The following is a 56,757-nucleotide window of genomic DNA, read 5'->3' on the forward strand; positions in this document are numbered from 1 at the left end:
TGGGCGCGACGGTCTGCTCGGTCATCTATCTGTCCTCACAGTGCTGGTGACGTGGTCGGTGGAAACTTTGGTGGCAACGGTCCGGGTGCCGCCGGTCGCGACAGCACCGAGCGGATCGGAACCGGATGGGTCGGCACCGGATGGGTCGGAACCGGATGGGTCGGAACCGGGTGCCGGGGCGGCGTCGGCCCGTCTCGGGTCTGGAATGTGCGTGGTGCACACCCCGTCGCCGTGGGCGATGGTGGCCAGCCGCTGGACGTGGGTGCCGATCAGCCGGGAGATCACCGCAGTCTCAGCCTCGCACAACTGCGGAAACTCGGCAGCCACATGGGCCACGGGACAGTGATGCTGGCACAACTGCCCCCCGGACGCGATGGTGGACGCGTTGGCAGCGTAGCCCTCGGCGCTGAGTGCGGCGGCGAGGGCCTCGGCGCGGGCGATCGGGTCCGCACCGGCACCGTCGATCGCCGCCCGGCACCGCGTCTCCAACCCGGCGACCTGAGCCGCCGCGAACGCCTCCAGCTCCGCCTCGCCGCCGTGGCCGGCGATCCAGCGCAGAGCGGCGGCGGCCATGCTGTCGTAGCGGTAGCGCCCGTGCCGGGACCGGGCGTCGTCGCTGAGCCGGAAGACCTTGGCCGGCCGGCCGCGTCGCCGACGGGCCCGAGTGACCGCGTCCCGGGTCACCACGTCGCCGTCGGCGAGCATCGCGTCCAGGTGGCGGCGGATCGCCGCCGGGCTCAGCCCGAGCTCGTCACCGAGCTGAGCGGCGGTCGCCGCCCCCCGCTCCAGCAGCAGCGCGACCAGGCGGTCTCGGGTACGCCCGTCCGGGCCGGCGGCGACCGCACCGGTCGCCGACCCGCCCTCTGTAAGGCCCACCCTGTTTTTCACTACGCCAACGTTACGTATTTCAGCGGTCGGCCGCAAACGCGCCCCCAGGTGATCCACCGCACCGAGCGTGACCGCCACCGGGACCAGCACGGCGCGGCCTTGCCGCAGTCGGCCGGCGGCACCGTGGGGCTGTGGTACCGGCGGCACCGCACGGCTGTGGTATCCGCCATATCGGTACGATTGCCGCCGTGCCCGTCTCCCCGTCCGGTCGGCTGACCGCCGGCCCCGCCCTGCTCCGGCGGCTCACGCTCGCCTCCTTGGTGGCCAACGTCGCGATCGTGCTGACCGGGGGCGGCGTGCGGCTCACCGGGTCCGGGCTCGGCTGCCCGACCTGGCCGCGCTGCACCGACGATTCCTACGTCACCACGCCGGAGATGGGCGTGCTCGGCATCATCGAGTTCGGCAACCGGGTCCTCGGCATCCTGGTCGGCATGATCGCGCTCGCCACCCTGCTGGCGGTGCTGCGGTCCCGACCACGCCGGTTGGACCTGCGCGGACCAGCTCTCGGCGTACTGGGTCTGGTGATCCTGCAGGGCCTGATCGGCGGGGTCAGCGTCCGAGTGCAGCTCAACCCCTGGGTGGTGGCGCTGCACTTCATGCTGTCGATGGTCGCCCTCGCGATGGCGTACGGGTTGTGGCGACGGGTACGCGCCGGCGGCCGCGCCACCCGCGACGTGGTGGCCCGGCCACTGCGCCAGTTGGCCTTCGTGATCACCGCCGTGAGCTTCGGGGTGCTGGTACTCGGCACCGTGGTGACCGGCAGCGGCCCGCACGCCGGCGACCCGGACGCCGGGCGCACCGGGCTGGACCCGCAGGCCATGTCCCAGCTGCACGCCGACTCGGTCGCCCTGCTGATCGGGCTGTCGGTCGCCTGGTGGTTCGCGTTGCGTGCGGTCGGCGCACCCCGACCTGCGGTACGCGCGGCGGCCGGGCTCATCGCCGTGGAGCTCGCCCAGGGACTGATCGGCGTGGTCCAGTACCTCACCGACCTGCCGGTCGCGCTGGTCAGCGCGCACATGCTCGGCGCCTGCCTGGTGTGGCTGGCCACCCTCGGCGTGCTCTGGTCCACCCGGACCCGGGACCCGGCCGGGCCGGAACCAGGCGCCACCGGGCCGGAATCAGGCGCCACCGGGCCGGAATCAGCCGCTACCGGGCCGGGATCAGCCGCTACCGGGCCGGAGTCGGGCGCGGCCGGGTTGGTTTCCGGTGACGCAAACAAGCGCCCCCTGGTCAGAGCGCAACCGTAAGGTCGCCAACCGTTGAAGACGGTTGAAAACGGCAGACCTATCCCCATAGCGGAGAGTACCGGTGAGGCTACGCCTGTGCCGGGGCACAACCACCGGCACGACGAACCGGGCGCGGCAGTGACGGTCCCCCCGTGCCGTGGCTGCCGCGCCCCTGGTCGGTCCCCTGCCTGGACCAGACCCGCGTAGCGGCACCCCGGACGATCCTCCGTCACCGCACGCGCACTCCCGCGTTTTCCTGACTGACCCACTTTCGGAGCTCCCGCGTGTCTACCTTCCGTACGAGCCGGTCCGGCACCGTCGCCGCGACGTTGGCCCGGTCCCGCCTGGGCGTACCCCAGGTGTTGTTCTTCGTTCTCGCCGCCGCCGCGCCGCTGACCGTGGTGGCCGGCGGCGCCAGCACCGGCTACGCCGTCACCGGCACCACCGCGGTGCCGGTCGCCTACCTGCTCATCGCGGTGGTGATGGCGGTCTTCGCCGTCGGCTACGTGGCGATGAGCCGGCACGTCGTCAACGCCGGCGCGATGTACAGCTACGTCGCGCACGGTCTCGGCCGGATCCCCGGCATCGCGGCGGCGTTCGTCGCCGTCGTCGCGTACAACGCGATGCAGATCGGGCTGTACGGCGCCTTCGGCGTGGTTGCCGCCGAGGTACTCGCCGTCGCCGGTGCCACCGTGCCGTGGTGGCTCTGCGCGCTGGCCGGCTGGGCCCTGGTGACCGTGCTCGGCCTGGCCCGCGTCGACCTCAACGGCCGGATCCTGGCCGGCCTGCTGCTGGCCGAGCTCGCGGTCATCATCGGCTACAGCATCGTCATGGTCGGCCACCCCGCCGACGGTGCCGCCGTGGCGGGTCTCGACCCCCGCCAGCTGCTCACCCCGGGGGTGGCGGCGATGCTGGTCGGCGGCATAGCCGGTTTCGTCGGTGTCGAGGCCGGCACGGTGTTCGCCGAGGAGACCCGGGATCCGCGTCGTACGGTCGCCCGGGCCACCTACTTCGCGGTGACGATCGCCGGAGTGTGCTACGCGGGTTCCGCCTGGGCGATGGCGGTGGCGGCCGGCCCGAACGACGTCGTCGCCCAGGCCCGCGAGCACGGCACCGAACTGATGTTCGTGCTGGTCGACCCGCACATCGGCACGACGCTCGTGGACGCCGGCCGGTTGTTGTTCCTGACCAGCCTGTTCGCCGCGCTGCTCGCGTTCCACAACACCGTTGCCCGCTACCTGTTCGCCCTCGGGCGGGAACGGGTGCTGCCGGCGGCGCTCGGCCGGACAAACCGGCGGACCGGCGCGCCGAAGCTGGGCTCGCTGGTGCAGAGCGGGCTGGCCGTCGCGGTGATCGTGGCGTACGCGGCGACCGGCCTGGATCCCATCACCCACCTGTTCTTCTGGGTGACCGTCACCGGTGGGCTCGGCGTGCTGATCCTGATGACCGTGACCTCGCTCGCGGTGATCGGCTACTTCCGCCGCGACCCGCGTGGCGAGTCGGCCTGGCGGCGACTGGTCGCGCCGGGCGCGGCCACCGGCGCGCTCGGGCTGATCCTCGTCGGCACCGTCACCAGCTTCGGTGACCTGCTCGGCATCGGCGCGTCCCCGCTGCGCTGGTGGTTCCCGGCCGGGTACGCCCTGGCCGCGCTGGCTGGCGTCGGCTGGGCGCTCTGGCTGCGCGCCAGGCGTCCGCAGACGTATCGGACGATCGGCTGGGGCGCCGACAGCGGCACCGCGCTACCGGTGCCACCGGCACCCGTCCGGCCGCCGGCCCACGTCTAGCCGCGGCTAGCCGCCGAACAGCCGGACGTGCAGCCGCGGTTACGGCGGCGGACAACGAGCGAGACCCGGGCGTAACCGCCCGGGTCTCGCTCGGCTCTATTCCTCCAGCTGACGGACCGCTCGTCCAGTCACGCAACTGGTCGTCGTTCGTTGTGCAGGACGGGAACGGGCTGGTCAGCGCGCCAGACTGCGACGCGACATCGACCGCCACAGGTCGTTGCTGGGCCGCATCTGATCCATCAGCTCCCGCTCCCACTCGTTCTCGATCTCGACCCCCGCCTTGAGGCAGGCGGCGCGGGCCACGTCGGTGCCGTCAGCGAACTGGTCGCCCCAGGCGCCGTCCTCCCCCACCAGGACGATCCGTGCGCCACGCTTGCCGACATACTCGATGACCGCCTTCGCACCGCCGTGGCCAGCGGCGAAGGACCGGATGCCGGCGACCAGACCAGAGGGGGCGTCCCCCGGGACGGATTCGGTCGCCAGCGTCGTATCGGAACCATCTGCCATACGCGAAGCGTAAGCAGAGCGACGACGTTTCGCCGATCGGATGTCGGCTTTTTGTGACTCCAATCATCCGTGAGTTTAAGAAGTCCCACAGGTGATTGATGGTGATTTCAGCCTACAAAAAGGGACAAATTTCAGCACGAAAAACGGCAAACACGACAGAAGTTCGGGGCCTGGACGGGGCGGGACCCGGCGTCAGATCAGCGCGTCCAACGCCACGGCGACGAAGAGCACCGTGAGGTAGGTCGTCGACCAGTGGAACAGCCGCATCGGCTGGACCGGCAGACCACGCCCGGACCGGCGCTGCAGCCGGTGGGCCTCCAGCAGGAAGACGACCCCGACCACGACCGCCGGCACCGCGTAGATCAACGACATGCCCAACGGCCAGACCAGCACCGACGACCCGACCGTCAACCAGCTGAACAGCACGATCTCCACGCCCACCCGACGTTCGGAGGCCACCACCGGCAGCATCGGGATCCCGGCCCGCGCGTAGTCCACCTTGTACTTGATCGCCAACGCGTAGAAGTGCGGCAGCTGCCAGAAGAACACCACGGCGAACAGCGCCCAGGCCACCGGCGCCAGGCCACCGGTCACCGCTGCCCAGCCGATCAGCACCGGGGCAGCGCCGCAGATGCCACCCCAGAACGTGTTCTGCGGCGTCGTGCGCTTCAACCACAGCGTGTAGACGAGGTCGTAGTAGGCGATCGCCGCGAGGGTCAGCCCGGTGGCGATCCAGTTGGTGAAGACCGCCATCAGGGCCACCGAGCCCACCGCGAGCACCAACCCGAAGATCAGCGCGTGCCTGGGGCTGACCACGTGGTTCGGCAGCGGCCGGCGCTTCGTCCGGCGCATCAGCTGGTCGATGTCCCGGTCGATGAAGCAGTTCAACGCGTTCGCCGCACCGGCGGCCAGGGTACCGCCGACCAGCACCACCGCCACCAGCCCCAGCGACGGCAGCCCACCGGCCGCGACCATCATCGTCGGTACGGTCGTGACCAGCAGCAGCTCGATGATCCGCGGTTTGGTGAGCGACACGTACGCCCGGACCACGGCCAGCCAGTCGGGGGCGGCCACCGGTCCCGGATCCACCGCCGCTGTGCCGGGCACCCGGTCCGCTTCGGCGACGGACCTGACCCGCGCCCGGTCATGGGCGGGGCGCTCGGTGACCATGCTCACGGGCTGCACCTTCCGGCGTCGGCGGCGGGTGACCTTCAACTGGCGGCGACCTGCGGGCCGACGCGCCTCCGACAGCGTACGCGCAGGTATTTTGCCTGCCCGGCCGACCCGTCACCGGTGCTCGTCGTCACACCCGACAGGCTTTCCACCGGCCACGATGCGTATCCCCCGGTGGTCGGTCGGAGGGTCCGACGGCCGACCACGACCCAGGACGACCATCCGGTTGTCGAGATCGGCGGGCGCGCGTTCAACCCTGCTCGATAGGGTCGTGACGAGGGTTCCGCCTACCTGCTGGACGAGGAGCACACCCACCGTGGCTGCAACACCAACCGATGCCCCCCTGAACTGGTCCGACCTCGACCGCCGCGCGGTCGACACCGCACGCGTGCTGGCCGCCGACGCCGTGGAGAAATCCGGCAACGGCCATCCGGGCACCGCGATGAGCCTCGCTCCCGCGGCGTACCTGCTGTTCAACCGGGTCATGCGGCACGACCCGAGCGACCCGGACTGGGCCGGCCGGGACCGGTTCGTCCTCTCCGCCGGGCACTCCAGTCTCACCCTGTACATCCAACTCTTCTTCTCCGGTTACGGACTGAGCCTGGACGACCTCAAAGTGTTGCGGCAATGGGGATCGCTGACCCCCGGGCACCCGGAGCACGGACACACCCGGGGCGTCGAGACCACCACCGGGCCGCTCGGCCAGGGGCTGGCCAACGGGGTCGGCATGGCGATGGCCGCCCGCCGGGAGCGCGGCCTGCTCGACCCGGACGCCGCGCCCGGCGAGTCGGTCTTCGACCACAACATCTGGGTGATCGCCTCCGACGGTGACATTGAGGAAGGCATCACCCACGAGGCCAGCGCCCTGGCCGGGCACCAGAAGCTCGGCAACCTGACCGTCGTCTACGACGACAATCAGATCTCCATCGAGGACGACACCCGGATCGCGCTCAGCGAGGACGTCGCCGCCCGCTACGCCGCGTACGGCTGGCACGTGCAGACCGTCGACTGGCGGGCCGGCGCGGCCGGCGACGGCGAGTACCACGAGGACGTCGAGGCGCTGTACGCGGCGCTGACCGCCGCCCGCGCCGAGACCGACCGCCCGTCGTTCATCGCGCTGCGCACCATCATCGGCTGGCCGGCGCCGAAGAAGCAGAACACCGGCAAGATCCACGGCTCGGCGCTCGGCGCCGACGAGGTCGCCGCCACCAAGGAGATCCTCGGTTTCGACCCCAACCAGCACTTCGCGGTCGACGACAAGGTCCTCGCCCACATCCGCGAGGTGCTCGACCGGGGCCGGCAGGCACACGCGAAGTGGACCGAGAAGTACGACGCCTGGGCGCAGGCCAACCCGGAGCGCAAGGCGCTGCACGACCGGCTCGTCACCCGTACCCTGCCGACCAGCTGGACCGACGCGCTGCCGGACTGGCCGGCGGACCCCAAGGGGGTCGCCACCCGGGCCGCCTCCGGCAAGGTGCTGACCGCCCTCGCTTCCGAGCTGCCGGAGCTGTGGGGCGGCTCGGCGGACCTGGCGGAGAGCAACAACACCACGATGAAGGGCGAGCCGTCGTTCGTCCCGGCCGAGTACGCCACCAAGGAGTTCCCCGGCCACGAGTACGGCCGCACCCTGCACTTCGGCATCCGCGAACACGCGATGGGGGCGATCCTCAACGGCATCGCGCTGCACGGCGGCACCCGTCCGTACGGCGGCACGTTCCTGGTGTTCAGCGACTACATGCGCCCGGCGGTGCGGCTGGCCGCGCTGATGAAACTCCCGGTGATCTACGTCTGGACGCACGACTCGATCGGTCTCGGCGAGGACGGCCCCACCCACCAACCGATCGAGCACCTGTCGGCGCTGCGGGCCATCCCCGGCCTGGACGTGGTCCGCCCGGCCGACGCCAACGAGACCGCCTGGGCGTGGCGGGTCGCCCTGGAGCACACCGACCGGCCGACCGCGCTGGCGCTGACCCGGCAGGCGGTGCCGGTCATCGACCGGGACACCTACGCCTCGGCCGAAGGGGTCCGCAAGGGCGGCTACGTGCTGGCCGACGCCGGCAACGCCCAGCCGCAGGTGATCCTGATGGGCTCCGGCTCCGAGGTGCAGCTGCTGCTCACCGCCCGGGAACGCCTCGAAGCCGAGGGCGTCGCCACCCGGGTGGTCTCGATGCCGTGTCAGGAATGGTTCACCGAGCAGGACGAGGCGTACCGCGAGTCGGTGCTGCCGCGCGGGGTCAAGGCCCGGGTCAGCGTCGAGGCCGGCATCGGCATGTCCTGGCGTGGCCTGGTCGGCGACTGTGGCGAATCGGTCAGCATTGAACACTACGGGGCCAGCGCCCCGTACCAGGTGCTGTTCGAGCAGTTCGGCTTCACCGCCGACGCCGTGGTCGCGGCGGCGCACGCGTCGCTGACCCGGGTCGGCGCCATCACCGGCACCACCACCGGAAACTGAGGAGGCACCAGATGACGGACCGATTGGGTGAGCTCACCGCCGCAGGCGTGGCGGTCTGGCTCGACGACCTGTCCCGGCAACGGCTCAGCACCGGCAACCTGGACCAGCTGCGCCGCGAGAAGCACGTCGCCGGCGTGACCACCAACCCGACCATCTTCGCCGCCGCGCTCGCCGACGCCGACGAGTACAACTGGCAGCTGCGTGACCTGGCCGCCCGAGGTGTCAGCGTGGACGAGGCGGTCCGGATGCTCACCACCTACGACGTGCGGTGGGGCTGCGACGTGATGCGCCCGGCGTACGAGACCAGCGGCGGCGTCGACGGCCGGGTGTCGATCGAGGTCGACCCGCGGCTGGCGTACCGCACCGCGGAGACCGTCGCCGAGGCGAAGGCGCTGTGGTGGCTGGTCGACCGGCCGAACCTGTTCATCAAGATCCCGGCGACCGAGGCCGGGCTGCCGGCGATCACCGCCACCCTGGCCGAGGGGATCAGCGTCAACGTGACCCTGATCTTCTCGCTGGACCGCTACAGCGCGGTGATGGACGCCTTCCTCGCCGGCCTGGAGCAGGCGAAGGCCAACGGCCACGACCTGACCACCATCGGCTCGGTCGCGTCGTTCTTCGTCTCCCGGGTGGACACCGAGATCGACAAGCGCCTCGACAAGATCGGCAGCGACCAGGCCAAGGCGCTCAAGGGCAAGGCCGCCGTGGCGAACGCGCAGCTGGCGTACGAGCGGTACGCGGAGGTCTTCTCCTCGGACCGCTGGCAGGCCCTGGCCGACGCCGGCGCCCACCCGCAACGCCCGCTGTGGGCCTCCACCTCGACGAAGAACCCGGCCTACCGCGACGTGATCTACGTCGAGGAGCTGATCGCCCCCGGCACGGTCAACACCATGCCGGAGTCGGTGGTGCACGCCTACGCCGACCACGGCGAGACCCGGGGCGACACGGTCACCGGCTCCTACCCGGCCGCCCGGCAGGTGCTCGACGACCTGATCGCCGTCGGCGTCGACCTCGACGACGTGGTCAAGACCTTGGAGTCTGAGGGGGTGAGCAAGTTCGAGGCCAGCTGGCAGGAGCTGCTCGACGGGGTCCGCTCGTCGCTGGACGCAGCGGCGGCCGGCGCCGGTGAGCCGAACGCGGCCGCGAGCGGGCACGCCGCCGCAGCCAAACAGGCCGGAGGTAACGCATGAGCGACTTCTTCGACGGCGGGGTCGAGGCCGCAGCCGGGCTGAGCGTGTACGGGGCCGACGCGGTCGACGCCTCGGCCGCCTCGTCGACCCGGGGCGCGCTGGTCGGCGACGGGGTGCCCGGCTCGCTCGCCCGCAAGGACCCGACGCTGTGGGGCCCGGACGCCGAGGCCGAGGCGAAGATCCGGCTCGGCTGGCTGGACACCTTCACCCGCAGCCGGGAACTGCTGCCGCAGCTCGCCGAACTGCAGGCCGAGCTGGGCGACCTGGACCACGTGGTGCTGGCCGGAATGGGTGGCTCGTCGCTGGCGCCCGAGGTCATCTCGCTCACCGTCGGCAAGCCGGTGACCGTGCTGGACACCACCGACCCGCACCAGGTGCGGGCGGCGCTCGGCGACCGACTGGACCGGACCGTCGTGGTCGTGGCCAGCAAGTCCGGCGGCACCGTGGAGACCGACAGCCACCGTCGCGCGTATTGGCAGGCGTTCCTCGACGCGGGGCTGAGCGAGGCCGAGGCCGGGCGGCGGTTCGTCATCGTCACCGACCCCGGCTCGCCGCTGGCCACCACCGCCGAGGAGATGGGTGCCACCGTGGTGCTCGCCGACCCGGAGGTCGGCGGACGGTATTCGGCGCTGACCGCGTTCGGCCTGGTCCCGTCGGCGCTGGCCGGCGTGGACGTGGTCGAGCTGCTCGACCAGGCCGAGCAGCTGTCCGCCGCGCTCGGCGGCGACCGGGACAACCCGGGGCTGGCGCTCGGCGCAGCGCTCGGCGCGGCGGCGACCACCGGCCGGGACAAGGTCGCGCTGGTCTCCGACGGCACCGGGATCGAAGGGCTCGGCGACTGGATCGAGCAGCTGATCGCCGAGTCGACCGGCAAGGACGGCATCGGCATCCTGCCGGTGGTCGTCGAGGCACCGGACGCCCCCGGCGCCGCCGGCCCGGACGTGCTCACCGTCACCTACGGCGGTGCCGGCCAGCCGGGCGGGGTGCCCGGCGGCGGGGTCCGCCCCGACCTGGCGGTCAACGGACCGCTCGGCGCGCAGTTCCTGGTCTGGGAGTACGCGACGGCGGTCGCCGGCCGGGTGCTCGGCATCGACCCGTTCAACCAGCCCAACGTCACCGAGTCGAAGGAGAACACCAACCGGATCCTGGCGTCCGGGCCGCCGACCGAGGCACCGTCGTTCGTCGACGGATCCATCGAGGTGTACGGGCCGGACGGCGTACCGGGTGACCTGGTCGGCGCGCTGCGCTGGCTGATCGACGGCGTCGGCACCGACGGCTACCTCGCAGTGATGGCCTACCTGGACCGGTTCGGCGACGCCGACGCCGCCGGGGTACGCCCGCTGCTGGCGGCCGCCGCCGACCGGCCGGTCACCTTCGGCTGGGGGCCACGGTTCCTGCACTCCACCGGGCAGTACCACAAGGGCGGGCCGCAGGTCGGCGCGTTCCTGCAGATCACCGGCGCGGTCACCGACGACCTGCCGGTGCCCGGTCGCCCGTACAGCTTCGGTGAGCTGCAGGCGGCGCAGGCCGCCGGTGACCGCGAGGCGCTCGCCGGACGGGGCCGGCCGCTGCTGCGGCTGCACCTGACCGATCGGGCCGCCGGCGTCGCCCAACTCCTGGACACGATTCGAAACCTGCCCAGCTGACAATTGGTCCGGAGGAAAACGGACTGAGGAGGCGACGTGAACCCCCTGCGCGACCCGCAGGACCGGCGGCTGCCGCGCATCCCGGAGCCCTGCGCTCTGGTGATCTTCGGTGTCACCGGTGATCTGGCTCGCAAGAAACTACTCCCCGGCATCTACGACCTGGCCAACCGAGGGCTGCTGCCGCCCGGCTTCGTGGTGCTCGGCTTCGCCCGGCGGGACTGGACCGACGGCGACTTCGAGTCACTGGCCCACGACTCGGCCAAGGAGTACGCGCGTACCCCGTGGCGTGAGGAGGTCTGGTCCCGCCTGGCCGGCAACATCAAGTTCGTCGGCGGCTCGTTCGACGACGACGCCGCGTTCGACAAGCTGTCGGCCTGCCTGGACGGGCTGCGCGAATCGCACGGCATCCACGGCAACGCCGCGTTCTACTTCTCCATCCCCCCGTCGGCGTTCCCGCAGGTGCTCAAGCAGCTGGCCCGCACCGGCATGGCCGACAACGAGCGGTGCGGCGGCTGGCGCCGGGTGGTGGTGGAGAAGCCGTTCGGCTACGACCTGCCGTCGGCGAAGTCGCTCAACGACCTGGTCGACGACGTGTTCACCCGCGACGACGTGTTCCGCATCGACCACTACCTGGGCAAGGAGACCGTCCAGAACATCATGGCGCTGCGGTTCGCCAACAACCTGTTCGAGCCGCTGTGGAACTCCAAGTACGTCGACTCGGTGCAGATCACCATGGCCGAGGACGTCGGCATCGGCAGCCGGGCCGGCTTCTACGACGCCACCGGCGCCGCCCGTGACGTGGTGCAGAACCATCTGCTGCAGCTGCTGGCCCTGGTCACCATGGAGGAGCCGACCAGCTTCGACGCCACCGAGATCCGGGCGGAGAAGCTGAAGGTGCTGCGGGCGATCAGCCTGCCCGACGACGTGGCCGCCGGCACCGTACGCGGTCAGTACCTGAAGGGCTGGGTGGCCGGGCAGCGGGCCGTCGGCTACCTGGAGGAGCCGAACGTGCCGGCCGACTCGACCACCGAGACGTACGTGGCGATGCGGCTGGGCATCCAGAACCGCCGGTGGGCCGGTGTGCCGTTCTATCTGCGCGCCGGTAAGCGGTTGCCGCGCCGGGTGACCGAGGTGGCGGTGATGTTCAAGGCCGCACCACACCTGCCGTTCAACGGCACCGACGTGGAGATGCTCAGCAACAACCAGCTGGTCATCCGGGTGCAGCCCGACGAGGGCGTGGTGCTCAAGTTCGGCGCCAAGGTGCCGGGCACCACCATGGAGGTCCGTGACATCGCGATGGACTTCCAGTACGGCGAGGCGTTCACCGAGGCCAGCCCGGAGGCGTACGAGCGGTTGGTGCTCGACGTGCTGATCGGTGACCGCACCCTGTTCCCCGACGCCGCCGAGGTGGAGCAGAGCTGGCGGGTGATCGACCCTCTCGAAGAGGCCTGGGAGGGCACCCGGCCGGAGCCGTACCGGTCCGGCGAGTGGGGTCCACGGGCCGCCGACGAGATGCTGGCCCGCGAGGGCCGGTCCTGGAGGAGAGCATGATCAGCCTGTGGGACACCACCGGCAACGAGGTGGTCAAGGCCCTGGCCGCGGAGCGGCGCAGCGCCGGCGGCGTGGCCAGCGGGATGGCGCTGACCCTGATCGTGGTGGTCGACGAGAAGCGGGTACGCGAGGCGGAGGCGGCGGCCACCATCGCCGCCGCCGCCCACCCGTGCCGGCTGCTCGTGGTGGTCCGCTCCGACATCGACCGCAAGGTCAGCCGGCTCGACGCCGAAGTGGTCGTCGGCGGCCGGCTCGGGCCGTGCGAGGCGGTCGTCATGCGTACCTCCGGCCGGCTGGCGCTGCACGCCGAGTCGGTGGTGATGCCGCTGCTGGTGCCGGACGTACCGGTGGTGACCTGGTGGCACGGCGAGCCGCCGGAGCAGATCGCCAACGACTACCTGGGGGTGGTCGCCGACCGGCGGATCACCGACTCGGCGCAGGCCCCCAACCCGGTGCAGGCGCTGCTGCAACGGGCGGTCGACTACGCGTCGGGCGACACCGATCTGGCGTGGACCCGGATCACCCCGTGGCGCACCCTGGTCGCCGGGGCGTTCGACACCACCGACGCGCAGATCACCGGCGCCACGGTGACCGCGCCCCGGGCCGACCCGACCGCCGCCTTGATGATCAGCTGGCTGGCGGCCCGGCTCGGCATCACGCCGCGCTGGGAGGAGACCAGCGAGTTCCCCCGGATGCGGTCGGTGGAGCTGCGCTGCGCCAACGGCGACGGGCTGAGCCTGGTCCGCGAGGACAGTTCGGCGATGTTCACCCGGACCGGCCAGCCGGAGCGACAGATGCCGCTGGTCCGCCGGCCGCTCGGCGAGGAGCTCGCCGAGGAACTGCGCCGGCTCGACGCCGACCAGGTCTACTCCGAGGCGCTGGGCACCCTCGCCGGACTGCCGGATCTGTCGGCCCGGCCCGCCAAACGGGTACACATCTGGAAGGACCCGGCGGAGGCCACGGGGCCGGCCGCCGGCACGGACCCGGCGGTCGTCGCGGCCGGTCCGGCTCGGAGTGGCTCGTGAGCGGCCCCGGCATGCTCGTCGTGCACCCGGACGCCACCGTGCTGGCCAGCGCGGTGGCGTCCCGGCTCGTCGTCCGGCTGATCGACGCCCAGGCCGAGCGGGGCGAAGCGTCTGTGGTGCTGACCGGCGGGCGGGTCGCGGCGGCCGTGCTGCGCGCGGTCGGCGAACTGCCGGCCCGGCACGCGGTCGACTGGTCCCGGGTGGACGTCTGGTGGGGTGACGAGCGGTTCCTGCCCGCCGGCGACCCGGACCGCAACGAGACCCAGGCCCGCGAGGCGCTGCTCGACGTACTGCCGCTGGATCCGCAGCGGGTGCACGCGATGCCCGCGTCGGACGGGCCGGACGGCGACGACCCGGAGGCGGCCGCCGCCCGGTACGCCGCCGCCCTCGACCGGGTCGCCGGCCCGGGCACGGCCCCGCTGCCCCGGTTCGACGTGCTGATGCTCGGCGTCGGCGAGGACGGGCACGTGGCGTCGGTGTTCCCGGGGCATCCGGTCACCGGCGAGACCCGCCCGGTGGCGGCGGTACGGGACAGCCCGAAGCCGCCGCCGACCCGGATCACGCTGACCCTGTCCACCATCAACACCGCCGACGAGGTGTGGCTGGTCGCCGCCGGGGCGGACAAGGCGGCGGCGGTCGGCGGGGCGTACGGCGGCAGCGACCCGGTCGCGGTGCCGGCCTGCGGCGTACGCGGGGTGCGCCGTACCTGGTGGCTGCTCGATCAGGCGGCCGCAGCCGAGGTGGCGATGGCGGCAGCAGCGGCCGACTGACCGGGCCTACGCGTTTCAGTGGCCGCCGGACGTCGCCGTCCGGCGGCCACTTCAGTCCGACGGCCACTTCAGTCCGACGGCCACTTCAGTCCGACGGCCGCTTCAGTCCGGTCTGACGAAGGCAAGCAGCCGGTCGAGAGGTCGTGGCAGGGTGTCGCGGGCAACGGCCGCCTCGACGAGCAGCCGGGCGTAGCGTGACTTGCGGCGCGAGCCGCTGCCCATGAACCGGCGCAGCTGCGCTGCGGGTCGCCGGTCGCGCCAGGCGGGCTGGCCCTGCAGCGTACGGAACGATCCGAGGTCGCCCTGCGAGTCCAGGACGGTCTCCACCGTCTGGACGCCCAGGGCACGGATCAGTTCGTCCTCCAGGTCGTCGACGCAGACGAAGAATCCGAGATCCGCCAGATCGGTCCGGGTGCGGGGCGTACCGACACCGGCGGCGGCCAGTCCGCGCCGGACGATGTCCGCCTCAGCCAGGTCGCACAGCCCGGCGAGCCGCACCCGCGACCGCAGCGGGCCGAGGCCGGTCAGGAACCGGCCGGTGGCATGTGCTCCACCGATCGGCACGACCGCCACCCGTTCGGCGTCGAAGTCCCAGCCACGGCCGGCCGCCGCCGTCTCCACCGCGATCTGGTCGCTCACGCCTTCGACGAGCACCAGGGCGACGGCGCGGTCGATCTTCACCAGCGCGTCGGCGGTCGCCTGGACCGGTGCGTCGGGACCGCTGGCATAGCCGTCGAGCACCCGGCGGGCAAGCTCACGGCGACGAGCGGCGTCCATCGGCTGTTCGCCCGTCGCCATGACGGTCATCGTCGGTGACGCCCGGCCCCGCCGGCAACCGGATAACGGACGTCGAACCCCCCGGGTCACTACATCGCCGCACATCTATTGACAAACAGTGTTAACAGTAAGACTCTTCTCGGAGAGCGCTCTCTCACCGTCCTGCCACCGACCGATCCCGACCGGAGGAGTCCCTCATGGTTGTCCGAAGAAAGCTGCTGGCCGTCGCGGCCGCCCTGCTCACCGCCGTCCCGACCGGCCTCGTCGCCGCCGCGCCCGCCCAGGCCGTCGGCCCGGCGCTGCTGCCGGTCACCGTCACCAACAACACCGGCCGAGCCGGCCCCGTCCACCTGTACGTCATCGGCGTTCAGCTCTCCTCCGGCCGCCTCGGCTACGTCAACCAGGCCGGCACGTTCATCCCCTGGTCCGGTGGACAGATCCCGCCGTCGCCGGCCCCGGACGCGTCGATCGCCGGACCGGCCAACGGTGGCAGCACGACGGTCCGCTTCCCGCGCGGCTTCTCCGGCCGGGTCTACTTCTCCCTCGGTGAGAAGCTGAAGTTCTTCCTCACCCCGACCGGCCTGGTCCAGCCCGCCCCCTGGGCAGCCGGCGACCCCAACCGCGACATCCTGTTCGACTGGAGCGAGTTCACCTACAACGACGCCGGGCTGTGGCTCAACAGCTCCCAGGTGGACATGTTCGCCGTGCCGCACGCGGTCACCGTGACCGGCGCCAACGGCGTCACCAAGCGCACCGGCGACGTCGTCGCGGGCGGCCGAAACGCGATCATCAACGGGATCCGCGCCCAGTCCGGCTGGGCCAACACGGTGCAGACCCGCAGCGACGGTACGGTGCTACGGGTGCTGGCACCCGGCAAGGCCACCGGCGCCGGCCTGTTCAGCCCCACCTACCTGGACTCGTACATCACCTCGGCATGGAACACCTACACCAGCCGGACGCTGACCGTCGTACCGTTCGGCGACCGCCCCGACATCCGCTACCACGGGCGGACCTCGGGCCGGGTGATGACCTTCACCAACGGTGCCGGCCAGGTCGTCGCCTCGTTCAACCGGCCCTCGTCGGCGAGCGTGTGGGGCTGCGACGGTGACCTGCCCGCCCCCAACGACCAGGTGGTCGGGCCGATCTCCCGGACGCTGTGCGCCGCACTGAACCGGGGCACCCTCGGCACCATCCACACCCAGCCCAGCACCAACGCCGCCGAGTTCTACCGCAACAACCCGACCAACCAGTACGCCCGGATCATCCACGCCAACATGCGCGACGGAAAGGCGTACGCGTTCGCCTTCGACGACGTCGGCGCGTTCGAGTCCCTCGTGCACGACGGCGAGCCCCGCTCCGCAGGAGTGGTCCTCAGCCCATTCTGACCGGGCCGGTCGCCGCCGATCCACCGTGCGACCGGCGCGTACTGACGCGGCGGCGGGTCGCCTTTCTGGGCCCGCATCGGCGCCGCGCCCAGCTCAGCGCGCCGGTCGCACATCGACATAGGTGTCATGGAACGCGGATCCGCCGGCGTCGGTGAGGCTGTCCGGGGTGAGTAGGTTCACCGCCGGGCCCGAGGCGGCGGTGTGCGTGACGCTCCAGGCGCCGAACACGACCGCCACCACCCCTGGCCGGGTCCGGGCTCCGACCCGCGCGTGAAGGGTGATGGTGGCGTGCTGGTTGTGCACCTCGATCAGGTCCCCGTCGACGATGGCTCGTGCGGCCGCGTCGTCGGGGTGCAGGTCGAGCCACGGGCCGCCGTCGCGGGCGCACTGGGTCGTGTCCGCATAGGTGGAGTTCATCGACCGTAGGCCCTTGACGCTGAGCAGTTGCAGCGGCCACCGGGCATCCGGCGGGCGTGGAAGCGCGGTCGTGGCGGCGCGGGCGGCGGCGGCCAGGCGCGCCCGGCCGTCCGGGGTGGCGAACTCGGCCGCGTACGGGGTGCGCGGGGTGGGAATGTTGAGGCGTTGCCAGCCGTGTTCGCGCAGCTGCTCCAGAGTGATTCCAGCCAGGTGGGGGTGGGTGGAGCTCAACGCGGTGGCGAGCAGATCGTCGTCGCTGTCGGTGAAGCAGGGTTCGGGGAAACCCATCCGCGCGGCAAGCGCCCGGAACAGGTCGGTGACACTGATCGCGTCGCCGGGCGGATCGATGGCTGGCAGGTTGAGCATGAGGTCGGTGTGACCCCACGATTTCATCAGGTCGAGGTGTTCGAGCTGGGTGGTGGCGGGCAGGACGATGTCGGCGTAGCGCGCGCTGTCAGTGAGGACATGCTCGTGGACGACAGTGAACAGGTCGTCGCGAGTCATACCGCGGCGGACGAGAGGCTGGCGGGGCACGATGACGGCGGGGTTGCTGCCGTGCACGACCAACGCGCGGGCGGGCGGGTCGGCGTCCGGGTCGGCGAGGGCCTGGCCGAGTTGCACCATGTTGATGCGGCGGCGCGGTCCGGGTGCCAGGTGCGCCATTCGCAGACCGTCGAGGTTGAGGGACCGGTTGAACAGGGGCGAGGTGTGGTAAGCGATCCCGCCACCAGGATGGCGCCACATTCCGGTCAACACGGGCAGCGCGGCGATGGCGGCGTACAGGGCGGCTCCGTTGGTGTGGTGCTCCATACCGACCATGAGCCGGATCAGCGCCGGTCGGGCCGCAGCGTACTCGGCGGCGAGGGCACGGAGGTCGGACTCGGCGATGCCGGTGACGTCGGCGGTACGGCCGGGGGTGAAGTCCGCAGCGGCGGCGGCAAGCTCGTCGAAGCCGGTGGTGCGGGTGGCGATGAAGTCGTGGTCGACGAAGTCCCCGGCGATGACCAGGTGAGCGAGGCCGAGGGCGAGCGCGGCGTCCGACCCGGGCCGGGGCATCAGGTGCCAGTCGGCCGCACGGGCGGTACGGGTAGCCACCGGATCGATGACGATGATGCGGGCCCCGCGAGATCGGGCGGCGAGCATCGCCGGCCACAGGTGCTGATTGGTCACTACCGGGTTGGCGCCCCAGACGATGATCAGTTCGGCATGGACGGCGTCTTCGGGCAGCGCACCGACGGTGAACCCGTTGACCGCCGACAGGCCGGCAGCGCCGGTCGGTCCGCAGATGGTGTGGCTGACCTCGGCGGCGCCCAGACGGGCGAAGAACCGCTCGCTCATCGACTTGGACTGCAGGAGCCCTTGGGTGCCCTCGTAGCTGAACGGGATGATCGTCGCAGGTCCTTCGGTGGCGGCGATCCTAGTCAGCCGAGTGGCGACTTCGTCAAGTGCTTCGTCCAGGTCGATCGGGGTGAACTGTCCGGAACCTTTGGGGCCGACCCTGCGCAGCGCCCGAGTGATCCGGTGTGGGCTGTAGACCCGGTCCTGGAGATAGCCGTTGACCTTGGTGCACAGTCGGCCGGCGGTGAGCGGGTGGTCGGTGTTGCCGTTGAGGGCCACGGCGGTGCCGGCGTCGTCGACGGTGACGACCCAGCTGCACCGGTCGGGGCAGTCGTGCGGGCAGGCTCCACGTACCTTTCTGTTCGCCAAGTCAGAACCCGCAGTCCGTCAGGTCGTTGCTGCCGGCGGCCAGGTCGTCGGCGAGATCGAGGAGCAGACGCAGCCGTGGGTCGCCAATCCGGTAGAGCACTCGTCGGCCCTGCCGTTCGGCTACGACCAGGCGGCAGGTTCGCAGGCAGGCCAGGTGGTTGGAGATTCGACTCTGCGGCAACCTGGTCGCGGCGACGATCTGTCCGACATGGTGCGGGCCGGTCAGCAGCAGCGTCAAGATCGCCATGCGGGTCGGGTCGGCCAGCATCTGGAACCAGCGGGTACGGGCGTTCGGGCCCGCCGGGCCGCACTCGGCTGGTCCGCAGCTCGCAGCTGCCTCGACTTGAAGGGCTGCTGGCGCCATCACGACCACGACTCCGTCATGACGGCACCGGCTGGGCTGATCGACGCGCGTGGCCCGAGCCGTCGTTGCAGTGCCGGTGTGGGTTGCAGACCGAGTTCGGCATGCAGGACGACGGCGAACGCCTGATACTGGCGGACTGCCTCGCTGACGTTGCCCTCGGTCAAGTAGGCGTCGATGAGCACCCGGCGGGCCGACTCCCGTAACGGGTCAGCCCGTACGGCTTCCAGTCCCGTGTCCACCGCGTCGCCGTGCCTGCCGACCAGGCTGAAATGGGTGCACAGTGCTTCGAGTGCGTGCAGCCGGAGCTGGTGGAAGCGTTCGCGCTCGTGGACCAGCCACGGCTCCGGCCAGCCCGGCAGCAGGTCTTCGCGTAGCTGTGCGACGACCTCCGGGACGGGCTGCGCCGTGGTGGCGGGTGGGGTCAGCAGGCGTCGGGCGGTGGCGACGGCGATCAGGTAGTCGACTCGGACCTGGGGCGCGAGTCTCAGGTCGGTCGCGGAGGTGCGCAGCAGTGCGGGGCAATGCCGTTGCAGCCGCCACAGCAGGGCCCGCAGGTTCGCCGCTGCGTTCGCGTCCACCGTCGTCGGGTACAGCGCCTGGGCCGCCTGCCACCGGGCGAGCACTCCACCGTTGACCGCGATAAGCGCCAACAGTCGCTGCCCGGCTGCACCCAGTGCACTGGCCGGTACCCCGGTCACCTCGAAGCGGCCCAGCAACCGCAGTGTCAGTGCCTCCCCATCGTCCGACGGTAGGACTTGGTCGTGCGGTGCCGTCACCGTCATCCGCGACCTCCGCTGCGCGTCATCCTTGTCGATACAACAGGATAGCCTGATATTTTTTCATGTCTATGTTCTGGCTTTTCGGGATGAACCCCCCTGATCGTCATGGCGACATCACGCCGCCGTCACGGTTCAGTCGCGGCCGATGGGTGACAGTACTGCCAACCACTGGACGCCCAACGCGGCGAAAGGCAGGCATGAGCGGTTTGGCGACACCACTGGGTCACAACGGACTCTCGCGTCCCCGGCTGTGCTGTTCCGGCGAAGGTGAAGGCGGGTGTGCCGATGTTCGGTGACCACGGTCGACGCATGCTCGACGACCCACGGGCCGAGCTGTTTCCCCGCACCGTGCGGCCCCGGTTCCTCGCGCTGCTGTGGGCCGTGCTGGTCGCGCTCGCCGCCGTGGCCGGCGTGCTTCTCACGACGGTGACCGGACGGTTGCCGTGACCCGGCTCCGGGTGCCGCTGGTGCTGCAGGGCAGCGACACCGAGTGCGCCCCCGCCTGCCTGGCCATGGTCGCGACCGCCCACGGTCACCACCTGTCCCTACGAGAGGCCGCGCAACTGTGTCCCGCCGGACGTGACGGCGCCACCGCCGCCGCCCTGGCCCGGGCTGCCCGCAACGTGGGTCTGACCGTCAGCGCCTACCGGACCGCGCCGGGGCTACTTCCCCGGCTACCGCTACCTGTCGTGGCGCACTGGGGCAGCGACCACTTCGTCGTCGTCGACCGGGTTCGCCGGGGCCGGGTGCACCTGGCCGATCCCGCTCGTGGACGTCGCCGAATCACCATGAACGAGTTCGACGCCGGCCGCGGTCAGGTCCTGCTGGCCGTCAGCCCCGGGCCCGACTTCACCAGCCGGCCACCATCAACCGCACCATTCTGGCGCCGTTACCTACAGGCGCTGTTCCGGTTGCCGGGCAGCAGGCTGGCCGCCGGGCAACTGCTCGCGGTCAGCGCGGTGCTACAACTGCTTGGCTTGGCGTTGCCGCTGCTGGCGGGTGTCGTCGTCGATCGGCTGGCCCCAGCCCCGACCTCATCGGTGCTCACCCTGCTCGGCATCGGTGTGGTCGTGGTCTTCGCCGCTCATCTCGTCAGCAGCTATCTGCGCTCCGCCCTGATCATCTACCTGCAAGGACGCCTCGACACCCATGCGATGGTCAGCTTCAGCGCCCATCTGCTCGCCCTGCCACTGTCCTACTTTCAGCGCCGTAGCGCCGCCGACATCATGTTGCGAGCCTCCAGCATCGGCATCCTGCGCGACGTTCTCACCGCCCAGACCCTGACCGCAGCTCTCGACCTCGCCGTAATCGGGATCTACCTGGCTGTCATGGCCACCATCGACCTGCCGGTCACCGGCGTGGTCACGATCGTCATCGCCGCTCAGGTCGCCCTGCTGGCCGTCACCTTGCCGCTGGCCCGAGACCGGATGTCCGCCGAACTGTCTGCGCAGGCGCAGAGCTACGGTCGGATGACCGAAACGGTCGAGGGCGTCACCACCATCAAGGCCGCCGCGGCTGAGGACCGGGCGCAGGCACGCTGGTCGGAGTTGTTCCTAACCTGGATCCGCACGGTCATCTCCCGCAACCACCTCACCGCAGCCCTCGATACCGCCTCCACCGCACTGCGGACCTTGACACCTCTGCTGGTCCTCTGGCTCGGGGCCACCCGCCTGGCCTCAGGTCAGTTGTCCGCCGGCACCGCGATCGCCCTCACCTGGCTGGCCGCCGCAGTCGTCGTGCCACTCGCGGTCCTGGCAGCGAACGGTCAACGGCTGCAACACGCAGGCGCGCAACTGCAACGCCTCGCCGACGTCTTCGACACGCCGGCGGAGCTCTCCGAAAGCTCGCCGACAAACGTCGCCCCCAACGCCGCGGGCCGTATCGAGCTACGCGACGTCGCCTTCCGCTACGACACCAACAGCCCGCCGGTCCTGCGCGGCATCGACCTCGTCATCGCCCCTGGCAGCCGTGTCGCGATCGTCGGGCCGTCCGGCACGGGCAAGTCCACCCTGGCACTTCTGCTTCTCGGCCTCCATCAGCCGACCGCCGGTACGGTCACCATCGACGGCACCGACCTGACGGCCCTCGACGTGCGTGCGTTGCGCCGACAGGTCGGCACGGTCCTGCAGGAGCCGGCTCTGTTCGCCGGCACCATCAGTGAGAACATCGCTTTCCACGACAGCGCCGTCGGCCACGCCGATATCGAGCGTGCCGCCCGGCTCGCCTGTCTGCACGACGAGATCACCGCGATGCAGCTCGGCTACCGTACCCGACTGACCGAACGGGGCGGCGGCCTGTCGGGCGGGCAACGGCAGCGGCTCGCCATCGCCCGCGCGTTGGTGCGGCGGCCCCGGCTGCTGCTGCTCGACGAGGCCACCAGCCACCTCGACGCCGTCACCGAGGCCGCCATCCATCGCAACCTCGCCACCCTGGACTGTAGCCAGATCATCATCGCGCACCGGCTCAGCACCGTCCGCGACGCTGACCTCATCGTCGTTCTGGATCAAGGCAAGGTGAGCGAGCAGGGCAGCCACACTGATCTCCTCGACCGTGCTGGCCGCTACGCCGATCTGGTCGCCGCGCAGCTGGGTGAGCCACCATCCGCCGTCACCGCCGCTCCATCGCCCACCGACCCCGGCGGCGCGACGGCACGGATCCGCCCACGAGCAGCGGGAAGGAGGTGACAACTATGGAGACCAGCGACGAGACTGACGTGGAGGTCATCGAGGTCAGCGACGAGGAGCTCGAGACCGTCGCCGGCGGCCTCATCGAGCCGCCATGCGCATGCGTCGGCGCCTGCGACGCCCGGTAAGGGGCACCGTCCGGTAGACGGCCCACCTGGGGCCGTCTACCGGATCGCCGGTGGAACGACAGGCTCAGCCAGCACTCGCGCGCGGATCGCCGCAGGCTCTAGACGTCGGTCGACGGCTCGATACTGAGCAGGGTCGCGAGCTGGCGCACGATGCCCGGCCGGGCCCGGTAGTAGACCCAGGTCCGTCGACGCTCGGCCGTAACGAGGCCGGCCTCACGCAGGGTCTTGAGGTGGTGGGAGATCGTCGGCCCGGACAGGTCGAACGCCGGAGTGAGGTCGCAGACGCAGATCTCGCCGCCGGGCGCGGAGGCGATCATCGACATCAGCCGCAGCCGCACTGGATCACCGAGCGCCTTGAAGGCCGGTGCGAGTATCACGGCGGTCTCGGCGGGTATCGACCGTTCACTCATCGGCACGCAGCAGGGCGCACCCGCACCGACGTCTGCCGGGCCGAGCCAACCAGACTGCTTAGACACGTATCTATGTTGACAGAAGTCAGTGCAATCGCCAACACGGGTTGCCGACGGCCACACAGCCCGGGATGGGAAAACCACTGCCGCGACCGCCGCTGGCGACCACGGGAGGTTCGCTGCAACAAGCGCCGCCCTACCCTGTCGCCGACCCGCAGCGGATCCCTCAGGTCGCTGCCTACCTGACGTGAAATTAGGGTATTCAATGCCGAATCCGGATTTCGCGCTATTCGAGCCCGAGGCAGCGATGGCGGCGCAGGTGGCGATGGCGCTTGGGTGACGCCATGCCGCCACCGGGTCAACGATCACGAGCGCAGCGACGAGCCGGACCGGACTCGAGCAGACGCACTCGTGTCGGATCGCCGACTGTCGACCCAAGGCAGGGCGCGACCACCGAGTGCCACGTCGCGACACCGCCCGATATATCAGAACATAGCCGGCAGTCAATCAGCTCTCTCCCGTTCAGATCTTTTATATACGCACCCGGAGCAGCTAACCAAAACGGGTCACTGAAGGCGGCCTCTTGCCCGGCTTCACGCGCACCGATAGCATCGCAGATGCCATTGAAATCAGTAACTTTTGATGATGGCGATGATCTTGAGTTGATTGTGGGTAGTGGGAGACGGGGAGGCCGGCCATGCCTTTCGATCGAGCGGCTCTCGAGCCGGAGCTGGAGTACCTCGTGCGCCGCCAGCTCCTCTCCCGACGCGAGCCCGACCAACTGCTGATACTCCTCGACCGAGGGTTCGACTTCACCGAGGCCGTGTCCAGCGCCGAGTCCATCCACATCCACGTCAAGCTCGACGATCTCTCTGACCTGCCGCATCATGAACTGCACGCCAGGGGCCAGTTGGAACGATGGAAGGCCCCCGGTTACGTGAAGTACCGGCTGCCTGGCGACATGAACGTCATCTTTTCGTCCTTCCCCATCGCCCAGGACGACCTGATCAAGGGTGCGGTCACCCTGCCGAGACCCTTCGTCGACCACTTCGGGGTCGACATGCGCACCGAGGACACCCGGACACGGCGCAGGTTCGACGACATTCCGACGGTCGCTGCGCACAACCGATGGCGCAGCGTCCGGCAGGGCGGACCTGGGCGACCCGTCCACGGGGCGCACACCCAGGTGGCCGAGAAGTACTGGGTGTACGGGCCGGGTGGGGCCGAGGACTGGTTGCGGCCGACCGAGTTCGCCTACGGCCAGCTACGCATCGACGAAAATTACCTGGGTTGCGACCACCGGCCCATCGACCCTGCCCATCCGATGGCGACGATGGCGCTGCCGTGGGAGGAGAGCCGTCGCGCGAGCCTCAGCGAGGACATGGCGGGCATAATCGTCTACGTCAAGTCCGACGAGGAAGCACGAGCCGCCCAGGCGATCTTCGACCAACTCGACGAACCACCGCAGGACCGGCTTCGGATCCGCCTGCTGTCCAACGATCGTCCGGACGAGTTCCCGGACGTCGTCGTGGCCCTCTGGCGGCTCAAGGAGTCCTGCCCGCTGCCGTTGACCGTGGTCGACGGATATCCGGTTGTCACCCAGCGGGTCCCGACAAAACCCGAAGCTGTTCGGATCACCACCGAGGAGACCACCGCGCCGGCGCCCGGTGTCTTCCAGTAGATACGGAACGGGCACGTCCGAAGGTGCCACCTGGTCGCTGGGTCCGATCGGTCCGGCTTTCGCGGGCCGGATCGGCCGTCACCGTTGCCCACCACCGCAGAAGCGATCTATCGCAGCAGCGCTACCCGGCCACCACCCGGCATCGCCACGACAAGGGAGATTCCACAGTGCCTACATGGACCACCAGGAGACGGCGGTTGCTGGCCGCCGTAACCGTGACGGCTCTCGCCGCAACCGGCTGCGGCGGCGACTCCGATGAGACGGGCACGGATACGAACGGCTGGCCGGAGAAGATCGTCTTCGCGGCGACGCCGAGTGGTGAGGCCCGCACGTTCGACGACGACTACGGACCCTTCGTCGACGCGCTGTCCCGGGACGTCGGCATCAAGATCGAGACCTTCCAGGCTGCGGACTACGCCGGGGTCATCGAGGGCATGATCGCCGGCACCGTCGACGTCGCGCAGCTCGGCGCGTTCTCCTACGCCCTCGCCGTGCAGAACGGGGCGCGAATCGAGCCGTCCGGTGTCCGTATCCACGCCAAGGGCGACCAGGCCGGCTACGTTATCTACGGCATGGTGCCGTCGTCGAGCGCCATCAGCGGCTTCCCCGACTTCCGCGGCAAGACCGTCTGCTTTCCCGACCCGGCCTCCACCACGACCCTCATCCCGCTGTTCGAGTTCCACAAGGCGGGCATGACCGTCGACAAGGACTTCCGTCGGCTCACCGTACCGGCCGGCGCGACCATCCCCCGCACCGTCAAACGCGGCGACTGCCAAGTCGGCCTCGCCTCTCAGGCCCAACTCGAATCCGCCATCCGGCAGGGCGATGTCGGGCCGGACGACCTCGAGGTCGTCTGGGAGGTTCGGGCGCCTGGTTCCCCGCTGGCGACCCGCAGCGAGCTCCCGCAGGACCTGCGGGACAGGATCCGGGAGGCCACCAACCGCATCAACGCCGAGTACCTGGAGCAGCAGGGCTTCTGCTCCGGTGGTGACGCCTGCCTGATCAGCGCCAGCGGCGACTACGGCTACATCCCGATCGACGGCACCTACTACCAGGTGATCTGGGATGCTTGTGAAGCCACCCGGATCGATGCCTGCGGCCCAATCGGCAGCTAGCGGTCCGTTCGATGACCAGCCCGACGGACCGCACCGAACGCCCGGACCGCGCCGCCACCGGTCGTGCGGGGACGACGTCGACAGATGCGGCGATCGACGAGCGCGCGCTGCGGCCGCCGTGGAGCCGCAACCGCATCGTGGGCATCGCGGCGGCCATCGGTGCCGTTCTCGCGATAGTGGTCAGTGCCCGTGAGGTGGGTGTCGATCCGCAACGGCTCGTCGACGGCTGGGCAGACCTGGGCAACCTGCTCGGCCGGATGCTGCCGGTCGAGATACCGCAGCCGTCCCGCGTCGTCGGCCCCATCCTCGACACGCTGATGATGGCGGTCGCCGGCACTGCCCTGGCGCTGCTGCTGTCCCTGCCCCTGTCGTTTCTCGCCGCCGCCAACACGGCCCCGTCCCCCGCCGTGCGAGCCGTCGCACGGGCGATCATCCTCGGCGCCCGGTCGATCCCCGACCTGGTGTACGCCCTGATCTTCGTCCGAGTCCTCGGCGTCGGTGTGCTGCCGGGTGTGCTCGCCGTCGCGATCTATTCCACCGGCATGATCGGGAAGCTGTTTGCCGACGCCATCGAGGAAGTCGACGACGAAATCCACCAGGCCGTGGCGACGGTTGGGGCGACCCGCCTGCAGGCGATCATGACCGGGATCATCCCGCAGGTGCTGCCGTCGTTCGTCTCCACCACTCTGTACCGGCTGGACATGAACGTGGCCGCCTCCGCCGTCCTCGGGTTCGTAGGCGCCGGCGGCATCGGCTTCGAGCTCTACAACACCTTGCGCACCCTCCAGTACCAGCGCGGCCTCGGCCTCGCACTGATCATCATCGCCCTGGTCGTGATCGTCGAACGGATCTCGGCCGCGATCCGGGCCAGCATCCTCGCCCACGAACAGCCCGCCCGGGCACGACCTCGCCCCCGCCGGCCTAGCCAGGCCCGGCCGGCCACTGCCAGGGGTCCACGGCTCAGTCCGCCGTGGACCAGGGACCGGCTGGCCCGACAGATCGCCGTGGTGACGGCCGCCGGGCTGGCCATGGTCAGCTTCGCAGGCCTCGGCATCAGTCCCGGCGCGCTGCTACGGGCCATTCCCGAGCTCGTCGCGAGCGTCGGAACGTTCCTGCCTCCGGACTTCGCCTCCGTCCGGGAAGACCTGGGACCAGCGATCGTGGAGACGCTCACCATCGCCGTATGCGCCACCGCGTTGGCGACGGCACTGAGTCTGCCGATCGCGTTCCTCGCCGCCCGTACCGTTGCGCCACATCCCGCCGTCTATCACGCTGCCCGCCTGGTCATCGTCCTGTCCCGAGGTCTGCCGCCGCTGGTCCTCGCACTGATCTTCGTCTCCGCGTTCGGCCTCGGACCGTTCGCCGGCGTGATCGCGCTCGGCCTGGGATCGATCGGTCTGACCGCGAAGCTGATGGCCGATGCGATCGAGCATCTCGACCCGGGGCCGCGGGCCGCGCTCCGGTCGGTCGGTGCGACCCGGCTCCAGCAGGCGGCTGCCGGCGTCGTGCCACAGGTCGCGCCGTCCTTCGTGGCCACGACGCTGTTCACCCTGGACAGCACGATCCGATCGTCGACGATCGTCGGGATCGTCGGTGCCGGCGGTATCGGGTTCATCACCTACCAGTCCGTGCACACGCTGCAGTTCCGCACCACCGCCGCAGTGCTGATCGTCATTTTCGGCACCGTTTTCATCGTCGAGCGCTTCTCCGACATGATCAGAAAGAGGATTCTGTGAAACGGCCGACAGCTGCATCGCCTGACCGCCAGCCGGCGCCGGCTGTCCGCGTCGCCCACCTTACGAAGCGATTCGGCGACCACACCGCCCTCGACGACGTCTCCTTCGACCTGCCCAGCGGGCAGTTCCTCGCCGTCATCGGCCTGTCCGGATCGGGAAAGTCGACCCTGCTCCGGCTGCTCAACGGACTGCACACACCCAGCGACGGCACGGTCGAGGTGCTCGGCGTCGATGTGGTGCGCGCCCGCGCCCGCGCGATCCGTCACCTGCGCTGCCAGGTCGGCTTCATCTTTCAGCAGTTCAACCTGGTCGGCCGGCTCAGCTGCATGGAGAATGTCCTGTCCGGGGCACTCGGCGGACTGCGCGGCCCGCGGCTCGGCGTGTCGACCTACTCCAAGGCGCTACGCCGTACCGCCCTCGACCACCTCGACCGGGTCGGTCTCGGCCACAAGGCATTCCAACGCGCCGACACCCTCTCCGGTGGGGAACAGCAGCGGGTCGCGATTGCGAGGAGCCTCATGCAGCGACCGCAACTGCTGCTTGCCGACGAACCTGTCGCCTCCCTCGACCCGGAGTCGTCCGGCCAGGTGATGGACGTCCTACGCCGCATCTGCGTCGAGGAACACCTCACCGTCATCTGCAGCCTGCACCAGGTCGACATGGCACTCGGTTGGGCACACCGGGTCATCGGCCTGTGCGCAGGCAGCACCGTGCTGGACCGGCCGACCGGGGACCTGACCCGACAGCAGCTGATGCAGGTCTACCAACGTGACGGCGTGCCCGTCACGTTGGAGGCTCCGGACGGCGACGAGCCGGACGACGACCTCGCCGACCTCTCCCCCACCCCACAACGGCTGGTCCCCTAGAGCATCAACGAGGAGAGCTCATCATGAAACAGAATCGGCGGATCGCGACGGCTGCGATCGCCCTTGTGCTGGGGGCCGCCACCAGCGGCTGCGGCGCCGGCGACGGTGACGGTGGTGGCCGATCGCAGACGGGCTGGCCGGACAAGATCGTGTTCGCGGCCGTACCGGCCGGTGAAGCGAGCACTTTCAAGGACCACTACGGACTGTTCATCAGGGCCCTGTCCGAGGAGGTCGGCATCGAGGTCGAGACGTTCCAGGCCGCCGACTACGCGGGAGTCATCGAGGCCCTCATCGCCGGCAGCGTCGACATGGCGCAGCTCGGTGCGTTCTCCTACGCCCTCGCTGTGCAGAACGGGGCAGAGATCGAGCCGACCGGGCTGCTGCAGCACCGCAAGGGCGACCAACCGGGCTACGTCGTCCTCGGGGTGACCAGAGCATCGAGCACGCTGTCGTCGGTGGAGGACTTCCGTGGCAGGACCGTCTGCTTCCCGGACCCGGCGTCGACCTCCACGCTGCTGCCGCTGTTCGAGTTCTCCAAGGCCGGCCTCGCCCCTGACCGGGACTTCAAACGCCTCGTCGTACCAGCTGGCAACACCATCCCGCGCGCGGTCAAACGGGGTGACTGCGAAATCGGGCTGGTCGCAGACGCTCAACTGGAAAACGCCATCCGGACCGGTGACGTCACCGAGGGCGAGCTGAAGTCGTTCTGGCAGGTCCGGGCACCACACTCGCCGGTGGTCACCCGATCCGCGCTGCCCGACGACCTACGAGCCAAGATCCGCACCGCCACGCTGAAGATCAATTCGGAGTATCTGGAGGGACGCGGCTGGTGCACGGGCGACGCCTGTCTGGTCAGCTCCAACCGTGACTACGGCTACCTGCCAGTGGAGCACTCCTATTACCAAATCATCTGGGACGCGTGCGAGGCGACCCGCATCGAGGCATGCGGACCGATCGGCAGCTGATGTCGGAGGTCGCCCTATCTGACACCGCGCGCCGGTCAGCAGCCACACCCACCACCTGGCTGGGCGCAACTGGCCGGTTCGGAAACGGGCCGGTACCGGGTTCGCCCAGCGGCGGCGCTGGGACCGGCCCCCGGAGCCGTACCTGTTGGCAGCGCAGCTTCCGATGGCGACGACGTCGAATCGACCGGCTCGGCTTCCAGGATGAAGGTGTGCTCCGCGAACGGGCCGGCGAGAATCGACCGGAGGTCCTCCGCATCGATCGGTACGACTCGGCCTCGGATCATCTGCAGGCCGGAATCGATCGTAACGGCGGCGAACGGACCCCGGTAGACGACGGCGTGTCCTGTCAATGCGTTCTCGCGGCTCGGCGGCTTGTAAGCAGCGACGGTGACACTGCGAAACTCGACCTCGCCGACCGTTTCCCAGGGACGGGTCTCGCGTTTGAGAATCGTCAGTCCGGTCAGTCCGGCCTGGTTGAACCCGTCGAGGAAGCGCTCCTCCTGCAGTGCGCCGCTGTAGCAGCCCGACCATAGCTGCGGATCGGCTCGCATTGCGGTCGGCACGTCGATGTCGCTGACGATGTCGCTGATCACCGCCCGGCCACCCGGCCGCAGTACGCGGGCGATCTCAGCGAACATGTCCTGCTTGCGCTGTGGCGCCACCAGGTTGAGTACGCAGTTGGAGATGACGACGTCGATACTGCCGTCGGGGACAAGCGGCGAGTCGCGGCGCAGCCGGCCGGCCAGCTCGTCGAGTCGGACGAGATCGTCGTGGGAGCGGACCGGGTGGCGGTCCAGGTGGCGGTCGAGGAACTCGAGGTCGAGCGCAAGGTCCTCGATCCGGGCTTTGGCAAAGGTGACGTTGCCGTATCCGAGTCGCCGGGTCACCTCGGGCTGCGCTCGCCGGGCCACGGCGAGCATGTCGTCATTGAGGTCGACGCCGATGACGGCACCGGAGGGGCCGACGATCTGCGCGGCGATGAAACAGACCTTGCCGGCCCCGCTGCCGAGGTCCAGGGCGCGTTCTCCTGGTTGTAGATAGCTGACCGGGTCGCCGCATCCGTAGTCCTTCTCCAGCACGTCGGCCGGAATGGCCTTGAGGTACTGGGGGTCGTAGTCGACCGGGCAGCACAGACCCGGCTCTACGACCTCTGCGGCGGCGCTGTATCGCTGCTGGACGGCACGGTCGATACTCACGGTGCTACCCGACCTTTCCCGGACCCGTGACGGGTCGACGACGACAACGGCGCAGGGGGCAGATGGTGCCACTGGCCGGTGGTGTCACCGGCGAGCATGCGGTGCGTCGGACGCGGCTGCCCCGGCTTGAACGAGCGCTGACCGGCCGGGGTGGACCGTACGTCCTGGTCCTGGTCCGCCACAGCCGTCGAGGCGTCGGCGAGGCGTTCGAGCTGTTCCGGTTCGCAGGCGACCCGGGCGTTGAGGACCAGCCGCCCTCCGCTGCTGGTCGTGGCACCCGCGAGGTCGACGACGCCGGACTGACTGCTGTCGATGAGGCTGGCTTTCGTCAACAGGCCGGAGGCGGTGTCCTGGAACATCAGCTTCACATGGCCGATCAGGTGTGCCTTGTCTCGGCTCGCGCGGGCCATCGCCGTCAGAAACGTCCGGGCCCATGCGGCCGGATCGAACGGACCGCGCACCGCCTGCAGGTCAAGGGTCCGGTCGAGCCAGGCGAGCCGGGCCTCGGCTGTTCCGTACCGCTGGTAGTCGAGGTCGAGGTTCCCGTCGTCGGCGGTATGCCGTCCGGCCCACGCGTCGAGCAACCGGGTGAGATGGCCGGTGGCGGCCGAGTAGGTGACCACTTCCGCACGCGGGAACCGGCGCGTGAGCGACTCGACGACCAGCTGGATCTCGTCGGCTGCCAGTAGATCGGCCTTGTTGACGCCGATCACGGCGGCGTCCTCGAGTTGCTTCCGATACAGGTACGCGATGTCAGTGCCGTCGTCTCCTCGGTCCAGGTCGGGCAGCATGCGCAGGTAGCGGATCGGATCGACGACGGTGGTCATCGGGGCGGTGACGAACTCGTCGCCGTGCAGTGCGGTCAACGGGCGGACGACGGTGGCGGTCAGGTCGGTGCAGCTGCCGACGGATTCGGCGATGATGACGTCGGGGCTGGTGCGGTGAATCAGCTGCGACATGACGGCAAGCAGATCCTCGAACCGGCAGCAGAAGCAGCCGCCTGTGACCTCACCGACGTCGGCCGACCCGTTGGCGGCGAAGGCGGTGTCGACCAGGTCGACGCCCTGGTCGTTGGTGATCACGGCGACCCGTTGGCCGGCGGCCCGCAGCTGATCGGCCGCCACGGTCATCGTGGTCGTCTTGCCCGCGCCGAGAAACCCACTCAGCACAACGAACTTGGTACTCATCGGCTCTCCCGGTTGCAGGCGTGGTCAGGACTTTTCGGCACGGACGATCGCGCTCGCGAATCGGGCCAGGATCTGCTCGACGACCGGTGTGGGTTCCAGCGCCGCGTACTCTGGTAGCCCGCTCGGGAACAGATCGGTGGCGTCGTGCTGGCGCAGGATGTCGATCCGCGCTTCGGTGAAGCCCTGGTCACGCAGCAGCCGCAGATACTCGTCGTCACTGAGCGCGCCGCCGACGCAGCTGCCCCACGCGTACAGGTCGGCGCGCAGCGCGTCGGCGAACGGGGACCCGGCCGGCAGACCACCCTGGATCACGACGTCGGCGACAGCGAGCCGCCCGCCGGGTCGCAGCACCCGCCAGGTCTCGGCGACGACCTTCCGCTTGTCGACCGCAAGGTTGATCACGCAGTTGGAGATGACCACGTCGACGCTGGCGTCGGGCATCGGCAGGTTGGCGATGTCGCCCTTGAGGAACGACACGTTGCCGACTCCGGCAGCGGCGGCGTTCTGCCAGGCAAGTCCGAGCATCTCGTCTGTCATGTCGATGCCGTACACCTGGCCGGCCTCGCCGACCCGCCGGGCAGCGAGGATCGCATCGAGGCCGCCGCCGGAGCCGAGGTCGAGTACGACGTCGCCGGGGCGCAGCGCCGCGACGGCGGTCGGATTCGCGCAGCCGAGACGGGCCAGCGCCGCGCGCAGCGGCACCTCGTCCATCTCGTCGAGGGCGTAGATGTCGGCGGAGAACTCATTGACGCCGACGGTCGGGGTGTCTCCACAGCAGCTGGAGTCGGTGCCGCAGCAGGAGGCCGCAGCGCTGGCACCCAGGTCCACCGCAGCGGCGGCGCGGCCGCCGTACCGTTTCCGGATCGTCTCCTGGATCGTGTCCGCGGTGTGCGGCGTGGTGCTGGTCATCGGCATTCCCTGTTCGCCTGGTCGGGGGCTCACGCCGAAACCGGCATCTTCGACGACACGCCGACGCTCACCCGACTGGGCGCGATCTCGGCGTAGCAGGCGCAGTCCGGTCCACAGCCCTCGTCGGCGTCGGCCTCGGTGACGACGTAGACCTCCCAACGGTTCCCGTCGGGGTCGCCTACCCACACTTTGGTCTGCACCGCGTAGCAGCAGGGGGTGGCGACCTCCTCGTCGGTGAGGAACCCGGCGGCAGCGAACCGCTCCTTCATCGCCATCACGATGTCGGTGCTCTTGACCTGCACACCGAGGTGGTTGACGGCGCCCCCGGAGGCGGGTTTGCGGTCCGGGTTGAACGAAATCACCAGGGGTGGCTCCGCGACCTCGAACTTGGCGTAGTCGGCGAGGTGCTTCGTCGGCGGTTGGCCGAAGAAGACCTGGTAGAACTTGACGCTCTCCTCGAGGTTGTTGACGAACATGCTGATGTGCATCCGGCTGGCGGTGGCGAACTCGACCGCCGAGTCGGCGCGATCGACGAGGCCGGCCGCAGCCTCGACGCCGTCAGTGATGTACCCGGTCAGTTGATCGACGGTCGGCAGCTCACCGGAGAGCACCGGCTTGCCGTCGACGACGGTGAGCGGCATGGTGCCCGACCGCTTGATCCGCATTACCTGCAGGACGACCGCCGGAACCCCGTCGAGGGTCGAGCCGTACAGGTTCGTGGCGACGAGTGTAACGGTGTCGGGAACGTCGGGTACCGCGTCCAACGTCTGCTGAGCGGTGAGTTGGTCGTCGTCGCTGCTGACGAACACTTCGATCTTCATGGGCTGTTCCTGTCTCCTATGACGTCGAGTGATGCTGATTCGAATTCGACGGGCGGACGTGGTGGCTGCGGCTGGCGATCGGGCGAGGGTGGTCAGCAGCAGGCGTCGGTGGTGCAGCAGGCGTCAGCGGCGCTCGCCGGGCGGCGCAGCGGCGCCGACGCATGGTCGGGGTCGTCGATGAGCTCCGCTGCGGCGTCCGGCGTAGGCAGCCAGCCCTGTGTCCGGACCTTTCCGTCGACCACCAGCGCGGGCAGGCACCGCGAGCCCTCGGTCTGCAAGGCCAGGAACAACGCCGGCGGCAGGGGAACCATCCCGGTCGGCTTGGCCATGTCGAACGCCTTGATGTCGGCCGAGGGGTACCGCTCCTGCAACACGTCGAGAAGCGGCTGCGACGGTGTGGTGTTGCAGGAGCACTCCTCGAAGACGTAGATCTTCACCGGAGTCGACACCGGCCGGGTCGCGACGGCGGTCACGGCCGGCGCCGCAGACGGTCCACAGTCCGCAAGCAACTCACCCGCCTTGGCGGCGAGCGGGTGTGCCGGGTCGATCGGCCGGTAGTCGCAGCCCAGGTACTCGTCGGACGAGTGCAGGTCCCCGAACGCGAACTCGATCGGCCGACGAGATCCCTGCGCCCCTTCCGGCGGGTAGACCCAGTGCTTCGGCCCCATCATCGTGTGGCAGCAGCGCACCGGTCCGGCCTGGTAGACGTGCCGCCATCCGGCACTGCTCGCGGCGTCCGGGATCGCATCGAAGATCCGTTGCGTCGCCGCGTTCTCCTCGCGCAGGTCCACCCCGAGATGGTCGACGTATGGCTTCACCGGTGGGGCCGCGCCGGGGATGAACTCGTCCTGGGCAGTCGGCTCGGAGGCGAAGATGACGTTGAGGCCGCTAGGGAAGGAGAACTTCCGCTCCTGGGCGGAGTTGGAGGTCTCCTGGCATGCGTCCGCCAGCCGCTGTCCCACCGGCAGGTTCGCCACGTCGTCTGCGTTGACGTGCACATGAATTGACTCGGCATTGTCCATCGCCTGAGCGAATGGGAAGGCATCGCTGATCACCTCGAGGACCTGCTCGGCCTCTTGTGCGGCGAGCAGACCGGCTTCGGTGAACAGGCGAAGATCGTTTTGAACCGTGGAGACGTTGAAGGCCATACCGATACCTCCTGGCGGATGATAGATGTACAAGATCGGGGTATCCGAATGCCGCCGGAATAGGCGCAGCCGAGGGGTGGCCGCAGAGCTGACAAGCCACCCGTCGACTTTCATCATCGTCTAACCAGCCCTCACCCATGTCAAGGACGATCCACCCACCCAATCTAAGATCGACATGCGTCACGCGCATCGGCGCACACCGCTTCAGCTGGCACTTCCCCGCTATCGCCGAGATCGCTATATGCCGAAAATGATCAGCAAGGATGTTTCACGATGTGAACAAACAAGCACACCATCGCATGCCACTCACACGGTTGACCGCAGTGATTAACGTTGGGAAGACTGGCGGCCAGGACCCCAACCTACCGCCTCGATCATCTTTCTGCATCGCATTGATCAAAGCTGCTCCTCGTCGCACGACTCCATCGAGAAGCGGCCCGCCCGCCTGCCCGCGGCATGTCCTGTCGCGCCAGCGAGCCGATTCTTGCGACACGGATCCGGCGAACAGTGCCCGGTCCAAAGTCCACGGCGTCGCAACCGTCATCGACCGTGGAGCCCAACGACGACGGGAGCTTCCTCATGCCGCGACCGGGTGAGCCGGAATCGAATTCGGCCGACACGCCCACCGAGGCGAGTCTCCTGTCGAAGACCCATCCGCACGGTGGAGGTCGGCATGGCCGGAGCCGTCGCTCCCGCAAGGCATTCCACCCGGCTCACCTCGTCGGCGGTGATCTCGACGGCCCTCGGCACCAAGTGATCGCCGCGATGTGCAGGGCGCTCGGGGACCCGGCCCGGCTAAGGATGCTCACCACGATGGCGACCCGCGGTCAGGTTTGCGTATGCGATCTCGTCAGCGCCTCCGACCTGAGCGGACCCACCGTCTCCTACCACTTGAAGGTGTTGCGCGAGGCAGGTCTGGTCAACTGCCAGCGTCGTGGTACCTGGGTGTACTACTGGCTCGTACCGACAGCGGTTGACCAGCTGGCCCAATGCCTCGCCGCCGTCTCGGCCCGCAGCGCTCGATAATCAGGAGACTCCCTGCCCTTGCGGTTTGTTGCAGTCACAGGCGACGATGGAGCGTGGCCAAGCAGAGTTCCGCTCCGCCGATCCCGATCTCCCGCTGGTCTCCCCTGCTGTCCGAGCCGATCGCCCCCGACGACGCGGTGGATTACGCGCAGGTGTTCAAGGCCCTCAGCGACCCGGTGAGGCTACGGCTGTTCTCGTTGATCGCCTCTCGCGATGGCGGTGAGGTGTGTGTCTGTGAGCTGACCAAGCAGTTCGAGGTCACCGGGCCCACCATTTCCCACCACCTGAAAGTGCTCCGCGAGACCGGCCTGGTGGGTTCACAGCGACGCGGCACCTGGGTCTACTACTGGGTCTATCCACAGACCCTCACCCGGCTCGGCCGGGTTTTTTCGCCGGCCTGACGAACGCCCCACCGCTGCCACAGCCCGTCTGGCACTCCGGATGGCCCCAGCCGTACGCCTGTCATCCAGCACCACGACACAGTGCTGCCCTTTTGCGACGGATCTGGACGAACCCAACATTCGCCGCGCAGCCCACACGACGCCGGCCGCCCCCTACACCGAATCCCACACCCGCCAGTCTTCAATTTTTTCGATACACGCAGGTCTGTCGCGTGCCCCAACCCGACAGACAAACGAAAGGTGAATTGTTTATTGACAGACGGTGAACCGCGCTACAAACTTGAGCAAAGACCTGCGCCGAACACAGGGGGCGGAAATGACGGTTGCCATCCTTGTCACGCTGCTCTTCCTCGCCGCCGCCAACGGCGCAAACGATGTCTCCAAAGGCGTTTCCACCCTGGCTGGAGCCGGTGTTACCGCATACCGGACCGCCGTTGCCTGGGGCGCTGTCACCACGCTCTTCGGCGCCCTGCTCTCGATCGAAGTCGGACGAAGCATGGGGAAATTGTTTTCCAAAGGAATCGTCGACGGAGCACCAACGGCGGCCTTCGCCCTCGCGGTCCTCGTCGGCGCCACCAGCTGGGTGGCGTTCGCGAGTCTCGCCAGGCTCCCGGTGTCCACCACGCAGGCGATCATCGGCGCGCTGGTCGGTGCCGGGCTCGTACTGGCACCGACCAGCGTGCAGTGGTCCGGCGTGCTGCAACGATTCGTGCTGCCGCTACTGCTGAGTATCGTCGTCGCGTACGGCATCTCAGCCGCACTCGCCATCGGCGTGCAGCTCATCCGACGCCGCCGCGCCGCCGGCAACCCCGAGATCGTCACCGTGGGCGCGTCACCCATCGGCGGAAAAGGAACGTCGGCCAAGGAACGGCAGGCCGGGCAGTCCACCGACGGCGCTGGCGACCACCCGAACCGGGCCAGGCTCATCACGGTCCTACACTGGGTCTCCAGTGGAGCAACGGGATGCGCCCGAGGACTCAACGACACTCCGAAGATCGCCGCCGTCGGTGGATTTGCGCTGCTGCCAGCGGGATTCTCCGCCACGTCGGTGAGTCTGATGGTCGCCACCGCCATGGCGGTTGGCTCGCTGTTCGGCATCCGAGTGGCCCGCACCCTCGGCGAAAGGGTCGTCCGGATGAGTCACACCGAAGGCTTCACCGCCAACGCGACGACTGCCTGCCTGGTCGGAGCCGGCGCCGTCCTCGCCCTGCCGATGTCCACCACCCAGGTCTCCACCGGAGCAATCGTCGGCTCCGCCGGCGGGCAACTCAGCCGGATCTCCGGCAGGACCCTCCGGGACTTCGCGATCGCCTGGACGGCCACGCCCGTCTGTGCCGGACTGGTGGCCGCCGTCGTCCTCGGCTTCGCCGCCTGACCCGGCAGCTGTCAGTGCCCCGTCCTGCTGCCCTCGCCGTGAGGCCCCGTGGTCAACCCACGAGGTCGACCTCGACGAAGGTGTGGTGGAACGCCGCACCTCCCGCGTCCGTGAGGGTGTCGTCGGTCAGCAGGTTGGCCGGGCCTGCTGGGCGCCCGGCACTGGTCGTTGTCCCTCGGCCGAACTCGGTTGCGACGACCCCGGGTCGCACCCGCCGGCCGACCCGAGCCACGAGGTGGATCTCTCCTCGGTCGTTGTGCACCCGCACCACGCTGTTGTCGCCGATACCGCGCCGGGCAGCGTCGTCCGGGTGGATGTCCAGCCAGAACCTGCCGCCTCTGGTGGCGCGGGAAGTCTCCGCGTACGTCGAATTCATTGAATGCAGCGCCTTGACGGTCAGCAGTTGCAGTGGCCGTGTCGGAGAGCCATGGGGCGCGGGGCCGCCGTCGAGATCAGCCGCGACCCTCGCCACCGGGGAAAGCCTGGCCTTGCGGTCGGGAGTCGGGAAACCGTCGGCGAATGGCAGGTACGGCACCGGAAGGGCCAGCCGCTGCCAGCCGGTGGCGCGCAGTTCGTCCTCGTTGATGCCGGCCAGCCATGGATGGTCGCTGTCGACAGCGGTCGTGATCAGGTCAGCGTCGGTGTCGCCAAAACAGCGTTCGGTGAAGCCCATGCGGGCGGCGAGAGAGCGGAACAGGTCGGTGACGCTGATGGCGTCGCCGGGTGGGGTGAGCGCGGGGGTGTTGAGCATGAGGTCGGTGTGCCCCCACGACCACATGAGGTCGAGGTGTTCGGGCTGGGCGGTAGCCGGAATCACGATGTCGGCGAACCGGGCGGTGTCGGTGAGCACGTGGTCGTGCACGACGGTGAACAGGTCCTCGCGGCCGAGGCCGGCCTGGACGAGACCTGCCGAAGGCACGGTGACTGCCGGATTGCTGCCGTGCACGAACAGAGCGCGGACAGGTGGGTCCTGGTCCGGGTCGGTGAGCAGGTGGCCGAGCCGCACCATGTTGATCCGTCTCCGGGGGCCGGCCGCCAGGTGCGGCATCTTCAGTCCGGCCATGTTGAGTGCGCTCATGAAGTGGGCGGCGGTGTGGAAGGAGAGGCCACCGCCGTGGTGTGCCCAAGCGCCGGTGAGTACCGGAAGGCCGGCGATCGCCGTGTAGGCGGCAGCGCCACCGGGATGGTGCTCCATGCCGATCATGAGGCGGATGAGGGCGGGTCTCGCCCCGGCGTAGGCGCGGGCCAGGTCGACGACCTCGGCGGCAGGGATGCCGACGATTCCCGCGACGTGTTCCGGGGTGAATCGCTCGAGGCACACGACGAGCTCGTCGAGGCCGGTGGCGTGGGCACCGAGCCAGTCCCGGTCGGTGTGCCCGTCACCGACGATGACGTGTGCGATGCCCAGAGCCAGAACCGCGTCGGTTCCAGGGCGGGGCTGTACGTGCCAGTCGGCGGCGGCTGCCGTCCGGGTACGGACCGGATCGATGACGACGATCCGTCCGCCGTTCGCCCGGGCGGCAAGCACCGCGGGCCAGAGGTGCTGGTTGGTGACGACCGGGTTGGCTCCCCAGACCAACACCAGTTGGGCGTGTCGGGCGTCCTCGGGCAGTACGCCGTTGGTGCTGCCGTTGACTGCGGAGACGCCAGCGCCTGCGGTGGCTCCGCAGATGGTGTGCAGGACTTCGGTGGCACCGAGCCGGGCGAAGAACCGTTCGCTCATCGACTTGGACTGCAGCAGCCCCTGGGTGCCCTCGTAGCTGAACGGGACGATGGCGGCGGGCCCGTCGGTGTCGGCGGTCTCGCGGAGCCGGTCGGCGATCTCGTCAAGAGCCTGGTCGAGGCCGATCTCGATGAAGCGTCCCTGCCCCTTGCGGCCGACGCGGCGCAGTGCCCGGGTCAGTCTGTCGGGGTGGTAGACGCGGTCGTCGAGGTAGCCGGCCAGCTTCCCGCACAACCGCCCGGCGGTCAGCGGGTGGGTGCTGGATCCCCGGAGCGACACCGCCACGCCCGTCCCGTCGACGGTGACCTCCCAGCCGCAGCGGTCGGGGCAGTCGTGTGGACAGGCGCCCCGCACCGTACGCGACATCGCGTCGCCTCCGCTCAGGTCGTGCTCGGGAGCAGGTCCGGTGCGTGTCCTACGGTCTTGCCGGTGGTGAAGCGGACGAGTTCGTCGAATGTCGGCAGCCGGCGGGCGACCACCGCGTTGCCGTCGACCACGGTCAGCGGCAGTGGCCAGCCGCCGGTGTGGGCCGCGACGTCGCTGACGATTCGCGGGTGATTGGCCGGCGCGCCTTCGGTGAGCTGGCGGGTGCGCAGTCGGCAGCAGTCCGGCGGATTGTCGAGTCGGTCGAATACCTCGGTGACCTCGCGACTCTCGGCCTCGTCACGGACGTAGACGATGAGGCCCTTGCTCTCGTCCTGCGGAGCGCCGCCGCAGGTGGACGAGGCGGGTACTTGCGGCAGGGTGATCCGGTCGGCCGACATGCTCGTACTCCCCCTGTGCGCACAGCCACCTAACGACATATCCCGACATCATCAGGAGCTGCTGATGATAGAAACAAGCGCCAGGCTAACGGCGGGACCATCACGCGAGCAAGACTCGGGTAGTGACCGGGACCGATGACTGAGTGTCGGATTTCCGCGGTCAGGAGGCCGACGGCGGACAGGCGCAGTCCGGGTCAGTGGGGCTGACCATCGAGGTCAGGCACTGCGCGAGACAGGCCAGTGGGTCAATCTGGATCTCGTAGACGTTGCTGCGCCCGCGCGGGTTGCAGGTGACGACGCCCTGGTCACGCAACGTGCGGAGGTGATGACTGACCAGGGCCTGGTTATGCCCGAGGGCTTCCTGGAGCTCCTTGACGGTACGGGGGCGTGCCGCCAGGAGGAGGGTGATCTCGAGCCGGACCGGGTCGCCCAAAGCCTTGAACACCGGAGCCCACTGCTCCGCCGTCTCCGACGGGGAGTCCAGTGGTGCGACCTGCAGCGACTGCGCCATGGGACCATTCAACCAGATCCGACCGACAGCTAACAACAGTGTTTGTTGATGATATTGGTCTGCCGTAGTGAAATCGAGTCTCGCTGTTGCAAGCAGGGAACATGAGTGCCAAGATGGCGGCATGGGCACTCCGCAGCAGCTCGCCTCGACCTTCGACGTCGCCACGGTCCGCGGTGACTTCCCGACGCTGTCGGGCTCGTTGGCCTACTTCGACAGCGTCGCGTCATCCCTGACGCCACGACCGGTCATCGACGCGATGACCGAGTACTACACCAGCTACCGCGCCAACGTGCACCGCGGCTCCTACGACCTGTCGATGCGCGCCTCGCAACGCTTCGACGACGCGTTGACCACGATCGCCCGGTTCCTCAACGCCTCGACCGAGGAGATCGTGCTCACCTCCAACACCACCACGGCGATCAACCTGGTCGCCGCCACTCTGGACTTCGAACCGGGCGACGAGATCGTGCTGTCGAACCTCGAGCACACGTCGAACATGGCCCCGTGGATGCGGATCGCGAACAAGCAGGGCGTCAACGTGCGGTGGTACAACGCCGACCGCGACGGCAGCTTCGATCTCGACACCTTCCGAGGACTGCTCAGCGATCGCACCAAGCTCGTCACGCTGGCGCACGTCACCAACATCCTCGGCAACCGGCTGCCGGTGGAGGAGATCGGGGCGATCTGCCGCGAACGCGGCGTGCTGTTCCTGATCGATGCCGCCCAGTCCGCCCCGCACCTGCCGCTGGACGTGAGCAAGCTCAACTGCGACTTCCTCGCCTTCTCCGGCCACAAGATGCTCGGCCCGACCGGCATCGGAGTGCTCTACATCCGCCGCCAGTACGCCGTCTCACTCACCCCCGGCGTCCTGGGCGGCGGCACCATCGACACGACGGCCTGCGCCGCACCGACCCTGGACGGCTGTGTCCTGTCGGATTGTTCGTTCACCTCGTTGCCCGACAAGTGGCAGGCAGGCACCCCGCCGATCGCAGAGGCACTCGGACTGGCCGCCGCGATCGACTACCTCACCGCCCTGGGCCTGGACAACCTCGCCGCCCACGAGCGGCAACTCATGCACCAGCTCTGCACCGGCCTGTCCAGGATCGACGGCGTGGAACTGTACGGACCACCGGACCCCGCCGACCGGGTCGCCGTCGTCTCGTTCAACATCGCCGGCCGCGACTTCACCGAAGTGGGACAGCTCCTCAACGACAGCTACGGCGTCGCCGTACGCGCCGGACAACACTGCGCGCTCAACTACTTCTTCAACGAACTGCACGAGGAGGACAGCCGCGCCGGCAACGTCCGAGCCAGCCTCTACCTCTACAACACCGCCGACGAGGTCGACCGACTCGTCGCCGCCGTCGCAGACATCGCCGCCCAGGGAGCGTGACCGATGCCCGAGCAGTCCTCCGCCGCCGCCACCCTTCGGTTCTTCACCGAGCTGGGCCTGATCAGCGCCGACGAGGCCGCCCTCGTCGACGAGCTGTTCGCTGCCGATTTCCCGTTCGCCGCCGCGATCGGCATCGCCGAGTCGGTGCACGTTCAGGTGAAGGTCGCCGACGTCCACGCGCTGCCCCACGACAAGATCCTGGCCCGGGACCTCTCCGCGCAACGCGACGCCCCCAACTTCCGCAAGTACGGCTTCCCCAGCGGCATCGCGGTCATCTTCACCAGCGGTGCCATCGCCGAGGAGGACCTCATTCCCGGCGCGGTGACCCACCCACTGCCGTTCGTCGACCACCTCGGCATCGACCTGCGCGAAGACAGCCCCGACAGCCGCGCGGTCTACGCCGACATCCGTGACCGGGCCGTCGCCGCCGGTTGGCGACACGTGCGTCAGGGCGGTCCGCAGGCCCCAGTCCGCGGCTGCCAGTGCGAGGTCTCCGAGAAGAGCTGGGTCTACCCGCCGGACAGCCCGCATGGGCGCGGCCGGCCGATTGAGTTCGCGTTCGGCGAGCTCGAACTACTGTCCAGCACCGACACCAACTGCGACTACCGCCCTATCGACCCGGCTCACCCGCTGGCCCGTCTGGTGCCGAAGACCAACCAGGTACGCGCCCCTCAGACAGTGACCCTGTCGATCCGCCGGTAGAACCCACCCGTCGTCCCTGCCCACGGCTGTCACCAGTGACGCGTTGCGTCACTGGTGACAGCCCTGCCCCGGAGCCGCTCGTGCGATTCAGCGTCTACGACATCACCTCGTCCACCTCCGACGGCGCGTCAGCCTGGCGCCCCGTCGACAACAAGTTCCCCCACTCCGCCGCCTACCAGCACTCCCTCGAACAGGCCCGCATCGCCGACGAGGTGGGCATCGACATCTACTTCTTCACCGAGCACCACTCCAACGCAGGGTTCCAGATCGTCCCTTCTCCCCACCTGATGATCGCCGCCCTGTCCCAGACCACCAGCAAGGTCCGGCTCGGGGCCATGACCCTCAACCTGCCGCTGTACCACCCCGTACGGGCCGCCGAAGAGATCCGCATGCTCGACCTGCTCACCAACGGTCGTCTGGAGATCGGCCTCGGCCGTGGACTCGCCGGTCACGAACAGGCCGGGTTCGGTGTCCAACGCGCCGACAGCGAAAGCCTGTTCGACGCGGCGTTCCCCTTGATCAAGCAGCTCCTCACCGACGGCGGCGCGGCGTCCTACGCCGCGGGCCCCTGGCAGGGCGAAGGTGTCGCCCTCGTCCCAGAGGCCACCCAGACGCCGCACCCGCCGATCTGGATGGCCGGGATCAGCGAGAAATCCATCCGCAAAGCCGCCCGTCTCGGCGTCAACCTGTGCACCGCGTTCCTCGACGCCGACGACACCGCCCGTACCGCCGCCATCTACCGTGACGAATGGCAGGCCGCTCATCCGGGCACCCCGACCGGCAGCTACGCCACCATGCAGCACATCTTCGTGGCCGAGACCGAGGCTGAGGCCCGCAAACTCGCTCAACCCCACCTCGCAGCCTGGCTCGGCGCTGGACACGAAGCCTCAGTGATGATCAGCCAAAGCACCACAGTCGACAAGGGCTACGAGGACCACAAGGCCTGGTTTGACAAGATCACCAGCCTTCCCTTCCAGGAAGCCGTCGAGAATCACCGGATCATTTTCGGCACCCCCGACCAGTGCGTGGCACAACTGCTGGAGAAGGCCAAGGCCGGAGTTGACATGTTCCAGGGCTGGTTCCAGTTCGGCGGCCTCGACTTCGAAGCCAGCAACCGCTCCATGCGCCTGTTCGGCGAACACGTCGCACCAGCGGTAAAGGCCGCCCTCGGCACCGACACCACCCCAGCCCAACCAGCCGCCATCTGAAGGAGTACCCGTGACCCTGGTCAAGTTCTGGTCCGATCCTGCCTGCTTCTGGTCCTGGCGTACCGGCCGCTGGCTGGTCGCCGCCGCCGAACAGCGGACCTTCGACATCGACTGGCGGCCATTCAGCCTCAAGGTCCTCTACGGCGCGGAGATGAACCCCGACTGGGCCGCCATGCTCGGTGCCTCCCACGCCGCCCTACGCGTCGGCGAGGCGCTACGCGACGCCGGGCGCCCCGCCGACGCCGCTGACTTCTACACCGCCGTCGGCACCGCCGCCCACGACAACGGCGAAGGGTTCACCGAAGACCTCGTCCGTCAAGCCAGCAAGTCCACCGGCGTCGAGGATGCCTTCGACGCCTTCCACGACCCACGCTGGGACGCCCAGATCGAAGCGGAGACACACGCCGCCATCGCCTCGGCCGGTCCGGACGTGGGCAGCCCGGTCATCGAGTTTCCCGACGCCCCCCGCGGAATCCACGGCCCGGTCTTCGAAACGATCCCGCCGACCGGCAACGCCGGCGAGCTCTACGACGCGATCACGACGCTCGCGAAGACCCCCTACTTCTATGAAGTCAAGCGCGGCCGCCCAAGCTGAGTCAAGGAGACGCCAGCCGTGACACGTGCTGAAGGACCGGCGACCACGGACGACTTTCGCCTACTGCTCGGGCACTTCCCCACCGGCGTCGTCGCAGTCACCGCCATCCACGCCACCCGCCCCGTCGGACTGGTCGTCGGTTCCTTCTTCTCCATCTCACTGCGGCCACCCCTCATCGGCTTCGGCATCAACAACACCTCCACCAGTTGGCCGCTGATCAGTGCGGGCCGCACTTTCTGCGTCAACGTCCTCGCCGCCGATCAGGACCACGTCAGCCGGGCACTGGCTGCCACCGGGCCCGACAAGTTCACCGACCTGAGCTGGCACGCGTCCGAGGCCGGCTCCCCCGTCATCGACGGTTCCCTCGCCTACCTCGACTGTGACCTCCACGCCAGCCACAACGCCGGGGACCACCTGCTGATCATCGGTCTCGTACGCCGTTTCCGTCATCTGCGCAGCGCCGCACCGCTGGTATTCTTCCGCCGCGGATACTGGTCGCTGAGCAGCACGCCGGACTCCACACAAAGCACGTAGGGAGCCCGGCCACCCGGCTCCTTACGGAGATCTGCAGGACGTGGTCGCAGCGGATGAAGCGGAGGATGCCGTGACCGACGCCGTAGGGCAATCCCCCCAAGGGTGCTGGCGGTCTCGTGGGGTCGGATGGAGGTCGAAGGCCTTGGGACCGGCAAGGACTTCATGCTCCACCCGGGCGGCGGCAGGCCCTGGGACTGGTCCGAGCCCGGAACCCGGCACAGCCCGGGGATTCAACCCGAGGACGTCGAGGAGCTGCTGCGCCACGGCGCGACCGCGATCGTGCTGTCACGCGGCATGCAGCTCCAGCTCCAGGTCGACCCACGCACCCTCGAACACCTCGACCGGCACGGCATCACGCCGTACATCGCCGAGACGACGCAAGCCGTGGAGCGCTACAACGAACTGGTCGCGACCCAGCCGGTGGGCGGCCTGTTCCACTCGACCTGCTGACCAACGACGGGGCGAGAACCCGGCCGGGCGTGATCCACTACGCGCCATCGACCCGACACGCCGACGCCATGTCAGACCACGCGCATCCGATCGGCCACCGACAGATGGAGCCATCACGCAGAAGTGCCAGCACCGCTTTCGCGGTCGTCCCTTCGGCCTTCTCGTCCGCGTCCCGGGCTGCCCGCCTGGCGTCCAGAGCCACAGAAACCGGTTCGATGCCCAACAGCAACGCGATCGCTTCCCGAGCCATCGCAGCGACCTGGTCTAGTCGCCGGGCCTGGGTGTGCACGCCCTTGAGTTCAGGCACGCTGATGGCCCACCAGTTGCCGACCCGTCGGCAGACCACGGAGTAGGTCGTCACTTCCACCAGTCCTTCTGACCGCCATACCGAAAGACTAAACACCAACTCGGATCACCGCTGCGTCCTGTCATCCAAGTCCTGCGGCGACTGCCTGAGATCAGCAAATCGATCCGTGCGGCTACTGTTACTCGCCGTGGACCATGTCGAGGTCGAGGTCACCGCGGAGCTGGTCCGGTGTCTGCTCCGCGATCAGTGTCCCGACCTCGCCGACCGGCCGGTCCGGCTGGGCGCGCGCGGCTGGGACAACCAGATGTGGCGCCTCGGTGAGGATCTCGCCGTCCGGCTGCCCGGGGCGACCGGGTCGGCGGACGCGCTGCTGGTCAAGGAGTACGCCTGGCTGCCCGCGCTGGCACCGTATCTGCCGCTGCCGGTCCCCGTACCGCAGCGCCTCGGCGAGCCGTCCGTGCGGTTCCCCCGACCCTGGCTCGTCACCACCTGGGTCCCGGGTACCCCCGCCGACCGCGCCCCGGTCACCCGCGCCCGCGCGGCAGCTGAATCCCTGGCAGCGTTCCTGACCGCGCTGCACCGACCCGCTCCCAACAACGCACCCACAGGCAGCGGCAGCGGCCGGGGCGGGCCGTTGACCGACCACACCGCCCAGTTCACTCGCGGCCTCGCCGAAGTCACCGCACGCGGGCTGATCGACGACCCGGACGCCGTCCACGCTGTATGGCAGGACGCGGTCACCGCACCTGGATGGACGGGACCAGCGGTGTGGCTGCACGCCGACCTGCATCCGGCCAACGTCCTGACCGCCGACGGCACCATCTGCGGCGTCATCGACTTCGGGGACCTCTGCATGGGCGACCCGGCGTACGACCTCGCCGCCGGGTGGATCCTGCTCCCGGACGACAGCATCGACCACTTCTACGCGGCGTACCAGCCGGCCCCCGACGCCGCCACCATGCGCCGCGCCCGTGGCTGGGCGATGGCCCGCGCCCTCGGCGGCGTCCTGATCGGCGACGCCGGGGTCCATGGTCGCCCTGGCGGCAAGCCGACCTGGGGTCCACCGGCGCACGCCGCGCTGCGACGTCTCATCGCCACGATCGACTGACCGCAGGTCAGTCCTGGCGCAGCAGGGCGTGCGCGATGGCGCGATCCGGCGCGCTGTGCCATGCCGGGCCGCCGGCTCCGGACTCCCAGAGCAGGTTCTGCAGTACGCGGCCGAGCGTCCAGCCGATCGCCCGTTCCCGGTCGACGCCCAGCACCTCGGTCATCAGGTCGAAGCGCCGCCGGACCGCACGCGGCACGTCGCCAGTGGCGACCACGTCGTCCCACCGGTTGTGCAGGGCGGGAAGCAGCTCGAACGCAGGGTCTCCGGCGAGTGGTTTCGGGTCGATCGCCAGCCACGGCTCCCGAGCGCCGGACACGGTCGAATCGGACCTGGCCGAGTCGGCCCGGGACGCGAGGACGTTGTCGTAGTGCAGATCCCAGTGCAGCAGTCGGTCACCGGCCTCCGGCAGCAACTCCCGGACGGCTGCCGCGCACCGCCGGACCAGCGGACGGTCGGCGGCGGGTAGCCATACCAGCGCCTGTGGCACCCGGTCGAGCATCCCGGCGGCCACATCGGCGAGGCGGCGTACGTCGGGCGGGGCGGCCACCGAGGTCAGCCGGGCGAGCAGCTGGCTGAGGATGCGCAGCGCGGCCAGGTCGTCGGGGACGACTGCCAGGGTACGGTCGGCGTCGAGCCGTTCCAGCAGCATCGTGCCAGAGTGCCCGTCGTGCCGCAGGAGGCGTACCGCGCCGTCGCCGCGCCAGGCCCGCAGCGCCGCCGGCTCACCGACGGTCTCCTCGTCGATCGGCTGCACCTTCAGCATCGCCGGTGACCCGTCGGCCTGCGTGACGGGCAGCACCAGGGCGATCGCTCCCCAGCTCGGCGGCCCGTCGCGACGCAGCCCCCAGCTGTCCATGAGGGCCGCAGTCAGCTGCGGCAGCGCCGCGATCCAGGCGCGGCCGGCGTCGCCGAAGTACCTAGTGTGGGATGCCGCCAGCTCCGTCGGGATTTCCAGGCCAGCGCCGCCGGCGGTCACGCTCACCGCCGGTCAGCTGGGGTCGACGGCCTTGATGGTGGTGAGGAAGCCGGTCCAGGCAGCCGGGTCGAAGGCGAGCGCTGGGCCGCCGCGGTCCTTGGAGTCGCGTACGCCGATAGTGTCGGCACTGAGGCGGACCTCGACGCAGGCGGCGTTGTTCGCGCTGCGGGAGGACGTGAACCAGCCGCGTGCGGGGGTGTGCTCGGTCATGTCATCTCCTGGGCCACCTGGCGGATCAGGGCGAGGGACTCGTCGAAGCTTAACGCCCGCTCCAGCGTCTCACCGAAGGTGATCGTGTAGTCGGCGACCCGGGTGGACTGGTCGATGATGTCGCTGGAGGTGAGGACCTCCTGCCAGACCAGGTCCGGCACCCGGGTCGACGGGAACGACAGAATCTGGAACGGCGCACCGAGCGCCGGGTAGGCACCTGCCGAGTACGGAACGATGTGGATCTGGAACTGCTCCGGGTGCCGGGTCATCAGGTCGGCCAGGTGGGCGAGCTGGGCGCGCATCACCGCCGGGCCGCCGACCTGCTGGCGGATCGCACCCTCGCCAAAGATCGCGGTGATCCGCAGCGGCGGGTCCTCGGCGAGCCGGCGTTGGCGGGCCAGTCGTACCTCGATGCGCTGTTCGGTCTCGGTGAGCCGGACGTAGGTGTTGCCGCCACGCAGGATCGCGCGGGCGTACGCCTCGGTCTGCAACAGGCCGTCAATCAGTTCGCTCTGGTAGGTGCGGACGTGGTCGGCACCGGCCTCGTAGCCGAGGAAGCGCAGGAACTCGGCGGGAAAGAGCTGCTTGTACGTGTGCCACCAGGCGCGGGCCATCGCACCGACCCGCAGCGCCTCCAGCTCGGTGGCCTCCTGGTCGTCGATCTCGTAGATCTTGACGAGCTGGGCGAGTCGGTCGGCGGGGAGTTTGACCTTGCCGATCTCCACTCCGGAGACGTACGCCTGGGTGATGCCGCTGCTGCGGCCGACGCCGACGGCGGTCATGCCGAGCTCTTCGCGGCGCTCGCGGAGCCGGATGCCGAGCTCCATGGCCTGCACGGTCGGCGACATTGCGGGGTTGGCGGGTGCCTTGCGGGTCCTCGGTGCACGTGCCATCGGTGGCCTCCCTCGCGATTGGATGGTGACCACGACATCACACCAGGTGATCATGAACAACACAAGGGGTTGATATAAGCGCGTTTTAGCGCGATGCTTCGTTCACCGCAGCATCCAAACAATGATCATGGAGGACACAGTGGCCGGACAACTGGCGTGGGTGGACGGTGAGCAGCGTGAACGGTACGGATTCTCGCTGTGCCGGGTGTTCGACCCCGGCGGCGCGGACGAACGCTACGACCTGCTCGGCGTCATCGAGGTCCCGTTCGACCAGCGCCACCCGGAGCGCGTCGCTGACCAGCTTCACCCGTGGGCCGTCGCCACCCTGCGGGCCGGCGGGTACGGCTTCGGCCACTACCTCGCCGAGCTGACCGGCCTCGACGAGAACGGCGAACCGTGGCACCACATCCGCAACGAGAACATCAGCTGGTCCGGCACCACCGTGCTGGTGCCCGCCGCCGACTGACCCCCACGCTGCAGTGGCGACGCAACCCTCTGCCTGACGGACGGCAGCGGGATACTGGAGTCCGACCAAGGAATTCGCCCGGTCGACGCCGATCCCGGGCATGATGAGCCGGGTCAGCCTCCGGTGCGTCGGGAGTGGGGTTAGGCGCCGGTCAGGACTCGCCGCGTCGGGCGCGGACCGCCGCGAGCGCCTCGGCGAGGATCGCCTCGGCGTCGGCGTCGCTGCGGCGCTCCTTCACGTACGCCAGGTGCGACTTGTACGGCTCGGTCCGCGGCCGGGCCGGCGGATTGTGCCGGTCCTGCCCGGCGGGCAGCCCACAGCGCGGGCACTCCCAGGTTTCCGGAGCCGCCGCGTCGACGGCGAGGCTGATCTCCACCGCGTGTCCGTTGGCGCACCAGTAAGTGGTCTGCCGGCGCGGTGCGGGTTCGGCCCGCTCGGTGGGCCGGGCCGGGCTGGCACCGATCCGGCTGCCCCGGATCGTGTTGGCACTCGCCATGTTGTCGCTCCTGTCGTCGGGGAGGAGGTGTCACCACGGCACGAGGCGGTGGTGCGACGCCGGTGAAGCGGGCGTACCGAAAAAGAATGCGCGGCCCGAATCAACGGGCCGCGCGAAATCTTACGACGGAAAGCGACGGATCACACACCCGCACTCATCGCGACCTTCAGCCACAGGCCGAGGCCGACGATGCAGGCGAACCACACGATGCCGGTCAGCACGGTGTAGCGGTCGAGGTTCTTCTCGGCCACCGAGGATCCGGCCAGGCTGGTGCTCACGCCACCGCCGAACATGCTGGACATGCCGCCGCCCTTGCCCTTGTGCAGCAGGATCAGCATGGTGAGCATGACGCTCGTGATCACCAGCAAGACGATCAATACGTAGGCGAACTCGATCGGCATGGCAGTGGTCAGTCCTCTCATCACGGTCGCCGGCTCGCGAAGCGGGGCGAACCGGACAAACCCGAGTGGGCCGACACCCGGGCCACCCCAGGATAGCGGGCCGGCTCGATCCATGCCGACCGGCTCCGACGGTCTCCGCGACCACCCACCCGTGTGGTCGGCAGGAAGGAGGGTAGCCGACCGGATGAGACGACAGGGACAGCCCGCCGAGCGGCTCCGGGGACGCCCCATCGGCATCGGCCGGACGTCGGACCGGGCAGCCGAACGGGTCAGCGACGAGCTGCGCCTGGCCGACACGCCGACGCTGCGTCGACGACGGTGGTCCGCCGGGCTGACGCTGCTGGCGGCCGGCGCCTACGCGGTGGTCGCGACCTACCAGTACGGCCTGGTGCGGCACCTGTCGGAGCCGGCGCTGCCCTGGCTGGACGCCGACCGGGTGGACGCCAGCGGCGAGGCGTACGCCGCCGGACACACCCCGGACACCGCGCTCGCGCTGGCCAACGCCGGCGTCACCCTCGCCCTGATCGGGACGGGCGACGCCGACCGGGCGACCCGCCAGCCGTGGCGGCCGCTGCTCGCTGCCGGCAAGGCGGCCGGTGACGCGGCCGCCGGGGCCTGGCTGTTCGCCGAGCAGCTCAGCCGGCACCGCCGGATCTGCGGCTGGTGCACCCTGGCCGCCGCCACCACGGTCGTGGCGGCGGCGCTCACCGTGCCGGAAGCCACCCGGGCGTGGCGCCACCTCCGTGGTCGCCCGGCATGACGGCCCGGCAGCGGCGTACCCGCCGGGTCGTGGTGGTCGGTGGCGGCCACAACGGCCTGGTCGCCGCCTGCTACCTGGCCCGTAGCGGCTGGCAGACGCAGGTGCTGGAGCAGTCCGACAAGCTGGGCGGCGGCGCCCGGACCGAGGAACTGCTGCCGGGCCACCGCTTCAACACCCACTCCGCCGCGCACAACATCATCAACGCCACCGGTATCGTCGAGGACCTGCGGCTGCGGGACGCCGGGCTGGTCTACCGCGAGATGGACCCGTTCTCCATCGCGGCGTTCCGCGACGGCACGATCGTCCGGTTCCACCGCAGCGTCGCGGCCACCGTCGAGTCGATCGCCGAGGTCGACCGGCGTGCCGCGCGGCGGTACGCGGCCTGGATGCGCCAGGCGTGGCCGGTCGTCACCGCGATGCGGACCATGCTGGACCCCGGCACCAGCACGATGCAGCGTCTGCGGCGGATGCCGGGCCTGGTCGCGGCAGGTGGCCGGGCGGTGGCCCGCAACGGCGGGCCGATCGGGCTGGCCCGGACCCTACTGGCGCCGTACGGGCGGGTGCTGCGGGAACGGTTCGACACCGAGCTGGTCCGGGCACCAGTGGCGGCGTTCGCCGCGCACGCCTCCGCGTCACCGCAGCAGGTCGGCGGGGCCACCTTCGCGTTGTGGCAGGCGTTCTACCACCAGGTCGGGCAGTGGCATCCGGTCGGCGGGTCGCAGGCGTTGACCGACGCGCTCGCCACCCGGCTGGCCAGCTACGGCGGCAGTTGGCGGGTGAACGCGCCGGTGGCCCGGATCCGGCGCACCGGTACCGGCACCGACCGGGTCACCGGGGTCGAGTTGGCCGACGGTACGCGGATCACCGCCGACGCCGTCCTCACCGCCATCGACCCACGCAGCGCGCTGCTCGACCTGCTGGATCCGCCGCTGACCGGCCCGGTTGCCGACCGGCTGCGGGCCGCCGGGCGCGGCAACGCCGTACAGAGCCTGGTGCTGCTGGCCACCACCGGGTTGCCCGGCTACCCGCAGGCCCGGCCCGGCGACTGGAACGGATTGCAGTCGTACGTGGACAGCCTTGACTCGCTGTCCGCCGGGTTCGCCCAGGCCGAAGCCGGTCATCTGCCGGACGACCCGGTGCCGACGTACGCGTTCACGCCGACCGCGCTCGACGACAGCCTCGCCCCGCCCGGCCGGCACACCGTCTACCTGGCCTGCCCCTGCGCTCCGTACGAGGTGCGGGGCGGATGGGACGCCGCCCGGGAGGAGTTCGCCGACCGGATGATCGCCACCGTCGAGGCCCGGGCACCCGGGTTCGCCGCCAGTGTCGTCGACCGGGTGACGCACACCCCGGCCGACATGGCCCGGCAACTGCGCTGGCCGGGCGCGCACCCGATGCACCTGGACATCAGCCTGGACCAGCTGGCGATGCTGCGCCCGACGCCGGACCTGGCCGGCCACCGCACCCCGCTGCCCGGGCTGGTGGTGTCCGGGGCGGGCACCGCACCGGTCGGCGGCATCGCCGGCCTGCCCGGCCGCGACGCGGCGTACGCGCTGATCACCCGGCCGCCCGCGCGGGGCGGGCCCGCCGGCCGCCGATGGCCGTGACGAACTGGGCGGCGGCCAGCTGGATCCCGTACGACCAGGTGGGGTAGGCATGGGTCGCCTGGGCGAGACGGCCAGCGAACATGCCGGTGGCCATCGCCAGCGCCGGTTCGTGGATCATCTCGCCGGCCCGGCCGGCGACGACGGTGGCCCCGAGGATCCGGCCGCCGCCGAGGTTGCCCAGCAGCCGGCGCGGCCCGGCGACCAGGGTGACGAACCCGTCGGTGGCGTCGGCGGTGACCGCCCGGTCCATCTCCGTCATCGGCAGGTACGCCACCCGGCCGCCCCGGCCGACCGACTGCGCCTCGGTCAGCCCGACCCGGGCCACCTCCGGGTCGGTGAAGACCACCCACGGCGTGGCGGCTGGGTCGTAGCGCTGCCGCCGACGCGACAGCGCGTTGCCGGCGGCGATCCGCCCCATGGCGAACGCGGCATGGGTGAACGGCATCCGGCCGGTGACGTCGCCGGCGGCGTACCCGCCGGGTGCGGTCGTGGCGAGGTGGGCGTCGGTGATTACGTGCCCCCGGTCGTCGACGGCGATCCCGGCGGCCGGCAGGTCGAGGCCGTCGGTGGTCGGCCGTCGGCCGGTCGCGACCAGCAGCCGGTCGGCGTGGACCTGGCTGCCGTCGGCCAGCCGCAGCGTCACGCCGCCGACGGTGGTGCCCGCTTCGACGACCTGCGCACCGAGGCGCAGCGTGATCCCTTCGCGGGCGAACACGTCGGCGATCACCGCCGACACCGCCGGCTCGTGGCCGGGCAACAGGCGGTCGGCGGTCTCGACGACGGTCACCCGGGTGCCGAACCGGGCGTACGCCTGGGCGAGTTCGCAGCCGACCGGGCCGCCGCCGAGCACGATCAGCGACCCGGGTGCCGACGCGAGGTCGAAGACCGTCTCGGTGGTCAGGTACGGGACGTCGGCCAGCCCCGGCACCGACGGGACCGCCGGGACGGCACCGGTGGCGACGACGTAGCGGCGGGCGGCCAGCACGGTGCCGTCGACGTCGACCCGGCCCGGCGCGACGAACCGGGCCCGACCGCGGCGTACCTCGATGCCCTCGGCCCGCAGCGCGGCGTCGTCCTCGGTGGCGGCGATCCGCGCGATCACCGCCCGCATCCGTCGTACGGCGTCGTCGAACGCCAGCCCTCGGGCGGCCGCCTCGATCAGGGTCTTCGACGGGACGCAGCCGGTGAACGTGCAGTCGCCGCCGGGCGGTCCGTCGGTGACCAGCAGCACCCGGGCGCCGGCTCCGGCGGCGGCGCGGGCCGCACCGAGACCGGCCGCCCCGCCGCCGATCACCACCAGGTCGTGTCCGCCGGTCACGGTCTGACTGCCACCAGCAGGCCGTACCCGATGATCTGTTCGGCGATCGCCGCGCGGGCGGCGGCCAGCACCGCCGGGGCCCGGGTGAAGTCCAGCCCGGCCGCCTCGGCCCGGTCCCGGGCGGTCATCCGGACCAGCGTCAGCCGGGCCTCGATCTGCTCCAGCATGGCGGCGACCGCGGCGTCGTGGCGTTGCGTGTACGTCACCCGCAGCCCGGCGGCGGCCAGCAGGTCGGCGTACTCGGCCAGCGGGCGGGCGTCGGCGACGCAGGCGATCCAGCCGCCGAGCCCGGCGAGTTCGGCCGGCAGCCGAGCCTGGTCGACGGTGACGTCGGTGAGGCCGAGGCGCCCGCCCGGCCGCAGCACCCGGGCGAACTCTGCGGCGGCGGTGGCCTTGTCGGGGAACGTGCAGAAGGCGCATTCGCAGACCACCGCGTCGAACGCCGCGTCCGGCACCGGCAGCCGCTCGGCGTCGCCGAGCTGGAACCGCACCGATCCCCGGGCACCGGCCGTCCCGGTCGCGGCAGCCGCCTGCGTCGCGGCGGAGACGTTGGCCGCCGACAGGTCGACGCCGGTGACGTCGGCCTTGTACGACTGGGCCAGCAGCAACGCGGTGGCGCCGCGCCCGCTGGCCACGTCGAGCACGGCCGCGCCGGGACGCAACGCGAGCCGGTCGGCGAGCCGCCGGGTCAACGCCAGACCGCCCGGATGGTACGACTCACCGAGCAGCAACGCGACGACGTCGGAGCCGTACGCGGCGGCGCAGCACGCCTTCGCGTCAGGCGTTGCGTCAGTCTTCGCGTCGGCGGAGACAGTGGGACCGTCCACCGGCCAGGCCCGGCCGGTCACCGGACCCGCCGGCCGACGTTGGTGGTGTCCGGGGCGATCCGGCCGTTGCCGGTACGTCCACCGGGCCGGGCCACCTTCGATCCGTACGGCGAATCGGTCAGGACCGGCTGCAGCGGCAGCGCGTTGGGCACCACGTCGGCCACCGCGACACCGGACAGCTGCTCGCGGACCTGTTCCCGGTAGCCGACCGAGTTGTACGCGCAGAACGGAATCATCCGTCCGTCCGGGGTGATCTCCTCGACGCAGCATTTCATCAGCTGTTTGACGTTGAGCGTGTACGGGTCCTGGAAGTCCTGAATGACGATCATGAAGGCCCGGTCGGTGATGTCGGCGATCGCCGCCGGCAGGTTGATCCCGCAGGCGTCGGCGCAGTCCAGCGCCGTCGCGGCGGCCGCCAACTGCTCACTGGTGGTCCCGGTGCCCATGAACGCCGACGCCGACCACAACTTCTCCAACGCCTCGCGGATCGCCAGGTCCGGCAGCACCCGGTTGGCGACGTAGTCGAGGTAGTCGGCGACGTTGAGCAGCCGCGGAATCGGCACCACCCCGAAGCCGGGTTCGCCAGGGGTGCCCTCGCTCAGCAGGTAGGTGATGGACCGGCAGGTCGGAAAGCAGCACGGCACCGGGAAGAAGTCCGACGCGGTGAACCAGTCGGGACGCTGCGCCACGATGCCGTGGATGATGTCGGAGTTGGTCAGCCGGTGCAACGGGTCGAACTCGACGTGCCGTCCGGCGTGGGTGACCGGCTGGAACGACACCGACCGTACGGCGGGATGCGTCAGCCCGTACTCGATGATCGCGCCGAGTTCGTGGTCGTTGAGCCCGCGCTCCACGGCGGCGACCAGGGTGACGGTCAGCCCGGCGTCGGCGCAGTTGTCCAGCGCCCGCCGCTTGATCTCGCGCAGGTCGCGGCCACGGATCGCCCAGTGGGTACGCTCGTCGAAGCCGTCGAACTGCAGGTAGATGTTGATCGCCCGGTCCGGGCTGTGCCGCCGGCCGAGTTCGGCGACGAACCGCTTGTCGGAGGCGAGCCGGATGCCGTTGGTGTTGAGGTTGACCGCCTTGATCGGGCGGGCCTGGGCGGCGTCGACGAACTCCAGGATCTGCTTGTGGATGGTGGGTTCCCCGCCGGAGAACATCACCACCTCGGGCTCGCCTTCGGCAGCGACGAACGTGTCGAGCATCCGTTCGCACTGGTCGAGGGTGATCGAGTAGCCGTCGGGTTGGTGGCCGGAGTCGGCGAAGCAGATCGGGCAGTCCAGGTTGCAGCCGGTGTTGACCTCGATGATGCCGAGGCAGGCATGCTGTTTGTGCTCGGGGCAGAGCCCGCAGTCGCTGGGGCAGCCGTCGACCACGTCGGTCTGGAACGCCAGCGGGATCGTGCCGGGCTTGTTGAACCGGGCCGAGTCCAGGTACATCTGCGCGTCGCCGTAGACCAACGCCTCGAACTGCCCGTGCTCGCGGCAGCGTTTGCGCAGGAAGACCTTGTCGTCGCGGATGTTGACCTGAGCGTCGACGACGACCTTGCACACCGGGCAGATCGACTTGGTGTACTCGATGAAGATTTCGTCGCGATCCTGTTTGGCGGTCATCCAGCTCCTCGGCGGCGCGGTGGAACCCCAGGGCGACCAGTCCACCATCACCGACCGTGGCCCGGCAAGCACCCGATGCCGTCGGCCGTAGCCGGCTACCAGTGACAGCCCGATGCCGCAGAGACATGATCATGTCTCTGCGGCATCGGGCCCGCGACGGTATGTGTGGGTGCGGTCGACCTTGACGGTGTCGACCGGTCAGCGCTTGACGTGCTCCGGGAAGCGGGCTATCTGGGCGAACTCGTCGGCGTCCAGGCTGGCGCCGCCGATCAACGCGCCGTCGACGTCGACCTCGGCCATGATCGCGGCGATGTTCGCCGCCTTGACCGAACCGCCGTACAGGATCCGGGTCTGGTCGGCGGTGGCCTGGTCGTACGACTCGGCCAGCCGGGCCCGGATCGCCCCGCACACCTCCTGCGCGTCGGCCGGGGTGGCGGTCTTGCCGGTGCCGATCGCCCAGACCGGCTCGTACGCGATGACAACCTTGACCACCTGCTCGGCGGTCAGCCCGGCCAGGGCGGCGTCGACCTGGTCGCGGCAGTGCGCGACGTGGCCGCCGGCCTCCCGCACGTCCAGGCCCTCACCGACGCACAGGATCGGGGTGAT

The 56,757-nt window shown here is 69.9% G+C and carries 56 protein-coding genes and 1 pseudogene (2 of these 57 cut by a window edge); 30 read left to right on the forward strand and 27 right to left on the reverse strand.

All coding sequences use genetic code 11. From position 1 onward, the window contains the following. Together sufB and O7629_RS15075 are read right to left on the reverse strand one after the other, a co-directional pair. On the reverse strand, positions 1–25 hold the 5' end (the start) of the coding sequence (sufB, locus tag O7629_RS15070; RefSeq protein WP_278169891.1) for a Fe-S cluster assembly protein SufB. 1,406 nt of this gene lie to the left of the window's left edge; 25 of the gene's 1,431 nt are visible here — the first part of the coding sequence; its start codon is at positions 23–25; its stop codon lies off the left edge, out of view. 176 nt (positions 26–201) lie between these two features. Then, a pseudogene (locus O7629_RS15075) lies at positions 202–876 on the reverse strand (HTH domain-containing protein); the annotation flags it as partial. Between the two features lie 200 nt (positions 877–1,076). Between O7629_RS15075 and O7629_RS15080 the strand changes: the two are divergent. Together O7629_RS15080 and O7629_RS15085 are read left to right on the forward strand one after the other, a co-directional pair. After that, entirely contained in the window at positions 1,077–2,135 is a 1,059-nt protein-coding gene (locus tag O7629_RS15080; protein ID WP_278169892.1) for a COX15/CtaA family protein, read from the forward strand. 263 nt (positions 2,136–2,398) lie between these two features. Next, on the forward strand, positions 2,399–3,898 hold the full coding sequence (locus O7629_RS15085) for an APC family permease (RefSeq protein WP_278169893.1): 1,500 nt from the start codon (positions 2,399–2,401) through the stop codon (positions 3,896–3,898). A gap of 174 nt (positions 3,899–4,072) precedes the next feature. Here O7629_RS15085 and O7629_RS15090 read toward each other — a convergent pair whose 3' ends face one another. Together O7629_RS15090 and O7629_RS15095 are read right to left on the reverse strand one after the other, a co-directional pair. After that, positions 4,073–4,405 (reverse strand): hypothetical protein, encoded by a 333-nt coding sequence (locus O7629_RS15090; RefSeq protein ID WP_123602407.1) that lies wholly within the window; start codon positions 4,403–4,405, stop codon positions 4,073–4,075. Between the two features lie 192 nt (positions 4,406–4,597). Then, positions 4,598–5,581, reverse strand: coding sequence for a heme o synthase (locus O7629_RS15095; protein WP_278169894.1), 984 nt, complete (start codon positions 5,579–5,581; stop codon positions 4,598–4,600). Positions 5,582–5,894: 313 nt separating this feature from the next. Here O7629_RS15095 and tkt point away from each other — a divergent pair, with 313 nt between their 5' ends. The 6 genes from tkt to pgl are packed head-to-tail and all read left to right on the forward strand — an operon-like array spanning position 5,895 to position 14,212. Beyond that, a complete protein-coding gene (gene tkt / locus O7629_RS15100; RefSeq protein ID WP_278169895.1) occupies positions 5,895–8,030 on the forward strand; it encodes a transketolase in 2,136 nt (711 codons plus the stop codon). 11 nt (positions 8,031–8,041) lie between these two features. Next, positions 8,042–9,220, forward strand: a complete 1,179-nt coding sequence (gene tal, locus O7629_RS15105) for a transaldolase (protein WP_278169896.1) — start codon at positions 8,042–8,044, stop codon at positions 9,218–9,220. Continuing rightward, the gene (locus tag O7629_RS15110) at positions 9,217–10,866 is read left to right on the forward strand and encodes a glucose-6-phosphate isomerase (RefSeq protein ID WP_278169897.1); all 1,650 of its coding nucleotides are present in this window, start codon (positions 9,217–9,219) and stop codon (positions 10,864–10,866) included. The genes tal and O7629_RS15110 overlap by 4 nt, the downstream gene beginning before the upstream one ends. A 36-nt stretch (positions 10,867–10,902) precedes the next feature. Continuing rightward, positions 10,903–12,417: a glucose-6-phosphate dehydrogenase gene (gene zwf / locus O7629_RS15115; protein ID WP_278169898.1), complete on the forward strand. Its 1,515-nt coding sequence runs from the start codon at positions 10,903–10,905 to the stop codon at positions 12,415–12,417. Then, on the forward strand, positions 12,414–13,442 hold the full coding sequence (locus O7629_RS15120) for a glucose-6-phosphate dehydrogenase assembly protein OpcA (protein ID WP_278169899.1): 1,029 nt from the start codon (positions 12,414–12,416) through the stop codon (positions 13,440–13,442). The genes zwf and O7629_RS15120 overlap by 4 nt, the downstream gene beginning before the upstream one ends. Before the next feature lie 11 nt (positions 13,443–13,453). Continuing rightward, positions 13,454–14,212 carry a 6-phosphogluconolactonase gene (gene pgl, locus O7629_RS15125; protein ID WP_278174539.1) on the forward strand — a complete coding sequence of 253 codons (759 nt, stop codon included), beginning with the start codon at positions 13,454–13,456 and terminating at the stop codon, positions 14,210–14,212. A 102-nt stretch (positions 14,213–14,314) separates the two neighbouring features. Here pgl and O7629_RS15130 read toward each other — a convergent pair whose 3' ends face one another. Beyond that, positions 14,315–15,010 (reverse strand): TOPRIM nucleotidyl transferase/hydrolase domain-containing protein, encoded by a 696-nt coding sequence (locus O7629_RS15130; protein WP_278169900.1) that lies wholly within the window; start codon positions 15,008–15,010, stop codon positions 14,315–14,317. 176 nt (positions 15,011–15,186) lie between these two features. Here O7629_RS15130 and O7629_RS15135 point away from each other — a divergent pair, with 176 nt between their 5' ends. Beyond that, positions 15,187–16,374, forward strand: a complete 1,188-nt coding sequence (locus O7629_RS15135; protein WP_278169901.1) for a beta-1,3-glucanase family protein — start codon at positions 15,187–15,189, stop codon at positions 16,372–16,374. A 93-nt stretch (positions 16,375–16,467) separates the two neighbouring features. Here the strand turns inward: O7629_RS15135 and O7629_RS15140 are convergent, their stop codons facing one another. Genes O7629_RS15140 through O7629_RS15150 form a run of 3 tightly spaced genes read right to left on the reverse strand, consistent with a single transcriptional unit; the run spans position 16,468 to position 19,644 of the window. Next, positions 16,468–18,498 carry a molybdopterin-dependent oxidoreductase gene (locus tag O7629_RS15140; RefSeq protein ID WP_278169902.1) on the reverse strand — a complete coding sequence of 677 codons (2,031 nt, stop codon included), beginning with the start codon at positions 18,496–18,498 and terminating at the stop codon, positions 16,468–16,470. Between the two features lies 1 nt (position 18,499). Next, on the reverse strand, positions 18,500–18,862 hold the full coding sequence (locus O7629_RS15145) for a metalloregulator ArsR/SmtB family transcription factor (protein ID WP_347403671.1): 363 nt from the start codon (positions 18,860–18,862) through the stop codon (positions 18,500–18,502). Continuing rightward, the gene (locus O7629_RS15150; protein ID WP_278169904.1) at positions 18,862–19,644 is read right to left on the reverse strand and encodes a bacterial transcriptional activator domain-containing protein; all 783 of its coding nucleotides are present in this window, start codon (positions 19,642–19,644) and stop codon (positions 18,862–18,864) included. The genes O7629_RS15145 and O7629_RS15150 overlap by 1 nt, the downstream gene beginning before the upstream one ends. A 306-nt stretch (positions 19,645–19,950) precedes the next feature. On the opposite strand from O7629_RS15150, the gene O7629_RS15155 reads away from it, so the two are divergent. Genes O7629_RS15155 through O7629_RS15165 form a run of 3 tightly spaced genes read left to right on the forward strand, consistent with a single transcriptional unit; the run spans position 19,951 to position 22,453 of the window. Further along, positions 19,951–20,088, forward strand: coding sequence for a hypothetical protein (locus O7629_RS15155; RefSeq protein ID WP_278169906.1), 138 nt, complete (start codon positions 19,951–19,953; stop codon positions 20,086–20,088). Continuing rightward, complete coding sequence (locus O7629_RS15160; RefSeq protein ID WP_278169908.1) at positions 20,085–22,325, forward strand: peptidase domain-containing ABC transporter; 2,241 nt, start codon at positions 20,085–20,087, stop codon at positions 22,323–22,325. The genes O7629_RS15155 and O7629_RS15160 overlap by 4 nt, the downstream gene beginning before the upstream one ends. A 5-nt stretch (positions 22,326–22,330) precedes the next feature. Beyond that, a complete protein-coding gene (locus tag O7629_RS15165; protein WP_278169909.1) occupies positions 22,331–22,453 on the forward strand; it encodes a hypothetical protein in 123 nt (40 codons plus the stop codon). Positions 22,454–22,551: 98 nt separating this feature from the next. Here O7629_RS15165 and O7629_RS15170 read toward each other — a convergent pair whose 3' ends face one another. Next, on the reverse strand, positions 22,552–22,863 hold the full coding sequence (locus O7629_RS15170; RefSeq protein WP_278174541.1) for a metalloregulator ArsR/SmtB family transcription factor: 312 nt from the start codon (positions 22,861–22,863) through the stop codon (positions 22,552–22,554). Between the two features lie 697 nt (positions 22,864–23,560). On the opposite strand from O7629_RS15170, the gene O7629_RS15175 reads away from it, so the two are divergent. The 5 genes from O7629_RS15175 (at position 23,561) to phnD (O7629_RS15195) (ending at position 29,226) form a co-directional block, all read left to right on the forward strand. Further along, positions 23,561–24,544 carry a hypothetical protein gene (locus O7629_RS15175; protein WP_278169910.1) on the forward strand — a complete coding sequence of 328 codons (984 nt, stop codon included), beginning with the start codon at positions 23,561–23,563 and terminating at the stop codon, positions 24,542–24,544. A 197-nt stretch (positions 24,545–24,741) separates the two neighbouring features. Then, the gene (phnD, locus tag O7629_RS15180) at positions 24,742–25,659 is read left to right on the forward strand and encodes a phosphate/phosphite/phosphonate ABC transporter substrate-binding protein (RefSeq protein ID WP_278169912.1); all 918 of its coding nucleotides are present in this window, start codon (positions 24,742–24,744) and stop codon (positions 25,657–25,659) included. 11 nt (positions 25,660–25,670) lie between these two features. Beyond that, entirely contained in the window at positions 25,671–27,395 is a 1,725-nt protein-coding gene (gene phnE / locus O7629_RS15185; protein ID WP_278169914.1) for a phosphonate ABC transporter, permease protein PhnE, read from the forward strand. Beyond that, positions 27,392–28,261, forward strand: a complete 870-nt coding sequence (gene phnC / locus O7629_RS15190) for a phosphonate ABC transporter ATP-binding protein (protein ID WP_278169915.1) — start codon at positions 27,392–27,394, stop codon at positions 28,259–28,261. The genes phnE and phnC overlap by 4 nt, the downstream gene beginning before the upstream one ends. Positions 28,262–28,284: 23 nt before the next feature. Beyond that, a complete protein-coding gene (gene phnD / locus O7629_RS15195) occupies positions 28,285–29,226 on the forward strand; it encodes a phosphate/phosphite/phosphonate ABC transporter substrate-binding protein (protein ID WP_278169917.1) in 942 nt (313 codons plus the stop codon). A gap of 35 nt (positions 29,227–29,261) precedes the next feature. On the opposite strand, the gene O7629_RS15200 is transcribed toward phnD (O7629_RS15195), so the two are convergent. The 5 genes from O7629_RS15200 to O7629_RS15220 form a co-directional block, all read right to left on the reverse strand. Then, positions 29,262–30,422 (reverse strand): methyltransferase domain-containing protein, encoded by a 1,161-nt coding sequence (locus O7629_RS15200; protein ID WP_278169918.1) that lies wholly within the window; start codon positions 30,420–30,422, stop codon positions 29,262–29,264. After that, on the reverse strand, positions 30,419–31,609 hold the full coding sequence (locus O7629_RS15205; RefSeq protein WP_278169920.1) for a GTP-binding protein: 1,191 nt from the start codon (positions 31,607–31,609) through the stop codon (positions 30,419–30,421). The genes O7629_RS15200 and O7629_RS15205 overlap by 4 nt, the downstream gene beginning before the upstream one ends. A gap of 24 nt (positions 31,610–31,633) precedes the next feature. Beyond that, positions 31,634–32,518 carry an arsenite methyltransferase gene (arsM, locus tag O7629_RS15210; protein ID WP_278169921.1) on the reverse strand — a complete coding sequence of 295 codons (885 nt, stop codon included), beginning with the start codon at positions 32,516–32,518 and terminating at the stop codon, positions 31,634–31,636. A 29-nt stretch (positions 32,519–32,547) separates the two neighbouring features. Continuing rightward, the gene (locus O7629_RS15215; RefSeq protein WP_278169922.1) at positions 32,548–33,339 is read right to left on the reverse strand and encodes an ArsI/CadI family heavy metal resistance metalloenzyme; all 792 of its coding nucleotides are present in this window, start codon (positions 33,337–33,339) and stop codon (positions 32,548–32,550) included. Positions 33,340–33,431: 92 nt separating this feature from the next. Continuing rightward, positions 33,432–34,487 carry an arsenic metallochaperone ArsD family protein gene (locus tag O7629_RS15220; protein ID WP_278169923.1) on the reverse strand — a complete coding sequence of 352 codons (1,056 nt, stop codon included), beginning with the start codon at positions 34,485–34,487 and terminating at the stop codon, positions 33,432–33,434. Between the two features lie 765 nt (positions 34,488–35,252). Here O7629_RS15220 and O7629_RS15225 point away from each other — a divergent pair. The 3 genes from O7629_RS15225 to O7629_RS15235 all read left to right on the forward strand — a co-directional run bounded on the left by O7629_RS15225 (position 35,253) and on the right by O7629_RS15235 (position 37,289). Then, the gene (locus O7629_RS15225; RefSeq protein ID WP_278174542.1) at positions 35,253–35,513 is read left to right on the forward strand and encodes a metalloregulator ArsR/SmtB family transcription factor; all 261 of its coding nucleotides are present in this window, start codon (positions 35,253–35,255) and stop codon (positions 35,511–35,513) included. A 104-nt stretch (positions 35,514–35,617) separates the two neighbouring features. Beyond that, the gene (locus tag O7629_RS15230; protein WP_278174543.1) at positions 35,618–35,914 is read left to right on the forward strand and encodes a metalloregulator ArsR/SmtB family transcription factor; all 297 of its coding nucleotides are present in this window, start codon (positions 35,618–35,620) and stop codon (positions 35,912–35,914) included. A 316-nt stretch (positions 35,915–36,230) separates the two neighbouring features. Beyond that, positions 36,231–37,289, forward strand: a complete 1,059-nt coding sequence (locus tag O7629_RS15235; protein ID WP_278169924.1) for an inorganic phosphate transporter — start codon at positions 36,231–36,233, stop codon at positions 37,287–37,289. Between the two features lie 52 nt (positions 37,290–37,341). Here O7629_RS15235 and O7629_RS15240 read toward each other — a convergent pair whose 3' ends face one another. The 3 genes from O7629_RS15240 to O7629_RS15250 all read right to left on the reverse strand — a co-directional run bounded on the left by O7629_RS15240 (position 37,342) and on the right by O7629_RS15250 (position 40,287). Next, positions 37,342–39,378, reverse strand: coding sequence for a molybdopterin-dependent oxidoreductase (locus O7629_RS15240; protein WP_278169925.1), 2,037 nt, complete (start codon positions 39,376–39,378; stop codon positions 37,342–37,344). A gap of 14 nt (positions 39,379–39,392) precedes the next feature. Then, positions 39,393–39,776 (reverse strand): hypothetical protein, encoded by a 384-nt coding sequence (locus O7629_RS15245; protein WP_278169926.1) that lies wholly within the window; start codon positions 39,774–39,776, stop codon positions 39,393–39,395. 160 nt (positions 39,777–39,936) lie between these two features. Then, positions 39,937–40,287 (reverse strand): metalloregulator ArsR/SmtB family transcription factor, encoded by a 351-nt coding sequence (locus O7629_RS15250; RefSeq protein ID WP_278169928.1) that lies wholly within the window; start codon positions 40,285–40,287, stop codon positions 39,937–39,939. 121 nt (positions 40,288–40,408) lie between these two features. Here O7629_RS15250 and O7629_RS15255 point away from each other — a divergent pair, with 121 nt between their 5' ends. The 6 genes from O7629_RS15255 to O7629_RS15280 all read left to right on the forward strand — a co-directional run bounded on the left by O7629_RS15255 (position 40,409) and on the right by O7629_RS15280 (position 45,169). Further along, positions 40,409–41,680, forward strand: a complete 1,272-nt coding sequence (locus O7629_RS15255) for a cysteine desulfurase (protein ID WP_278169929.1) — start codon at positions 40,409–40,411, stop codon at positions 41,678–41,680. Between the two features lie 3 nt (positions 41,681–41,683). Next, complete coding sequence (locus O7629_RS15260) at positions 41,684–42,382, forward strand: hypothetical protein (RefSeq protein WP_278169930.1); 699 nt, start codon at positions 41,684–41,686, stop codon at positions 42,380–42,382. 80 nt (positions 42,383–42,462) lie between these two features. Further along, complete coding sequence (locus tag O7629_RS15265) at positions 42,463–43,590, forward strand: LLM class flavin-dependent oxidoreductase (protein ID WP_278169931.1); 1,128 nt, start codon at positions 42,463–42,465, stop codon at positions 43,588–43,590. A gap of 10 nt (positions 43,591–43,600) precedes the next feature. After that, positions 43,601–44,185, forward strand: a complete 585-nt coding sequence (locus O7629_RS15270; RefSeq protein ID WP_278169932.1) for a hypothetical protein — start codon at positions 43,601–43,603, stop codon at positions 44,183–44,185. Positions 44,186–44,203: 18 nt separating this feature from the next. Beyond that, positions 44,204–44,719 carry a flavin reductase family protein gene (locus O7629_RS15275; RefSeq protein ID WP_278169934.1) on the forward strand — a complete coding sequence of 172 codons (516 nt, stop codon included), beginning with the start codon at positions 44,204–44,206 and terminating at the stop codon, positions 44,717–44,719. A 102-nt stretch (positions 44,720–44,821) separates the two neighbouring features. Continuing rightward, complete coding sequence (locus O7629_RS15280; protein WP_278169936.1) at positions 44,822–45,169, forward strand: Mth938-like domain-containing protein; 348 nt, start codon at positions 44,822–44,824, stop codon at positions 45,167–45,169. A gap of 37 nt (positions 45,170–45,206) precedes the next feature. Here O7629_RS15280 and O7629_RS15285 read toward each other — a convergent pair whose 3' ends face one another. Further along, complete coding sequence (locus O7629_RS15285) at positions 45,207–45,536, reverse strand: type II toxin-antitoxin system HicB family antitoxin (RefSeq protein WP_278169937.1); 330 nt, start codon at positions 45,534–45,536, stop codon at positions 45,207–45,209. A gap of 127 nt (positions 45,537–45,663) precedes the next feature. Here O7629_RS15285 and O7629_RS15290 point away from each other — a divergent pair, with 127 nt between their 5' ends. Further along, positions 45,664–46,584 carry an aminoglycoside phosphotransferase family protein gene (locus O7629_RS15290; protein WP_278169938.1) on the forward strand — a complete coding sequence of 307 codons (921 nt, stop codon included), beginning with the start codon at positions 45,664–45,666 and terminating at the stop codon, positions 46,582–46,584. Between the two features lie 7 nt (positions 46,585–46,591). Here O7629_RS15290 and O7629_RS15295 read toward each other — a convergent pair whose 3' ends face one another. Genes O7629_RS15295 through O7629_RS15305 form a run of 3 tightly spaced genes read right to left on the reverse strand, consistent with a single transcriptional unit; the run spans position 46,592 to position 48,663 of the window. Beyond that, the gene (locus tag O7629_RS15295; RefSeq protein WP_278169940.1) at positions 46,592–47,566 is read right to left on the reverse strand and encodes an aminoglycoside phosphotransferase family protein; all 975 of its coding nucleotides are present in this window, start codon (positions 47,564–47,566) and stop codon (positions 46,592–46,594) included. A 6-nt stretch (positions 47,567–47,572) separates the two neighbouring features. Continuing rightward, positions 47,573–47,770, reverse strand: coding sequence for a DUF397 domain-containing protein (locus O7629_RS15300; protein WP_278169942.1), 198 nt, complete (start codon positions 47,768–47,770; stop codon positions 47,573–47,575). Beyond that, positions 47,767–48,663, reverse strand: a complete 897-nt coding sequence (locus tag O7629_RS15305) for a helix-turn-helix transcriptional regulator (RefSeq protein ID WP_278169943.1) — start codon at positions 48,661–48,663, stop codon at positions 47,767–47,769. Before O7629_RS15305 ends, O7629_RS15300 begins: the two co-directional genes overlap by 4 nt. Before the next feature lie 121 nt (positions 48,664–48,784). On the opposite strand from O7629_RS15305, the gene O7629_RS15310 reads away from it, so the two are divergent. After that, on the forward strand, positions 48,785–49,129 hold the full coding sequence (locus O7629_RS15310) for a hypothetical protein (protein WP_278169945.1): 345 nt from the start codon (positions 48,785–48,787) through the stop codon (positions 49,127–49,129). Positions 49,130–49,280: 151 nt separating this feature from the next. On the opposite strand, the gene O7629_RS15315 is transcribed toward O7629_RS15310, so the two are convergent. Together O7629_RS15315 and secG are read right to left on the reverse strand one after the other, a co-directional pair. Beyond that, complete coding sequence (locus O7629_RS15315) at positions 49,281–49,625, reverse strand: RNA polymerase-binding protein RbpA (RefSeq protein WP_278169947.1); 345 nt, start codon at positions 49,623–49,625, stop codon at positions 49,281–49,283. Between the two features lie 140 nt (positions 49,626–49,765). Further along, entirely contained in the window at positions 49,766–50,026 is a 261-nt protein-coding gene (gene secG / locus O7629_RS15320) for a preprotein translocase subunit SecG (protein WP_278169949.1), read from the reverse strand. A 184-nt stretch (positions 50,027–50,210) separates the two neighbouring features. On the opposite strand from secG, the gene O7629_RS15325 reads away from it, so the two are divergent. Both O7629_RS15325 and O7629_RS15330 read left to right on the forward strand, forming a co-directional pair. After that, positions 50,211–50,786: a vitamin K epoxide reductase family protein gene (locus O7629_RS15325; RefSeq protein WP_278169951.1), complete on the forward strand. Its 576-nt coding sequence runs from the start codon at positions 50,211–50,213 to the stop codon at positions 50,784–50,786. Then, a complete protein-coding gene (locus tag O7629_RS15330; protein WP_278169953.1) occupies positions 50,783–52,393 on the forward strand; it encodes an NAD(P)/FAD-dependent oxidoreductase in 1,611 nt (536 codons plus the stop codon). Before O7629_RS15325 ends, O7629_RS15330 begins: the two co-directional genes overlap by 4 nt. Here the strand turns inward: O7629_RS15330 and O7629_RS15335 are convergent. The 4 genes from O7629_RS15335 to tpiA all read right to left on the reverse strand — a co-directional run. Further along, positions 52,344–53,711: an FAD-dependent oxidoreductase gene (locus O7629_RS15335; protein WP_278169954.1), complete on the reverse strand. Its 1,368-nt coding sequence runs from the start codon at positions 53,709–53,711 to the stop codon at positions 52,344–52,346. The genes O7629_RS15330 and O7629_RS15335 overlap by 50 nt on opposite strands. Further along, positions 53,708–54,538, reverse strand: coding sequence for a methyltransferase domain-containing protein (locus tag O7629_RS15340; protein ID WP_278174544.1), 831 nt, complete (start codon positions 54,536–54,538; stop codon positions 53,708–53,710). Before O7629_RS15340 ends, O7629_RS15335 begins: the two co-directional genes overlap by 4 nt. 17 nt (positions 54,539–54,555) lie before the next feature. Next, entirely contained in the window at positions 54,556–56,151 is a 1,596-nt protein-coding gene (locus O7629_RS15345) for a radical SAM protein (RefSeq protein WP_278169955.1), read from the reverse strand. Between the two features lie 198 nt (positions 56,152–56,349). Continuing rightward, positions 56,350–56,757, reverse strand: the 3' portion of a protein-coding gene (gene tpiA / locus O7629_RS15350; RefSeq protein ID WP_278174545.1) for a triose-phosphate isomerase. Its footprint extends 357 nt past the window's final position; the window shows 408 of its 765 coding nt (coding positions 358–765); its start codon lies off the right edge, out of view; its stop codon occupies positions 56,350–56,352.

This window comes from Solwaraspora sp. WMMD792, assembly GCF_029626105.1.
Taxonomy (GTDB): Bacteria; Actinomycetota; Actinomycetes; order Mycobacteriales; family Micromonosporaceae; genus Micromonospora_E.

Coding starts and splice junctions, on each gene's coding strand:
- pgl (WP_278174539.1), top strand. CDS start 13,454: ATGCTCGTCGTGCACCCGGACGCCACCGTGCTGGCCAGCGCGGTGGCG.
- O7629_RS15240 (WP_278169925.1), bottom strand. CDS start 39,378: ATGTCGCGTACGGTGCGGGGCGCCTGTCCACACGACTGCCCCGACCGC.
- O7629_RS15260 (WP_278169930.1), top strand. CDS start 41,684: ATGCCCGAGCAGTCCTCCGCCGCCGCCACCCTTCGGTTCTTCACCGAG.
- O7629_RS15150 (WP_278169904.1), bottom strand. CDS start 19,644: ATGACGGTGACGGCACCGCACGACCAAGTCCTACCGTCGGACGATGGG.
- O7629_RS15235 (WP_278169924.1), top strand. CDS start 36,231: ATGACGGTTGCCATCCTTGTCACGCTGCTCTTCCTCGCCGCCGCCAAC.
- O7629_RS15250 (WP_278169928.1), bottom strand. CDS start 40,287: ATGGCGCAGTCGCTGCAGGTCGCACCACTGGACTCCCCGTCGGAGACG.
- O7629_RS15245 (WP_278169926.1), bottom strand. CDS start 39,776: ATGTCGGCCGACCGGATCACCCTGCCGCAAGTACCCGCCTCGTCCACC.
- O7629_RS15155 (WP_278169906.1), top strand. CDS start 19,951: ATGCTCGACGACCCACGGGCCGAGCTGTTTCCCCGCACCGTGCGGCCC.
- O7629_RS15165 (WP_278169909.1), top strand. CDS start 22,331: ATGGAGACCAGCGACGAGACTGACGTGGAGGTCATCGAGGTCAGCGAC.
- phnD (WP_278169917.1), top strand. CDS start 28,285: ATGAAACAGAATCGGCGGATCGCGACGGCTGCGATCGCCCTTGTGCTG.
- phnE (WP_278169914.1), top strand. CDS start 25,671: ATGACCAGCCCGACGGACCGCACCGAACGCCCGGACCGCGCCGCCACC.
- O7629_RS15255 (WP_278169929.1), top strand. CDS start 40,409: ATGGGCACTCCGCAGCAGCTCGCCTCGACCTTCGACGTCGCCACGGTC.
- O7629_RS15315 (WP_278169947.1), bottom strand. CDS start 49,625: ATGGCGAGTGCCAACACGATCCGGGGCAGCCGGATCGGTGCCAGCCCG.
- secG (WP_278169949.1), bottom strand. CDS start 50,026: ATGCCGATCGAGTTCGCCTACGTATTGATCGTCTTGCTGGTGATCACG.
- O7629_RS15135 (WP_278169901.1), top strand. CDS start 15,187: ATGGTTGTCCGAAGAAAGCTGCTGGCCGTCGCGGCCGCCCTGCTCACC.
- O7629_RS15300 (WP_278169942.1), bottom strand. CDS start 47,770: ATGACCGAGCACACCCCCGCACGCGGCTGGTTCACGTCCTCCCGCAGC.
- O7629_RS15090 (WP_123602407.1), bottom strand. CDS start 4,405: ATGGCAGATGGTTCCGATACGACGCTGGCGACCGAATCCGTCCCGGGG.
- O7629_RS15175 (WP_278169910.1), top strand. CDS start 23,561: ATGCCTTTCGATCGAGCGGCTCTCGAGCCGGAGCTGGAGTACCTCGTG.
- O7629_RS15215 (WP_278169922.1), bottom strand. CDS start 33,339: ATGAAGATCGAAGTGTTCGTCAGCAGCGACGACGACCAACTCACCGCT.
- O7629_RS15110 (WP_278169897.1), top strand. CDS start 9,217: ATGAGCGACTTCTTCGACGGCGGGGTCGAGGCCGCAGCCGGGCTGAGC.
- O7629_RS15145 (WP_347403671.1), bottom strand. CDS start 18,862: ATGGCGCCAGCAGCCCTTCAAGTCGAGGCAGCTGCGAGCTGCGGACCA.
- O7629_RS15220 (WP_278169923.1), bottom strand. CDS start 34,487: ATGGCCTTCAACGTCTCCACGGTTCAAAACGATCTTCGCCTGTTCACC.
- tal (WP_278169896.1), top strand. CDS start 8,042: ATGACGGACCGATTGGGTGAGCTCACCGCCGCAGGCGTGGCGGTCTGG.
- O7629_RS15305 (WP_278169943.1), bottom strand. CDS start 48,663: ATGGCACGTGCACCGAGGACCCGCAAGGCACCCGCCAACCCCGCAATG.
- arsM (WP_278169921.1), bottom strand. CDS start 32,518: ATGACCAGCACCACGCCGCACACCGCGGACACGATCCAGGAGACGATC.
- O7629_RS15325 (WP_278169951.1), top strand. CDS start 50,211: ATGAGACGACAGGGACAGCCCGCCGAGCGGCTCCGGGGACGCCCCATC.
- O7629_RS15205 (WP_278169920.1), bottom strand. CDS start 31,609: ATGAGTACCAAGTTCGTTGTGCTGAGTGGGTTTCTCGGCGCGGGCAAG.
- O7629_RS15170 (WP_278174541.1), bottom strand. CDS start 22,863: ATGAGTGAACGGTCGATACCCGCCGAGACCGCCGTGATACTCGCACCG.
- O7629_RS15310 (WP_278169945.1), top strand. CDS start 48,785: ATGATCATGGAGGACACAGTGGCCGGACAACTGGCGTGGGTGGACGGT.
- O7629_RS15120 (WP_278169899.1), top strand. CDS start 12,414: ATGATCAGCCTGTGGGACACCACCGGCAACGAGGTGGTCAAGGCCCTG.
- O7629_RS15225 (WP_278174542.1), top strand. CDS start 35,253: ATGTGCAGGGCGCTCGGGGACCCGGCCCGGCTAAGGATGCTCACCACG.
- O7629_RS15345 (WP_278169955.1), bottom strand. CDS start 56,151: ATGACCGCCAAACAGGATCGCGACGAAATCTTCATCGAGTACACCAAG.
- O7629_RS15330 (WP_278169953.1), top strand. CDS start 50,783: ATGACGGCCCGGCAGCGGCGTACCCGCCGGGTCGTGGTGGTCGGTGGC.
- O7629_RS15130 (WP_278169900.1), bottom strand. CDS start 15,010: ATGGCGACGGGCGAACAGCCGATGGACGCCGCTCGTCGCCGTGAGCTT.